General features: G+C 37.1%; 49 protein-coding genes, 1 tRNA gene and 1 pseudogene (2 of these 51 cut by a window edge). 26 read left to right on the forward strand and 25 right to left on the reverse strand.

The features are described from left to right. The 8 genes from AC5YC8_RS00900 to AC5YC8_RS00935 form a co-directional block, all read left to right on the forward strand. Window positions 1-273 carry the end of a 5-formyltetrahydrofolate cyclo-ligase gene (locus tag AC5YC8_RS00900; RefSeq protein ID WP_496163245.1) on the forward strand. Its footprint begins 303 nt before the window's first position, so the window shows 273 of its 576 coding nt (coding positions 304-576); the start codon falls outside the window, past its left edge; the stop codon is at window positions 271-273. A gap of 144 nt (window positions 274-417) precedes the next feature. After that, a complete protein-coding gene (lon, locus tag AC5YC8_RS00905; RefSeq protein WP_496163246.1) occupies window positions 418-2,844 on the forward strand; it encodes an endopeptidase La in 2,427 nt (808 codons plus the stop codon). A gap of 420 nt (window positions 2,845-3,264) precedes the next feature. After that, window positions 3,265-3,525, forward strand: coding sequence for a hypothetical protein (locus AC5YC8_RS00910; protein ID WP_496163247.1), 261 nt, complete (start codon window positions 3,265-3,267; stop codon window positions 3,523-3,525). 30 nt (window positions 3,526-3,555) lie between these two features. Then, on the forward strand, window positions 3,556-4,440 hold the full coding sequence (locus tag AC5YC8_RS00915; RefSeq protein ID WP_496163380.1) for a reverse transcriptase family protein: 885 nt from the start codon (window positions 3,556-3,558) through the stop codon (window positions 4,438-4,440). After that, window positions 4,437-5,156, forward strand: coding sequence for a retron Ec48 family effector membrane protein (locus AC5YC8_RS00920; RefSeq protein ID WP_496163248.1), 720 nt, complete (start codon window positions 4,437-4,439; stop codon window positions 5,154-5,156). Before AC5YC8_RS00915 ends, AC5YC8_RS00920 begins: the two co-directional genes overlap by 4 nt. Window positions 5,157-5,264: 108 nt before the next feature. Next, window positions 5,265-5,747: a 23S rRNA (pseudouridine(1915)-N(3))-methyltransferase RlmH gene (gene rlmH / locus AC5YC8_RS00925; RefSeq protein ID WP_496163249.1), complete on the forward strand. Its 483-nt coding sequence runs from the start codon at window positions 5,265-5,267 to the stop codon at window positions 5,745-5,747. A gap of 105 nt (window positions 5,748-5,852) precedes the next feature. Then, on the forward strand, window positions 5,853-6,629 hold the full coding sequence (locus tag AC5YC8_RS00930; protein ID WP_496163250.1) for a DODA-type extradiol aromatic ring-opening family dioxygenase: 777 nt from the start codon (window positions 5,853-5,855) through the stop codon (window positions 6,627-6,629). A 147-nt stretch (window positions 6,630-6,776) separates the two neighbouring features. Beyond that, window positions 6,777-7,553 (forward strand): DUF4377 domain-containing protein, encoded by a 777-nt coding sequence (locus AC5YC8_RS00935; protein ID WP_496163251.1) that lies wholly within the window; start codon window positions 6,777-6,779, stop codon window positions 7,551-7,553. Between the two features lie 85 nt (window positions 7,554-7,638). Here the strand turns inward: AC5YC8_RS00935 and gdhA are convergent, their stop codons facing one another. Beyond that, on the reverse strand, window positions 7,639-8,982 hold the full coding sequence (gdhA, locus tag AC5YC8_RS00940; protein ID WP_496163252.1) for an NADP-specific glutamate dehydrogenase: 1,344 nt from the start codon (window positions 8,980-8,982) through the stop codon (window positions 7,639-7,641). Between the two features lie 331 nt (window positions 8,983-9,313). On the opposite strand from gdhA, the gene AC5YC8_RS00945 reads away from it, so the two are divergent. Beyond that, window positions 9,314-10,105, forward strand: coding sequence for an RnfABCDGE type electron transport complex subunit B (locus tag AC5YC8_RS00945; protein ID WP_496163253.1), 792 nt, complete (start codon window positions 9,314-9,316; stop codon window positions 10,103-10,105). A 3-nt stretch (window positions 10,106-10,108) separates the two neighbouring features. Then, window positions 10,109-10,798: an endonuclease III gene (gene nth, locus AC5YC8_RS00950; protein ID WP_496163254.1), complete on the forward strand. Its 690-nt coding sequence runs from the start codon at window positions 10,109-10,111 to the stop codon at window positions 10,796-10,798. A gap of 24 nt (window positions 10,799-10,822) precedes the next feature. On the opposite strand, the gene AC5YC8_RS00955 is transcribed toward nth, so the two are convergent. The 3 genes from AC5YC8_RS00955 to AC5YC8_RS00965 form a co-directional block, all read right to left on the reverse strand. Then, entirely contained in the window at window positions 10,823-10,999 is a 177-nt protein-coding gene (locus AC5YC8_RS00955) for a hypothetical protein (protein ID WP_496117599.1), read from the reverse strand. Window positions 11,000-11,094: 95 nt separating this feature from the next. Continuing rightward, window positions 11,095-11,754: an adenylate kinase gene (gene adk, locus AC5YC8_RS00960; protein WP_496117597.1), complete on the reverse strand. Its 660-nt coding sequence runs from the start codon at window positions 11,752-11,754 to the stop codon at window positions 11,095-11,097. Window positions 11,755-11,835: 81 nt separating this feature from the next. Then, on the reverse strand, window positions 11,836-13,152 hold the full coding sequence (locus tag AC5YC8_RS00965; protein ID WP_496117595.1) for a hypothetical protein: 1,317 nt from the start codon (window positions 13,150-13,152) through the stop codon (window positions 11,836-11,838). A gap of 702 nt (window positions 13,153-13,854) precedes the next feature. Between AC5YC8_RS00965 and mrdA the strand changes: the two genes are divergently transcribed. Continuing rightward, window positions 13,855-15,882, forward strand: coding sequence for a penicillin-binding protein 2 (gene mrdA, locus AC5YC8_RS00970; RefSeq protein WP_496163255.1), 2,028 nt, complete (start codon window positions 13,855-13,857; stop codon window positions 15,880-15,882). 9 nt (window positions 15,883-15,891) lie between these two features. Next, window positions 15,892-16,449 carry a 16S rRNA (guanine(966)-N(2))-methyltransferase RsmD gene (rsmD, locus tag AC5YC8_RS00975; protein ID WP_496117591.1) on the forward strand — a complete coding sequence of 186 codons (558 nt, stop codon included), beginning with the start codon at window positions 15,892-15,894 and terminating at the stop codon, window positions 16,447-16,449. A 40-nt stretch (window positions 16,450-16,489) separates the two neighbouring features. Here rsmD and AC5YC8_RS00980 read toward each other — a convergent pair whose 3' ends face one another. After that, window positions 16,490-16,858, reverse strand: a complete 369-nt coding sequence (locus AC5YC8_RS00980) for a hypothetical protein (RefSeq protein ID WP_496163256.1) — start codon at window positions 16,856-16,858, stop codon at window positions 16,490-16,492. A 210-nt stretch (window positions 16,859-17,068) separates the two neighbouring features. On the opposite strand from AC5YC8_RS00980, the gene AC5YC8_RS00985 reads away from it, so the two are divergent. Beyond that, entirely contained in the window at window positions 17,069-17,812 is a 744-nt protein-coding gene (locus tag AC5YC8_RS00985; RefSeq protein ID WP_496163257.1) for a sulfite exporter TauE/SafE family protein, read from the forward strand. On the opposite strand, the gene AC5YC8_RS00990 is transcribed toward AC5YC8_RS00985, so the two are convergent. Continuing rightward, window positions 17,809-18,231 carry a hypothetical protein gene (locus tag AC5YC8_RS00990; protein ID WP_496163258.1) on the reverse strand — a complete coding sequence of 141 codons (423 nt, stop codon included), beginning with the start codon at window positions 18,229-18,231 and terminating at the stop codon, window positions 17,809-17,811. The two genes, AC5YC8_RS00985 and AC5YC8_RS00990, sit on opposite strands and share 4 nt — an antisense overlap. A 250-nt stretch (window positions 18,232-18,481) precedes the next feature. Between AC5YC8_RS00990 and AC5YC8_RS00995 the strand changes: the two genes are divergently transcribed. Next, window positions 18,482-18,567: transfer RNA gene (locus AC5YC8_RS00995), tRNA-Leu, on the forward strand. Window positions 18,568-18,673: 106 nt separating this feature from the next. On the opposite strand, the gene AC5YC8_RS01000 is transcribed toward AC5YC8_RS00995, so the two are convergent. The 4 genes from AC5YC8_RS01000 to rlmE all read right to left on the reverse strand — a co-directional run bounded on the left by AC5YC8_RS01000 (window position 18,674) and on the right by rlmE (window position 22,867). Continuing rightward, window positions 18,674-18,988: a DUF5713 family protein gene (locus AC5YC8_RS01000; RefSeq protein ID WP_496117583.1), complete on the reverse strand. Its 315-nt coding sequence runs from the start codon at window positions 18,986-18,988 to the stop codon at window positions 18,674-18,676. A 205-nt stretch (window positions 18,989-19,193) separates the two neighbouring features. Then, on the reverse strand, window positions 19,194-20,048 hold the full coding sequence (gene folP, locus AC5YC8_RS01005; RefSeq protein WP_496163259.1) for a dihydropteroate synthase: 855 nt from the start codon (window positions 20,046-20,048) through the stop codon (window positions 19,194-19,196). Between the two features lie 125 nt (window positions 20,049-20,173). Then, complete coding sequence (ftsH, locus tag AC5YC8_RS01010) at window positions 20,174-22,081, reverse strand: ATP-dependent zinc metalloprotease FtsH (protein ID WP_496117579.1); 1,908 nt, start codon at window positions 22,079-22,081, stop codon at window positions 20,174-20,176. A gap of 135 nt (window positions 22,082-22,216) precedes the next feature. Beyond that, entirely contained in the window at window positions 22,217-22,867 is a 651-nt protein-coding gene (gene rlmE, locus AC5YC8_RS01015; protein ID WP_496117577.1) for a 23S rRNA (uridine(2552)-2'-O)-methyltransferase RlmE, read from the reverse strand. Window positions 22,868-23,221: 354 nt separating this feature from the next. Here rlmE and yhbY point away from each other — a divergent pair, with 354 nt between their 5' ends. Together yhbY and AC5YC8_RS01025 are read left to right on the forward strand one after the other, a co-directional pair. Further along, a complete protein-coding gene (yhbY, locus tag AC5YC8_RS01020; RefSeq protein WP_496117575.1) occupies window positions 23,222-23,545 on the forward strand; it encodes a ribosome assembly RNA-binding protein YhbY in 324 nt (107 codons plus the stop codon). 10 nt (window positions 23,546-23,555) lie between these two features. Beyond that, on the forward strand, window positions 23,556-24,095 hold the full coding sequence (locus tag AC5YC8_RS01025; RefSeq protein WP_496117573.1) for a DOMON-like domain-containing protein: 540 nt from the start codon (window positions 23,556-23,558) through the stop codon (window positions 24,093-24,095). A 78-nt stretch (window positions 24,096-24,173) separates the two neighbouring features. Here AC5YC8_RS01025 and AC5YC8_RS01030 read toward each other — a convergent pair whose 3' ends face one another. Then, on the reverse strand, window positions 24,174-24,662 hold the full coding sequence (locus tag AC5YC8_RS01030) for a hypothetical protein (RefSeq protein WP_496163260.1): 489 nt from the start codon (window positions 24,660-24,662) through the stop codon (window positions 24,174-24,176). A gap of 311 nt (window positions 24,663-24,973) precedes the next feature. Here AC5YC8_RS01030 and carA point away from each other — a divergent pair, with 311 nt between their 5' ends. The 5 genes from carA (at window position 24,974) to AC5YC8_RS01055 (ending at window position 32,190) form a co-directional block, all read left to right on the forward strand. Next, the gene (gene carA / locus AC5YC8_RS01035) at window positions 24,974-26,116 is read left to right on the forward strand and encodes a glutamine-hydrolyzing carbamoyl-phosphate synthase small subunit (protein WP_496117571.1); all 1,143 of its coding nucleotides are present in this window, start codon (window positions 24,974-24,976) and stop codon (window positions 26,114-26,116) included. 13 nt (window positions 26,117-26,129) lie between these two features. Further along, window positions 26,130-29,360: a carbamoyl-phosphate synthase large subunit gene (gene carB / locus AC5YC8_RS01040; protein WP_496163261.1), complete on the forward strand. Its 3,231-nt coding sequence runs from the start codon at window positions 26,130-26,132 to the stop codon at window positions 29,358-29,360. 104 nt (window positions 29,361-29,464) lie between these two features. After that, window positions 29,465-29,941, forward strand: coding sequence for a transcription elongation factor GreA (greA, locus tag AC5YC8_RS01045; RefSeq protein ID WP_496117567.1), 477 nt, complete (start codon window positions 29,465-29,467; stop codon window positions 29,939-29,941). Window positions 29,942-30,084: 143 nt separating this feature from the next. Further along, complete coding sequence (phrB, locus tag AC5YC8_RS01050; protein WP_496163262.1) at window positions 30,085-31,512, forward strand: deoxyribodipyrimidine photo-lyase; 1,428 nt, start codon at window positions 30,085-30,087, stop codon at window positions 31,510-31,512. Between the two features lie 42 nt (window positions 31,513-31,554). Beyond that, window positions 31,555-32,190, forward strand: coding sequence for a CatB-related O-acetyltransferase (locus AC5YC8_RS01055; protein ID WP_496163263.1), 636 nt, complete (start codon window positions 31,555-31,557; stop codon window positions 32,188-32,190). Here the strand turns inward: AC5YC8_RS01055 and AC5YC8_RS01060 are convergent. Continuing rightward, on the reverse strand, window positions 32,173-33,564 hold the full coding sequence (locus AC5YC8_RS01060; protein ID WP_496163264.1) for a KAP family P-loop NTPase fold protein: 1,392 nt from the start codon (window positions 33,562-33,564) through the stop codon (window positions 32,173-32,175). The two genes, AC5YC8_RS01055 and AC5YC8_RS01060, sit on opposite strands and share 18 nt — an antisense overlap. A gap of 351 nt (window positions 33,565-33,915) precedes the next feature. Here AC5YC8_RS01060 and AC5YC8_RS01065 point away from each other — a divergent pair, with 351 nt between their 5' ends. Continuing rightward, the gene (locus AC5YC8_RS01065) at window positions 33,916-34,356 is read left to right on the forward strand and encodes a universal stress protein (protein ID WP_496163265.1); all 441 of its coding nucleotides are present in this window, start codon (window positions 33,916-33,918) and stop codon (window positions 34,354-34,356) included. 46 nt (window positions 34,357-34,402) lie between these two features. On the opposite strand, the gene AC5YC8_RS01070 is transcribed toward AC5YC8_RS01065, so the two are convergent. From AC5YC8_RS01070 to AC5YC8_RS01085, 4 genes are all read right to left on the reverse strand, one after another. Then, a complete protein-coding gene (locus AC5YC8_RS01070) occupies window positions 34,403-34,711 on the reverse strand; it encodes an MGMT family protein (protein ID WP_496163266.1) in 309 nt (102 codons plus the stop codon). 6 nt (window positions 34,712-34,717) lie between these two features. Further along, the gene (locus AC5YC8_RS01075) at window positions 34,718-36,217 is read right to left on the reverse strand and encodes a cation:proton antiporter (protein WP_496163267.1); all 1,500 of its coding nucleotides are present in this window, start codon (window positions 36,215-36,217) and stop codon (window positions 34,718-34,720) included. Window positions 36,218-36,417: 200 nt separating this feature from the next. Next, on the reverse strand, window positions 36,418-37,323 hold the full coding sequence (gene ypfJ, locus AC5YC8_RS01080) for a KPN_02809 family neutral zinc metallopeptidase (protein WP_496163381.1): 906 nt from the start codon (window positions 37,321-37,323) through the stop codon (window positions 36,418-36,420). A gap of 68 nt (window positions 37,324-37,391) precedes the next feature. Further along, the gene (locus AC5YC8_RS01085) at window positions 37,392-38,315 is read right to left on the reverse strand and encodes a DUF808 domain-containing protein (protein ID WP_496163268.1); all 924 of its coding nucleotides are present in this window, start codon (window positions 38,313-38,315) and stop codon (window positions 37,392-37,394) included. A 279-nt stretch (window positions 38,316-38,594) separates the two neighbouring features. Here AC5YC8_RS01085 and trpS point away from each other — a divergent pair, with 279 nt between their 5' ends. Further along, window positions 38,595-39,608: a tryptophan--tRNA ligase gene (gene trpS / locus AC5YC8_RS01090; protein WP_496163269.1), complete on the forward strand. Its 1,014-nt coding sequence runs from the start codon at window positions 38,595-38,597 to the stop codon at window positions 39,606-39,608. 474 nt (window positions 39,609-40,082) lie between these two features. On the opposite strand, the gene sucD is transcribed toward trpS, so the two are convergent. From sucD to sdhC, 9 genes are all read right to left on the reverse strand, one after another. Next, window positions 40,083-40,973 (reverse strand): succinate--CoA ligase subunit alpha, encoded by an 891-nt coding sequence (gene sucD, locus AC5YC8_RS01095; protein WP_496163270.1) that lies wholly within the window; start codon window positions 40,971-40,973, stop codon window positions 40,083-40,085. 12 nt (window positions 40,974-40,985) lie between these two features. After that, a complete protein-coding gene (sucC, locus tag AC5YC8_RS01100; RefSeq protein ID WP_496163271.1) occupies window positions 40,986-42,152 on the reverse strand; it encodes an ADP-forming succinate--CoA ligase subunit beta in 1,167 nt (388 codons plus the stop codon). 169 nt (window positions 42,153-42,321) lie between these two features. Continuing rightward, the gene (gene lpdA, locus AC5YC8_RS01105; protein WP_496117543.1) at window positions 42,322-43,752 is read right to left on the reverse strand and encodes a dihydrolipoyl dehydrogenase; all 1,431 of its coding nucleotides are present in this window, start codon (window positions 43,750-43,752) and stop codon (window positions 42,322-42,324) included. A 68-nt stretch (window positions 43,753-43,820) separates the two neighbouring features. Beyond that, the gene (gene odhB, locus AC5YC8_RS01110; protein ID WP_496117541.1) at window positions 43,821-45,029 is read right to left on the reverse strand and encodes a 2-oxoglutarate dehydrogenase complex dihydrolipoyllysine-residue succinyltransferase; all 1,209 of its coding nucleotides are present in this window, start codon (window positions 45,027-45,029) and stop codon (window positions 43,821-43,823) included. Window positions 45,030-45,047: 18 nt separating this feature from the next. After that, the gene (locus AC5YC8_RS01115) at window positions 45,048-47,867 is read right to left on the reverse strand and encodes a 2-oxoglutarate dehydrogenase E1 component (protein WP_496117539.1); all 2,820 of its coding nucleotides are present in this window, start codon (window positions 47,865-47,867) and stop codon (window positions 45,048-45,050) included. A gap of 721 nt (window positions 47,868-48,588) precedes the next feature. After that, window positions 48,589-49,299, reverse strand: a complete 711-nt coding sequence (locus AC5YC8_RS01120; protein WP_496117537.1) for a succinate dehydrogenase iron-sulfur subunit — start codon at window positions 49,297-49,299, stop codon at window positions 48,589-48,591. A gap of 14 nt (window positions 49,300-49,313) precedes the next feature. Further along, the gene (gene sdhA, locus AC5YC8_RS01125) at window positions 49,314-51,212 is read right to left on the reverse strand and encodes a succinate dehydrogenase flavoprotein subunit (protein ID WP_496117535.1); all 1,899 of its coding nucleotides are present in this window, start codon (window positions 51,210-51,212) and stop codon (window positions 49,314-49,316) included. Between the two features lie 12 nt (window positions 51,213-51,224). Then, window positions 51,225-51,587, reverse strand: coding sequence for a succinate dehydrogenase, hydrophobic membrane anchor protein (sdhD, locus tag AC5YC8_RS01130; RefSeq protein WP_496117619.1), 363 nt, complete (start codon window positions 51,585-51,587; stop codon window positions 51,225-51,227). After that, entirely contained in the window at window positions 51,587-51,985 is a 399-nt protein-coding gene (sdhC, locus tag AC5YC8_RS01135) for a succinate dehydrogenase, cytochrome b556 subunit (RefSeq protein ID WP_496117533.1), read from the reverse strand. Before sdhC ends, sdhD begins: the two co-directional genes overlap by 1 nt. Before the next feature lie 1,010 nt (window positions 51,986-52,995). On the opposite strand from sdhC, the gene gltA reads away from it, so the two are divergent. From gltA to AC5YC8_RS01150, 3 genes and pseudogenes are all read left to right on the forward strand, one after another. Beyond that, window positions 52,996-54,270, forward strand: coding sequence for a citrate synthase (gene gltA, locus AC5YC8_RS01140; protein WP_496117531.1), 1,275 nt, complete (start codon window positions 52,996-52,998; stop codon window positions 54,268-54,270). A 244-nt stretch (window positions 54,271-54,514) separates the two neighbouring features. Continuing rightward, window positions 54,515-55,929, forward strand: a pseudogene (locus tag AC5YC8_RS01145) (peptide MFS transporter); the annotation flags it as partial. Between the two features lie 125 nt (window positions 55,930-56,054). Next, a protein-coding gene (locus tag AC5YC8_RS01150) for an aminopeptidase P family protein (protein WP_496163272.1) crosses the window boundary here: on the forward strand, window positions 56,055-57,671 show its 5' portion. 177 nt of this gene lie beyond the right edge of the window; the window shows 1,617 of its 1,794 coding nt (coding positions 1-1,617); it begins with the start codon at window positions 56,055-56,057; the stop codon falls past the right edge of the window.

The following is a 57,671-nucleotide window of genomic DNA, read 5'->3' on the forward strand; positions in this document are numbered from 1 at the left end:
GGTATGTTAGAACCTACAGCCACACGAGGTTTACACGTATCTAAACTTGATTTACTCATCATGCCTTTATTGGCTTGTGATTTTTTGGGTACTCGAATTGGCATGGGCGGAGGTTTTTATGATAAAACCTTAGCAAGTGCTCAACACAAACCATTCCGTTTAGGACTAGCACATGATTTTCAATTTATAAATACACAACTTGAACGCCAAGTTTGGGATCAACCCTTAAACGCCCTACTCACCCCTAACAAATTGTATCGTTTTAAAGACTAAATCATTATTTTGACTATATGTATCACTTTAAAATCACATATTTAGTCATTTTTTCTACATTATATTGCCTATTACCCTTGTAATTTTCCAAATACACATCACTATAAAAATATGCAACACCGTTGTTACTCATGAGGAGTGTCCATGTCTGAAAATATTATGAATGAAGAAATCTTAGAACCTCAGGTTCCAAGCGTATTACCGCTTTTAGCGTTACGTGACGTGGTCGTTTACCCTCACATGCAAATTGCCTTATTTGTGGGTCGTGAAAAGTCGATCAAGGCTGTTGATGTCGCTCGTAACAATGACAATTTAGTATTTGTTGTGGCACAAAGAGATTCTCTTACAGAAGAAATTGATCACGAAAATCTATATCAATACGGTACTGTCGCGAAGATTGTCCAAGTTGTGAATCATGAAAATGATGAAAACTGCATAAAAGTATTAATTGAAGGTTTACATCGTTCTAAACTGGTAAAAATTATCGATAACGATGATTATCTCACAGCAGAACACAGCTTAAGTGATATGACTGTTACTGTTGATGCAGCAACGCAGTCAACTCGTGTTGAAGAGTTACGCGCCCTATTCGCTCAATATGCGGAAGCAAAATTACGTAATGCTCGTGAACTTATTGCTGCTGCAAATAAAATTGAAGATTTACTTCAACTCTTATTCTTTGTAGCGACACGCGTTCCATTGAATATTGATGTAAAACAAAAGTTCTTAGAACACGATGAATTTGAAGCACATTTACAAGAGCTCATGACTTATTTATTGCAACAATCTGAAGAACAACAGATTGAGCAAACTTTGCATGATTCTGTAAAACGCCAAATGGAAAAAAATCAGCGCGAATACTTCTTAAATGAAAAAATGAAAGTAATTCAGCGTGAACTTTCCGATATTAATGGTGGTGCTGAAGATGATGTTGCTGAAATTGAACGTCGTTTAGCTGAAGCAGATTTACCTGAACATGTACGTAAAAAAGCTGAATCTGAATTCCGTAAGCTTAAAGCAATGCAGCCTGCATCAAGTGAAGCGGCTGTTGTTCGTAACTATATTGAGGCAATTTTAGATACGCCTTGGAATAAAGCGAGCAAAGTCAGCATTAACTTAGCAAAAGCTCAAGATATTTTAGATACTGACCATTATGGCTTAGACGAAGTTAAAGAACGTATTGTTGAATACCTTGCTGTTCAATCACGCGTGAAAAAGCTTCGTGGCCCTATTCTTTGCTTGGTTGGTCCTCCGGGTGTTGGTAAAACTTCGCTTGGTGAATCTGTAGCAAAAGCAACAGGTCGTGAATTTGTTCGTATGGCGCTTGGTGGCGTACGTGACGAAGCGGAAATTCGTGGTCATCGTCGTACTTATATTGGTGCGATGCCAGGTAAAATTGTTCAATCTTTAACAAAAGTAGGCGTGAAGAACCCTTTGTTCTTACTCGATGAAATTGACAAGATGGCGCAAGACTACCGTGGTGACCCTGCTTCTGCTCTGCTTGAAGTACTTGATCCATCTCAAAACGCTAAGTTCAATGATCATTATTTAGATCTTGATTTAGATTTATCTGAAGTGATGTTCATTTGTACTGCAAACAGTATGAATATTCCTGAAGCGCTTCTTGACCGTATGGAAGTCATTCGTCTTCCAGGTTATACAGAAGATGAAAAAGTGAATATTGCAGACCGCTACCTTGTTCCTAAAGCAATTAAGAACAATGGTTTACGTGCGAAAGAATTGACTGTTCATGAAGAAGCGATTCGTGACATCGTACAGCGTTATACACGTGAAGCTGGTGTTCGCAGCTTAGAGCGTGAAGTGTCTAAAATTGCACGTAAAGTGGTTAAAGAAGCGGTAAGTAAAAAAGCGAAGAATCTTCAAGTTGAAGTGACTTCAGCAAACTTGCCTGACTACTTAGGTCCGCATAAGTTTGACTTTGGTATGGCGGAAGAGGAAGCGCAAGTGGGTCGTGTAAATGGTCTTGCTTGGACTTCTGTTGGTGGTGAGCTGCTAAATATTGAAGTTGCAGCTGTTCCGGGTAAAGGTAAATTCATTACTACAGGTTCGCTTGGTGATGTAATGAAAGAGTCTATTACCGCAGCAATGACGGTGGTTCGTACTCGTGCAGATGAACTTGGTATTGAAGCTTCTCGTTTTGAAGAAACTGATGTTCACGTTCATTTACCTGAAGGTGCAACACCTAAAGATGGCCCTTCTGCTGGTTTAGCATTAACGTTAGCTTTAGTTTCTGCGTTTACTAAAATTGCGATTCGACCTGATATTGCAATGACAGGTGAAACGAGCTTAAGCGGTCGTGCTATGCGTATTGGTGGTTTAAAAGAGAAGTTGCTTGCTGCGCATCGTGGTGGAATTAAGCTTGTGTTTATTCCTCAAGAAAACGTGCGTGATTTAATTGAAATTCCTGACAATGTAAAAGAAGGTTTGGAAATTAAAGCGGTTAAATCGATTGATGAAATTTTAGCTTTAGGTCTTGTTTCTACGCCTAAGCCGTTGGTTAAAGCGCCAATTGTTAAAGCTGTAGATGAAGGTAAAGCAGCTCGTCATTAATTTTAAAAGCAATATAAAAGCACACTTCGGTGTGCTTTTTTGTTTCTATTGCAAAGATAAATTAAATATTTATTATTTTAATTTATCATAAAAATTTATGTTAGTTACCAAATTAGATAAGTTTACTTTTCAAAATCAATAGATTATAATCTATAAAACTCAAACGTTTCGTTTGATTACTAATGTTGCTCAATTTAATGGTATCTATCTGCTGATTTTATCAGTGCTAGATTTATCTAGCTTGTGGGGAGAAGGTCGGTTCCGTCCTATTTGTCCCAAATAATCCTGATAGTCGAAGGTAGTAGTTTGTGTGGTTATCCATAGATGCCATGAGCAGTGAAGTGGGTATAAACTACAAATCCGCATTTATTATATGTTCTAAACATATATTTCGGTTGCCTTCGATTATATCAATTATTTATGAATACTAAGTTTGAATTTCATGGAAGCCCAATTAAAGATATTGATCATCTAGCAAAAATCTTAGATGTTGATATTGAAGATATTTTATATGCAATTCAAATTGAAGATGAAGACAAATATTCTTCTAGAACTATTGCAAAAAAAGATGGAAGAGAACGAACTGTATATAACCCAAAACCTATATTTCGTAAAATTCAAAGAAGAATTAAAAATAGAATTTTTTCGCAAGTTTCGTGGCCAGATTTTGTATTTGGATAAATTCCTGCTGATGATAATTCCCATGACTTCATTGAATGTGCTCAACAACATTGCTTAGCTCAATCAATATTAAAATTAGACATTGAAGACTTCTTTGACAATATCAGTCAAGAGTTAGTTGAAAGTATTTTTAAAAAAAATTTTCGTTATCCTGATGATATATCACAAATTTTATCTACCCTTTGCTGTGTTGATTTAAAAGTACCTCAAGGCGGAATTACTTCTAGTTATTTAGCATCAATTGCTTTGCACTCTTTAGAAGAAAATTTGTTTTTGAGAATGAAAAGCAAGAAACTTACGTATACTAGATATGTAGATGATATTACTATTTCTTCCAAAAATAGAGACTTCAACTTTGAAGCTATTATTAATATTGTAGAAAGTCTTTTAAATAATTTGAATTTACCACTGAATAAGAAGAAGATAGAAGTAAATAGATTTTCGTCTATACCATTAACAGTTCATAATATTCGAGTTGATTTTAAAAGTCCTAGATATGATAAGACTGAAGTAAAAAATATCAGAGCTACAATTCATAGATTATCTGAGCTAGCAAAAAAACCAAATCATAGAACACATTATTATTACAGGATTGACTTTAATCGATGTCAAGGCCTTATCAGTAAGTTACAAAGGGTAAATCATCAGTCATATATTAAATTGCAAAATAAATTAAATAAAATTTATCCTTTACCTAATGACTCGGATATAAAATATATAGAGAAATCGATAAAAGAATTAAAGATTTTCTTTCCTAAACAGAGTGGAGAGGGCAACTATATCTACAATAAAAAATTCTTTAAAATTCAACATAGAATAGGATTTTTAAAGTCTCATCCCAAAAAAATATATGATAGTAAAGCCTTTGATCTTAATGCAGAACTGCAATTATATCGGATAAGAAACAAGGTATGAACACAGGTTTAGAAAAAGAAGCTAAGTTAATATATTTGATTATTGAGCGACTTTGGTTAGTGACCTCAATGATTGTCATTTACTTCTGGGTTGGAAATTGTTTTGATATATTGAAACAAGGTTATGAAATACAAATTAATAATTCAGGGTTGAAAAAATTTCTAGAATTAAATGACCAGATACTTCAAATACCAGTTTTTTCAACAGCTATTACTACACTGCTATTGGGTTGGATTACAGTTAAAATATATCTAAATACATATTTCACTACACATGAGAACAATCTAAATAATCAAGAGGTTAGCAGATATTCAACTTATCTCAAACATTATGAAAATTTTATTATGATGTTAGAAATAAAAGTCAGTAAATTGAAATATCTATCACCTAATAGCATTGATAAATTAGCCCTTTATACTTATATTTTTCCAAATGTAAAAAATGGTGATCTAAGCATATGTAATGACTACAAAAATATAATTAAATCATTTAATGTGTCTATAGATTTCTTAAATAATAATTTACCTAGAAAGCTTGGATATACTGATCATATTGATTTGTTAATAGAGAGTTCAAAAAAAATGGGAATTGAACTTCCTAGATATGAAAGAAAGCAATTTTTAAAAATTGAGCATGAGCTATACGATTTAATTAATCATATAAATAGAAACATTAATGTTTCAGATGTAATAGAAGCAAAATATAGCATTTATTAAGTTAAATTTAATTTCGACCAAATCCCCTATTACACTCTCAAATAACAATCTCATCCACCCCACGCATTTCAAGGTATAATTCAATCCTGTTTTAAAAATTTGCTTCTTATGAAAATTCGTATTCTGACTATCGGTCAAAAAATGCCTGCTTGGGTACTTACAGGTTTTGAAGACTACTTCAAACGCATACAACCATTTGTGCAAACTCAAATTATAGAATTACCCATAGCAAAGCGTGGTAAAAATGACTCCGAAGCAGATATTTTAAAATACCGAAATATTGAAGGTGACAGCATTCTAAATGCGATGAAACAAAACGAAGTGCTCATTGCCTTAGAAGTAGGCGGACGTGAATTTAGCACCGAAAAACTTGCCGAAACCATGAAAGGTTGGATGCTCGAAGGTAACGACATTGTACTTGCTATTGGTGGGCCAGACGGTCACTCAGAAGCTGTGCGTAAAGCCGCTGCTTGGCACTGGTCATTATCTAAATTAACCCTGCCTCACCCTATGGTACGTGTCATGCTCATTGAACAGCTTTACCGCGCTATGAGCATTAACAATAACCATCCTTACCATCGTGCTGGTTAATTTCAAATTGTTCCACTTTTAGAACGAATTGTTGAATATTTCAGGTTTATATTATTTTTTAATTTATAGATAATCATCACAGATGAATTATTTAGGCGTATAGCAATGAACTTACAAACTCTTCCTGGTTTATTTATTTCTCATGGTTCACCTATGCTTGCGCTTAACCCTGAACAAGTTGGACCTGCATTAGAAAGATTAAGCTTTAATCTTCCAAAACCAACAGCCATTATTATTATGTCTGCACATTGGGAAAGTAATGCACTTGAAGTCAGTTCGGCTGTACGCCCTGAAACATGGCATGACTTCCGTGGTTTTCCACCCGAACTTTATGACATACGCTACCCTGCTCCTGGTGAGCCTGAATTAGCCGAAAAAATCTTACAGCTTCTTGCACATGCAGAATTACCTGCACATGCAAATAGTACGCGCCCACGCGATCATGGTGTGTGGATGCCCCTACTTCACATGTATCCCGATGCAGATATTCCTGTGGTTGAAATTTCTTTACCTATGAATATGTCTGCTGAAGATATTTATAAAATTGGGCAGACCCTTGCACCACTACGTGAAAAGCAAATTTTGATGATTGGTTCAGGCAGTATTACCCATAATTTACGAGAGCTTTCATGGAATGGAGATGATCAATCTGTTCCTGAATGGGCATCAACTTTTAGAAATTATGTAGTCAATAAGCTTCACCACAATGACTTCGATGCGGTTTTAGATTGGAAAAATACTCCTCATGTAAACCGTAATCACCCAACCATTGAACACTTTGCACCTATTTTCTTTGCTATGGGTACAGGTCATCGTTTTAGTGTTGTACATAGTAGTTTTACTATGGGCTCATTAGGTATGGACGTTTATCGTTTTGATTAAAAAATGATTCAAAAACACAATAAATTAACAATCATATAAATTTTGGATACATTTCATCCTCAAAAAGTGAATATGTATCCATTTTCTTTTCATCACATTCAGCTATTCTATTTATCAATCAATTTTTCAATAAAGAACATACTGAAAATGAAATTAAAATATTTAGCTATTGCTCTATTCCCACTTACTCTAGCTGCCTGCCAATCTAGCGACATTCAAAAAGTTGGAGATCTTGCTGTGTCAGTATTACAACAACAAAATGCAGATAAAACCTTAACATCTTATACTTGGAGTGCTAACACTGAAAATGCGAAGCGCCCTATCGTACTGACTTTTGCCGAAAAAGGTCGCTTAAGTGTTTCAACTAGCTGTAATACGCTTGGAACATCTTGGAAAGTTGAAAACAATACTATTTCTACATCAAACATCATGTCTACAATGATGGCATGTGATGATAACTCAATGAAACAAGAAAGTTTTGCAGCAAGCCTATTTGATGGTCGTAAAGCACCTTTTATTCTTAATTTAGATGATGTTCAGAAACCAACTCTTACCTTAATTGCAGCAAATGGTGAAAAAGTTGTATTTACAGGAAAAATGACACCTGAAGTTAAGTATCAAACTCAAGGGGAAACGATTTTCCTAGAAGTAAATCCAAATACTGTTCAATGCCAAGGTGTAGCACCTCAAACGTGTCTACAAGTTCGTGAAATTAAATACAACGATAAAGGCATTAAAACGCAAGCAGATCAAAACTGGTCTAACTTTTATGATGCCATTGACGGTTATCAACATAACCCAAATGAACGTCAAGTGATTCGTGTTAAACGCTACGAAATCAAAAATCCTGCTGCTGACCAATCAAAATATGCTTATGTACACGATATGACTATTGAGCGTGAAGCGGTTAAAGGTGTGCTTTAATTCTAGTTTGAAATATTCAGTGCTAATCTGAAAGATAAAAAAACCGAGGCTAATGCCTCGGTTTTTTTGGGTCCAACGTATTTGCTTAGAATACGCCTTGAGCAAGCATTGCATCGGCAACTTTTACGAAACCTGCAATGTTAGCACCATCAACATAGTTAACAGTACCATCTTCTTTTGTACCGTATTTAACACAGTTACGGTGAATTTCTTTCATGATAGCATGAAGACGCTCATCAACTTCTTCAAAAGTCCAACCTAAACGCAATGCGTTTTGAGACATTTCAAGACCTGAAGTCGCTACACCACCCGCATTTGATGCTTTACCTGGCGCATAAAGAATATTTGCTTCAACAAATTTCTCTACAGCACCTAAAGTAGAAGGCATGTTTGCACCTTCAGCAACACAGCTCACACCGTTAGCAAGAAGTACAACAGCATCGTCAGCATCTAATTCATTTTGTGTTGCACATGGAAGCGCGATATCACACTTAATACCCCAAGGACGTTGACCTTCAAGATATTCAAAACCATGAGCAGCAGCAAATTCAGAGATACGACCACGTTTAACGTTTTTAAGTTCCATTACCTCAGCAAGTAATTCTTCAGTAAAACCGTCTTTCACGTATACAGTACCAGCAGAGTCTGAAAGTGAAACCACTTTAGCACCTAAATACATTGCTTTATCAGCAGCATATTGAGCAACATTACCAGAACCTGAAATTGTTACGACTTTATCTTTGAAGCTTTCGCCACGAGTCTTGAGCATTTCCTCAGCGAAATACACAGTACCGAAACCAGTTGCTTCAGGACGAGCCAATGAACCACCGAAAGTTAAACCTTTACCAGTGAATACACATGAAGTGTCATTGCTCAATTTTTTCATCATGCCAGCCATATAGCCAACTTCACGACCACCAACACCAATATCACCAGCAGGAATATCTGTGTTAGAGCCGAGATGACGGTAAAGCTCGATCATTAATGCTTGGCAGAAACGCATGATTTCGCCTTCAGATTTACCTTTAGGGTCAAAATCTGAACCACCTTTACCACCACCCATAGGAAGTGTAGTTAAAGCATTTTTGAAAGTTTGTTCAAAACCTAAGAATTTTAGGATTGAAAGGTTCACTGATGGGTGGAAACGCATACCACCTTTAAATGGACCAATAGCTGAGTTGTACTGTACGCGGAACGCACGGTTTACTTGTGTCTGACCTTGGTCATCTACCCAAGAAACTCGGAATTGGATTGCACGTTCAGGTTCAACTAGACGTTCTAGTAAACCGTGAGCTGCGTATTGTGGATTCTTTTCAATGAAAGGCCACAAACTTGTCATCACTTCTTCTACAGCTTGAAGAAATTCTGGTTGATATGCATCACGTGTTTTTACGTAATCTAGGAACTCATTAAGTGTGTTGTATTTCAACGCTTAATCCTCAGCAGAAAATGGATCAAAATTGGTCAAAAAGTTAATCAACGATTTATTTTGGCGCAAAACATTAAATATCTTTTGTAATAAATCTACAACAATTATTTGAATGAAATTTAATTAAATATTAAATAACAATTATTTATATTTATTATACTTAATAAAAATTCGTTATATTTCAACTATATCAACCGAAAAAATTGCGCCAAATAAAGACATGTTTTGTATCAATTTAGAGCACAAGCTTAATGAAATATTTCGTGTTAAAATCATCAACTTACTAAATTTTCTCCTTTTTACTACTTTTTTGAGTAGTCGTGGTACCTAAATGAACTCGCAAATTGCACTCATTCAAAATATTGATGCCTTACTTCCGCAAACCCAATGTGGGTTATGTGGTCATCGTGATGGGTGTTTACCGTATGCAAAATCGATTGCAGATGGTGAAGAAGCAAATAAATGTGTTCCTGGTGGTCAGCCTGTAGCTGATGCTTTGGCAGACCTTCTGGCACGACCAAAATTAAAAGCAGAAGAAAGTGTGTGGCCTATTCAAATTGATGGTCGTCCACAGCGTATGAAAGCCGTTATTCGTGAAGATGAATGTATTGGCTGTACCAAATGTATTAGTGCTTGCCCTGTAGACGCCATTATTGGTTCAGGAAAGCTTATGCACAGTATTTTAAGTGACCTCTGTACAGGTTGTGAATTATGTATTCCTCCATGCCCTGTAGATTGCATTGATTTAATTGAAGATGCTAAAGAAGTACCAACTGAAACTATTCGTACCACAGAGCAAAATGATTTAAGACAGCGCTATTATTCACACATTCAACGTGAAGAAAAACGACGTATTCATCGTAAAGGTCCCGTGGTTCGTGCTGAAATTGACACAGAGCTTTTTGCACAATTTTCTGCCCAAACAGCGAATGTACCTGCAATTAAATTAGCAGAAAATGAAAAACCTGCCATTGCTCAACAAGATGCTAAAACAACCATTGAACTTGCAAAGCTTAGAACTCAAATTAAAAAATTAGAAAAACAACTCAGCGTTCGAGAAGATGCAAATAAACGAATACTCTTAGATAATTTAAACAAGCAACTTTCAGCGTTAGGAGCTTAAAACATGACCGTAAAAAACATGACCAAAAAACAAATTCATACGTTTTTTGAACGGTTACGTGAACAGCGCCCCAACCCAAAAACCGAGCTCAATTATTCAAGCCCTTTTGAACTTTTAGTTGCTGTTACTTTATCTGCACAAGCGACAGATGTAAGTGTTAACAAAGCAACCGATAAACTTTTTCCTATAGCAAATACACCCGAAGCAATTTATGCCCTCGGTGTAGATGGACTTAAGGAATATATTAAAACCATTGGTTTATATAACTCTAAAGCAGAGAACGTCATTAAAGCCTGTAAAATGCTCATAGAGAAGCATAACAGCGTAGTTCCGAATAACCGTGCAGACTTAGAAGCATTGCCCGGTGTTGGACGTAAAACAGCAAATGTGGTGCTAAATACTGCATTTGGTCAACCAACTATGGCAGTAGATACACATATTTTCCGTTTAGGAAATAGAACGGGGTTAGCTGTAGGAAAAAATGTTCTTGAAGTTGAACATCGGTTGATAAAAGTAATTCCAAAAGAATTTATTATCGACTCACATCACTGGCTTATTTTGCATGGTCGTTATTGTTGTATTGCACGTAAACCCAAATGCAATGAATGCATCGTGTCGGATGTCTGTAATTGGCCAGATCGCTTTGAATTTGGTGCAACACGACCTATTAAAATTAAAAATATAGATGCTTAAAAGCATCTATATTCTTATCTCATCTTATTTTTTCTGTTGTTCTTTTAATTTTGGATGAAGCTCATATTCTTTTCGCTTATTACGATTTTCTAACGCCTCTTCTTTCTGCGTTTGTCGCAACATTTTAAAGCTCACATATAGCAAGCCCAGAAGTACGATTAAACACACAATCGCCAAGATGATTAAACCAACTTTAAGCAAAATTTAGCCCTCAATATTCAATTCAATAAAAAAGAGCCCCAATATGACTTAGGACTCTTTTCTTGTCAAAACAATTAAAGATTTTAAAATCTAAATTATTTTGATTGATCTAAGATTGCGAACAAATCAGTTTGCACTTCTTCAATTGGACGTAAACCGTTCAATTTATCATAAGTTGGTGCATTTTCACCTGATGCAGCACGACCTTGATAGAAACCAACAAGTTGTTCAGTTTCTGTATGGTACGAACCTAAACGACGACGAATTGTATCTTCTTGGTCATCTGGACGTTGAATAAGCTCTTCGCCAGTTTCATCATCTTTACCTTCCACTTTTGGTGGATTGTAAACGATGTGATAAACACGACCCGATGCAGCATGTTGACGACGACCAGAAAGACGTTGAACAATTTCTTCATCTGGAACATCAATTTCAATCACGTGATCGATATTAATACCTTCTTGTTCCAACGCCTCAGCTTGAGGAATCGTACGAGGGAAACCATCAAAAATACAGCCGTTCACGCAATCTGGTTGAGCAATACGCTCTTTCACAAGACCAATGATAAGTTCGTCAGAAACAAGACCGCCATTGTCCATTACGCTTTTAGCTTTAAGACCTAATTCAGTACCTTCACGAATTGCAGCTCGGAGCATATCACCGGTTGAAATTTGTGGGACATTGTAGCGCTTACAGATCAACTGAGCTTGAGTACCCTTACCTGCTCCAGGTGGTCCTAGTAAAATAATGCGCATAAATAAACATCCTCATTTAACAATGTACATGACGCTTTAGGTATGGCGAACACCAAGATTCGTCATTAGATCAGCATCGAATTATAAAAAAGCCACAAACAAATGTATTAAACCAGCAATAAATCCGGTTACACCACCCAATAAAATCAAAATCCATTCGTCTTCCTGAAAAGCAGGACGTAACAGGTTCTGAAACTCTTTCGGGGTCAACTCACGAATACGGTCTCGAAACATTTGAAAGATTTTCTGTGCACGGCTCGCATTGAACGCTGGGTCGCTTACAGGCACCATCGTAATTTCAATTGAGCGATCGATCAAGTCCGTCTTAAGTTTTGCGTATTCTTTTGGCCCTAAAGAAAGTTGTAAAGACGTACGAACTAGAGGCGTATCCATTATTTCATTGATATGTCGTTTTACAATGCGACGGGTTTTATCTTTTTTTCCGCCATACATCATTTCAGACATAATCGATTTTAATGTAATTAAATCCTCTGTCACTACGCTTGCAAACACATCTGAAACTTCTTCTTGACGCTTCATAAATGCCCCTTGGATATTATAGGTTCCTATACGTGGAACAATAGGTTTAACCCAAGGAAATTTATGATTTTTGGTTCTTTCAAAAAACTGAGGATAACGCACATAATGCGGTTCCAATGGATTAAACACCATCCAAATTGCAATCCAGTTTGTTAAAAAACCCCAAACAGATGCCCAAAATGGCACTGTCCAATGCCATGGTATCACAAACCATACAACCATTTGAAAAATACCAAACACAATTCCAATTAAAGCACTGATATGCCAAATGAAATTAATCTCTTTCTGTCCTACTTTTAAGAACATACGAACCATGAGATTACGGTCGTTTTCCATTTGGCTAACAACCATTTCACGCATATCTACAAGCAATTCTACATTCAAAGTTAAATCGACTACCAAGTCCTCTAAAACGCCTGGTAATTGTTTATTTGCTTGAGCATAAATACGGCGTTTAATGGCATAAGGCATGTTTTCCCAAAGTATCGGATTTCGATCCATCATGACTTCATCAATCAAGTATTCCAGTTCATGTCCAACTTGTTGACCAATAATATGCGCCATATCTTTAGGATCCATTGCATCCAAAAACTCTTGCAATGAACCTAATTTAGACAAAGTATTGTCTGTAATAATTCCTGAAATACGCCCTGCTTTACGTGGCACAATCCCTTGCCAACCAACAGGAATAGAACCTATATGGAACCCCCAAAACTGAATAGGGAAAAACACCATTTTAAGTGCCATCCATACATGTGCCCAAGTTACAAATGCTGTGACAGGAATAATACTCAACACCGCCCAAAAATCTGGACGTTGCAAAAATGTTTGCCACAACTGATGAATGTACTCAAGCATGCATAAATTCCATATATCTTTCCATTTATAAGATTTTAAAAACCCAATAATTTTCTATTGTGTCTATTCAGTTATAACAACAATATTAGAAAATTGTATTTCCGAGCTAAAATCTTTAACCACATCCTTATGCTAACCCATTAATATAAACTTTCTCGTTATTTATTTCTTTAAATCCGAATCAACTCAATTACTTAACATTTTTTGCTCAGCTTTCTCAGTCTTTCCACTTTAAAAATTTTATATAAGTATAAATATCATAACTGTTTTTTTGTGATTCAGTTAAACCACAATTGCTCATAAATAGAGCATCCACTTTCTTTTCTTTGCTATTTATGCAAAAACAACAGTATTTATATATTACCCTTGAATACTTAACAATAAATTAACTAGAAACAAAGTGTCTTAAACTCCACTTCTAATATTCAAAAATTTCTTTTTTATTTATCAAAAACAGATAACTACAATACTTCTACTTTAATATTGCATAGTACAAATATCTCAAAAATCTTTTTCATAGCAAATGTATCAGAATTACCGGCAATTCAATAGACACCCTTTCCCAATTTCTATGTCTTTCAAGTCAACTCTTTTTCTTGAGATTATTTATATTTAAATAGCCATGCTTCTAGCGCAATTCAACTTGAGTTGCGCTAGAATAAGTATCAAATCTTTTATCCTACAGACCTAAGTACACTGCGTATGAAACAGAACTTTCCATTAAAAAATGTTCAACAAGAAAAGCGCATATTTCGCAATCGTGTTCTAGTTTCTGTAGGTATTGTCAGCTTTTTCCTTTTGTTACTTGTTGCGCGCTACGCGTATTTACAAATATCAAGCTTTGATGAGTTCTCAACAGCATCAGATAAAAACCGTATACGTCTGCAACCCTTAGCTCCAGCGCGTGGTTATATCTATGATCGTAATGGTGTACTTTTAGCAGACAACTACCCAGTCTTTTCTGCAACATTAAGCCGAGCCGATATAAAAGATATTGATGAAACTATCGAACGCTTAACACCTATTTTAGAACTCACACAAGAAGATATAGATCGTTTTAAAAGCCGCATTAAAGTTTCACGTAAAACAGAACGTGTAGTCATTAAACTTAATTTAAATGAAACTGATATTGCTCGTTTTAGTGAAGTTAAATTCCTGTTTCCTGGTGTAAATATTGAAACACAAATGACCCGTTACTATCCGCATGGTGAACTTTTTGCCCATGTCATTGGTTATGTTGGTCGTATTAACGATAAAGAATTAAAAGACATCGATAAAGATGCTTATGCGGGAACAAACTTAATCGGGAAAATTGGTGTAGAAAAATCTTATGAAGATTTGCTTCACGGTGTTCCCGGTAATGAATCTATTGAAGCAGATGCCCATGGTAATGTACTCCGCCATTTAGGACGTAAAGACCCTATTCGCGGCAACGATTTATATTTATCACTTGATTATGGTTTACAAACCATTGCAACAGAACAGTTAGCAGGTCGTCGTGGTGCTATTGTGGCGCTTGATCCTAAAACAGGTGAAGTTTTAGCACTCGTTTCTAGCCCAAGTTTCAATCCGAATTTATTCGTTACAGGTATCAGCTCTAAAGACTATTCCGAACTTCGCGATAATTTAGATCAACCCCTCTACAATCGAGCTGTACAAGGTGCTTATCCTCCAGGTTCAACCATTAAACCTATGTTTGGTTTAGGTGGTATTCACTATGGACTTATCGATTGGCAAACAGCGATTCAAGACCACGGTTACTTCAATCTTCCAGGCGATAGCCACCGCTTCCGTGACCATAAAAAAACAGGTCATGGTGTTGTAGATCTACATAAAGCTCAAGTTGTTTCATGCGATACATTCTTCTATGTTCTATCATATAGAATGGGCATTGAAAAAATGAATACATGGATGCGTCAATTTGGCTTTGGTGAAAAAACAGGGATTGACCTGCCAAGTGAAACTTCAGGCTTATACCCGAGTCCTGAATGGAAGCTTCGCACACGAAAAGCAAAATGGTTACGTGGTGAAACGATTTCTGTCAGTATTGGACAAGGTGCTTTTACAGCAAGCCCATTACAACTAGCAATGGCAACCGCAATTACCTCTAATCAAGGGGCACATATTACCCCTCATGTTTTACGTGAAAGTAAAGGTGCTAAACCTTATACCGTTCGCAATGCAACAGATGGAATTATCCCATTCAATGGCAAACCTGAAGACTGGGTTAAAATGCGTGAAGCAATGGTCGATGTTGTTAATTCAGGTACTGGTCGAGGCATTCGCACACCTTTTTATGATATTGCAGGTAAAACAGGTACTGCCCAAGTTAAAAGTATTGCCCAAGGTAAAAAGTATAACGAAGCTTTACTGACAGAGCGTCAACTTGACCATGGTTTGTTTGTAGGTTTCGCACCTGCTGAAAATCCACAAATTGCAGTTGCTGTAGTGTGGGAAAATGGTCGTCATGGCGGTTCTGCGGCGCAACTTGCCAAACCACTATTCGATTATTGGATTCTTACACGTAAAAAGAATCCAATTAAGCCAGCTGAAGGACAAATGAGCGGTGGTTTAATGACAGCAGGGATTAAACCAAGTGAATTACCAAGTGGTAATAATAGTACAACAGCAAGCACAACCAATACATCTGCAACAAATACGCCTGCTTCCTCTCCTAATAATCATCCAATCAATTCACAGGCTGCTTCGCAAGCAGTAAGTGAAGAGTAATTTAAAGATATGAAAAACCAATTACGTATTATTGGTGGTGAATGGAAACGTCGCCAACTCCCTTTTGCAAGCATTGATGGTTTACGCCCCACTCCTGATCGTGTTCGTGAAACACTTTTTAATTGGCTCATGTGGGATATTCAAAACTCGAATGTTCTAGATATTTGTGCAGGCTCAGGTGCGCTTTCTTTTGAAGCTTTGTCCCGTGGTGCTAGCCAAATTGTAATGATTGAACCAAATACTCAACAGGCTAAATTTTTAAAAGACAATCTAGAACTTTTAAAAGTAACCAATCAACATGCAAAACTTAAAATTGCAACAGCACAGCACACACTACCATCTCTCAAAGAACAGTTTGATGTTGTTTTCCTAGATCCTCCTTATAGTTTAAATTTATGGGAAGAGCTCGCAATATTGGCAGATCCCTTAATTAAAAAAGATGCTTTTATTTATATTGAAGCCGATCGTGATTTATCACAATTAAAACTCCCAACAAGCTGGATTCAAATCAAAAATACCAAAGCTGGTACTGTTCGAGCAGGCTTATATCAAAAAAATACAGATTAAAAAAAAGGATGCCTAGGCATCCTTTTTTATCCTCTCTACATTAACGAAATAGTCTTTGTCTATAAGATCCATCTTGTTTAGATTGAGAAGAGTTCCACTTCGTTCTATTGTGTGTCGGCTTATTTCTTTGTTCATTTGACTTATCTACTCTATGTGCTTGAGAGCCATATATAGTAGGTCTGTTCTCTTGAAAATGAGGTTTGTTCTGATTAGGCTTTTGATGTTGAGGACGATCATTCGGTCGATAATTAGGTCTGTAATTAGGACGATGTGTATTTCCATTATTCCAATATGGACGATCAGGTGAACTATGAGTTCCTGAATAATGTGGGCGATCATCGTATGGCGCCATTACACAGCCTGTTAATGAAAATCCAATTACAGATAACAACATTATTTTTTTAATCATGTGAAATGCACCTCAATGCTTATATTCAAATTATGAAATGCACACATGAATAGATCAGGGACTAGTTGTTTTATTTGTGTAGGAATTCATTCATATTTTGCTCATATTATGCAGAGCATATATTGAATAAACATAAGCAAAACCTAAATAAAACCTAACAATTTAAACAAGATAACCTAAAATCAGAATCAACATTTTTATATTATTAATATGACATTACTTCTCTTTTTTATTGGTTCTGTAATTGCTGGTTTTGTACAAGGCTTAACAGGTTTTGCCTTTGGTTTAGTTGCTATGTCCTTTTGGGTTTGGGTTTTAGCACCTCAACTTGCAGCACCATTAGTCGTTTTTGCATCGTTATGGAGCCATATTATTTCCTTAACAAGCGAAAAGAAAACGTATAAATTCCAAAAAACGTTAGTTTTACCTTATATTTTAGCGGGTTTAATTGGCGTACCTATTGGCACATGGCTACTAGATTTAGTAAAGCCTGAACTATTTAAATTAATACTAGGCTCCTTTTTAATGATTTGGAGTCCATTGATGTTGTTTAACCCTAAAATTACCATTATTCAAAATGCAGGAAAACTTGCCGATAGTTGTATTGGCTTTATTGGTGGTGTGTTAGGTGGATTAGGAGGTTTTAGTGGTGCATTACCCTCTGCATGGGTCATGCTTAAAAACCTAAATAAAGATAAACAACGCTACATTATGCGCCACTTTAATTTTGCCATTCAGATTTTTGCAATGACCACATATTTAATTAAAGGAAACCTGCATCATGAACATTTACCTTATCTTGCCATTTTAGTTTTTAGCGTCAGTATTCCTGCCATTTTAGGTGCTCAATTATTCTATAAAATTTCAGAAAGTCATTTTAAAAAGATTGTACTTAGCCTGTTATTTACTTCAGGCATTTTTATGTGTTTAAGCCTTTTTTATAATTACTTTTAAAATCTTTTAGACCAAAAAAAACGAACCACTTGCCCTCTATCATACGGAAAGTTAGATACATATTCATAGCCAACTTTATGAGCTGGATCTAGCTTAAACTCCATCCCATAACCAAAAGAAATAGCAAAATCATCAATACCAATATGACTTGCTTGTCCTGCCATAAACTTATTGTGAGCACCATCGAATCGGTATGCCGTATTATTATAAATTCGCATGCTATCACCTTCATAAAAATTATTTTTTATGAAGCTATAATCTCTTTGTTCTTCCTCATACTTATCTACACTTTCTTTTTGTTCCTTTTCTTCCATTTCAAATATTGTTTCTTTTTTATCTTCTACATTTATATTTTCATCAGATGCTTTTAAATCCAAAGCAAGCAAACCAATAAAAAATAAAATGAGATATTTTTTCATATCATCCTCATTGAAAGACCTAAGTGCATTTGAATACCGTCATTTAAGCAGTTTATCTGTTTTATACTAAAAAAATCATGCAAAAATCAAAATTTCCTAAACTCTATTTTTAAAAAAATAGCTATAAACTGCCTAAAACCTGCCAAATTTAATATTTTTTAATCACAAAACAATGAATTGATTGAAAAAAAGGCAATTGATTAGAAATACACTTGCCAAGTTTTATTTCGTCCTCTATTATTGCGCACATGCCCGAGTGGTGAAATCGGTAGACACAGGGGATTTAAAATCCCCCGCCCACAAAGCGTGCCAGTTCGAGTCTGGCCTCGGGCACCATTCTTCTACTTCGAAGATGGTGCAATAAAACTTCCAGCTATATGCTGGTTTTTTTATGTCTGAATTTTAGTAAAACATAATAATACTCAATAAAAAAGAGAGTGTATTACCACTCTCTATTTGCAACCAATTCTTCCATTTCTATCTCCATATATCCCTCATCTTGCACCACCATCATCATTGATTCAGCAATATAATCTGCAGCGGTATCATCCAAAGATGAGTCCAAATCCTCAAACTGTGGCTTCATTTTATTGATTTCCACAATTGTTTCATGGGCAAAATGATAAATATCATGTTCAGATAAGTTTGGTTTCGCTACTTTTTTAGCAAATCGTTCAATGTGTTGCTTTACCTCAGCAACTAAAATATCTGGGTAATACACATCATCAAACATAGGGAGAAGTAAATCGTTAAACATATCTAAGCTCAATTTTGTAGCATTATTTAAAAACCGAGCTTATATAACACATACTGATACATTAACCAAACCTTATATCGATATAGTGCTTATTATCCATATATATTTTTACTCTTTATTATTTCCATTACTTTTACACAAAATACACCTCCCCCCCTCACAAAAGTCTAGACGGTACTCAATACCGCCTAGTACTAGCTAAAAGTTAAATGCTTGATTGCATTTTCAACCATACATTTAATGCATCACTTGTTGCTTTTACATCATGAACACGTACCATTGATGCCCCTTGCTGCACAGACATTAAATGTGCTGCGACAGAGCCCACCACTCTATTTTGAGCATCCGCACCACCTATGGCTTCACCAATAAAGCGCTTACGAGATAATGCCGATAAAATCGGGTACCCCATTTCACATAACAAATAAAACTCATTTAATAATTTCAGGTTTTGTTGTGCATTTTTAGCAAAACCAAACCCTGGATCAATCATAATATTTTCTTTTCGTACACCAGCATTTAAAGCATCATCAACACGTTGTGTTAACTCCGTAATCACATCTTCCGTGACGTTATCGTACTGATCCAAATTATTCATTGTTGTAGGTTCACCACGCATATGCATAATAATCACTGGTATATCCAATGCTGCCGCTGTTTCTAACGCATTCGGGCGTGTAAGTGCACGTACATCATTCCAAATATGCGCACCAGCCTGAATAGCTGCTTTAATCACTTCTGGTTCTGATGTATCAATAGAAATCACAACGTTATGTTTAGCAAGTTCTGCAACAACTGGAACAACTCTTGCGATCTCTTCTTCTATAGCAACCGCTGATGCTCCTGGTCGTGTAGATTCCCCACCCACATCGATTACTGTCGCACCATCACTTATCATTTTTAATGCATGTGCGATTGCTGCATCTTTACCATTATGCCGACCACCATCACTAAAGGAGTCAGGTGTCACATTTAAAATCCCCATAACATGAGGCTGAGATAAATCCAAACTCAACTGACCACATTTTAAGATTTTATTAGGTAAAGGCATCAATTTCATTAGTTAACATCCTATTTCAATCTAAGATTATTCTAGCAATTCAGCTTAAAGAATACTGAAATCTTCCATCTTCAGAACAAAAAAAAGAGCCTCATTCGAGACTCTCTTTTATTTTAACAAACAACTTAAGCTTTTGGTAAAGGCTCTATTGATGGTAATGGTGGTGGAGTTGTAGGACCATCCGTTGGAGTTACATCAATCACAGGATTGTCTGCAACATAAACTTTTGGTGGCTGTGGCTCACGACCTTCCATAATGTCACGAATCTGGTCACGATCAATCGTTTCCCATTCCATAAGCGCTTTAACCATTGCATGTGCGATATCTTTGTTATTTTCTAAGATATCACGAGCAACTTTGTACTGTTCATCCAAAATACGACGAACTTCACGATCAACTTCAAGTTGAGTTGTTTCAGAAATTGTACGACTACCAATACTACCCATAAATGATTGCTGAGAATCATCTTCGTATACCATTACGCCCATTTTGTCAGACATACCGTACTTCGTAACCATTGCACGTGCCATTTTTGTTGCACGCTCAAAGTCATTTGAAGCACCAGTCGACATTTGGTTAATGAATACTTCTTCAGCAATACGACCACCAAACAAAATTGAAAGTTCATTCAACATTTTGTCTTTATAATGGCTCGTTTGGTCATGTTCAGGTAACTGCCAAGTTACACCTAAAGCCCAACCACGCGGCATAATTGTTACCTTATGCACAGGGTCAGTACCTGGTAAAATTTCAGCAACAATCGCATGACCTGCTTCATGATAAGCCGTAGCACGACGTTCTTCTTCTCGAATCACCATCGATTTACGTTCAGGTCCCATGTACAACTTGTCTTTAGCATCTTCAAAGTCATGCATATCGACAGTATTCTTGTTACGACGTGCAGCAAATAATGCAGCTTCGTTTACAAGATTTGCCAACTGTGCACCAGAGAAACCTGGTGTACCACGTGCTAGAACTTGAACATCCACACCTGCAGTTGAAGGCAACTTTTTCAAGTGAACATTCAAGATTTGCTCACGACCTTTAATATCAGGCAAACTTACCATCACTTGACGGTCAAAACGACCCGGACGAAGCAATGCTTTATCAAGTACGTCTGCACGGTTCGTAGCAGCAATAACGATAATACCTTCATTACCTTCAAAGCCATCCATCTCTACAAGCATTTGGTTTAATGTTTGCTCACGCTCATCATTACCACCACCTGTACCCGAACCACGATGACGACCCACTGCATCAATCTCATCAATAAAGATGATACATGGTGCATGGCGTTTTGCTTGTTCGAACATGTCACGCACACGAGATGCACCAACACCCACAAACATTTCAACAAAGTCAGAACCTGAAATACTAAAGAATGGTACCTTTGCTTCGCCAGCAATAGCTTTTGCAAGCAAAGTTTTACCTGTACCAGGAGGACCAACCATCAACACGCCTTTAGGAATAGTTGCACCTAAACGCTTGAATTTTGATGGGTCTTTTAAGAAATCTACAATTTCAACAACTTCTTGCTTCGCTTCATCACAACCCGCAACATCTGTAAATGTTACTTTGATTTGGTCTTCTGAAAGCATTTTAGCTTTAGATTTACCAAAACTCATTGGGCCATTTTTACCACCTGCACCGCCACCCATGTTGCGCATAAAGAACATGAATAACAAAATGATTAAAAGTACAGGAAAACTCGCAATAAGAAGCTGCATCAACAAACCTTGACGCTGAGGAGCAGTACCCTCAACAACAACTTTGTTTTTGATCAAGTTCGGCATAAGTTCAGGATCTTGAACAGCCGGACGAATACTCTCAAATGATGAACCGTTTACTTTTTCACCACTAATTCTTTCGCCATCAATGGTAACTTGTTTAATTTGACCAGCATTTACCGCAGCCACGAACTCTGAATAGTTCAACGACGTTGGTTTTTCATTGCCATTAATGTTGCTGAAAATAAGAATCAGCACACCAAGTATAATCAACCACAATACGGCATTCTTGAAAAGATCGCTCAAAGCTTTATTCCCATATCAATCTAATTTGATCATGCCCAATTGGGTGACCTTTCATTTCAAAACGCTGAAAACCAGCTACATAAATCATTAAAAAGGTACAAAATGCACAATTTTTAAGGACTTGGCAAGTAAACTTTACTTAGATGCTTTTTTTAGCCCTTGTCCAATCAAGAAAACCTCTTTTGAACGAGCACGCGAAGCAGCAGGTTTAGACGTTTTTAACACTTTAAAACTATCAACAACTTGCTTACGGAATTCATCAAAACCTATCCCTTGGAAAACTTTTACCACAAATTGACCCTTAGGTCCCAGTACTTTGTTGGCAAAATCGAGGGCAAGTTCACATAAATAAATTTGGCGCGGTTGATCAACAGCCTTATTACCTGATGTATTGGGGGCCATATCTGAAATTACAACGTCTACTTGGCGTCCATCTAAAATTTTTAACAATTCTTCAAAGACAGCTTCTTCTCGAAAGTCTCCCTGAAGGAAAGTTACATCAGGTAAAGCATCCATTTCTAAAATATCAGACGCAACAACAATACCTTTACTGCCAACTAATTTACCGGCAATTTGCGACCAACTTCCTGGAGCAGCACCTAAGTCGACCACAACCATTCCTGGTTTAATGATCTTATATTTTTCTTGCATTTCAAGAAGCTTATAAGCTGCACGAGCACGGTAGCCTTCCTTTTGTGCTCTTTTCACAAATGGGTCGTCTAAATGCTCTCTCATCCAATCACGACTACTTTTAGATAATTTTTGGTTGGTAATGCGTGTAGCCATAACTCTCTAATAAATTAAATCTTCTTAACACTCATTGTACGTGAAAAAAATCTGTCATGCAGTATACATCTGTATCTAAATCTAGACTTTGTCCTCGTTTTTTTCAATCATACAGATCGCTTAAACAAAAAAATCATAAATACATGATTATTCAGAATTTTATTTAAACACCTAAAGACCACAATAACCAGTAGTTAACGAATAACCATCCTTTTAAAAGAGTAATACATAACGTACACCCCTCAATAGACCTAAAATATTCTATTGAATAAATGTTTATTCACTCTGCAGAATTTACAGCGATTAAGTAAGCAATTTGTTATACTAGGGTGTTTTTTAATTTAGGTTATTTTTATGGCGGCTTTATCAATTCAGGAACGTAAGCGTTTACGTCAAATTGGACATGCTTTAAACCCAGTTGTAATGGTTGGTGATAAAGGCTTATCAGAAAGCGTAATTGAAGAGCTAAACCGTGCTTTAAATGATCATGAACTTATTAAAGTTAAAGTAGTTGCTGAAGATCGCGAAGCGCGTTCTGCTTTAATTACAGAACTTTCTGAAGTTTCAGGATCTGAAATTGTACAAACGATTGGTAAAATTGCATTACTTTATAAAAAAGCTGCAAAACAAAACCAAAAGCTTTCTAATCTTGTTCGTCATGCACATTTAGGTAATTAATTTTTAACTTATGGCAAGTTATGACCTTAGTGCTTTTGATCGCCGATTTCAGGCAATCTCCCTAGTTGGCGCAATTGAACAACAAAGCCCATTTAGTTTAAATGTCGGCTTTTGGTTACGTGATCCTAATCAATTTGTTCAATGGCCAGACCTAGTTTCTGCGCATCCTCGTGTTGATTTCCTTTGGGAAAATACCTGCTATGAGATTTTTATTGGCGTAAAAGGTGAAGATTTCTACCGTGAAATTAACCTCTCGCCTTCTCAAGCATGGCAAGCATATCAATTCGAAGAATATCGCTATCCAGAGGATATGCCTCCTCAAGTTGCTGAAGACATTGAGCTAAATCAACTTAAACGCACCCATTATGGTTTAAATGTAAGCTTAGATCTAACTGAATTTATGTTAAAACATAAGCTGAAATGGGATGACTTGTTTATTGGATTAACCGCTGTGTTAAATACATCGCAAGGTCATCAATATTATGCCATGCAGCATAGTAGCCCAAATGCCGATTTCCACAATAAGCGAGATTGGTTACATCAGTTTTAAAATAAAAAAAGCAAAAGGTATTTACCTTTTGCTTTTTTTATATCTGAAATTTAAACCTCACCTAAAATAAAACTATTCTTAGCTTTTTTGTGGTGTCACTTTTGTAGAGCTTAATTTTAAAGTGTCTGGAATAACCTTCTTCCACACCTCTAAAGTATGTTCTTTTGAGCGTTTTAATGTTTCCGTTAAGTGATCTTTGTGCTTAAAAGAAATTTGATTAACATCTTCTTTTAACTCTTTACCCAACTTAGATAAATCTTCAATAACAGCATTAAATTCAGTTTTTACAAAATCTTTGAACTCAAGTAAATCTTTTTGTGAAGCCCCCATTTGTTCTTTCAAATTATCAAGCTTCTGTATTAAATCTTGCTTTAACTGTTTTAGCTGTTCTTGAATACTACTATTAAATGCTACTACTTCTTGATTCATTTTTTCTTGAGTTTCCTCAACCCGCTCTATTGTTTGTTTTTTTACCTCAATCGCTGTTTTTTTAAGCTCCCCTGTACCCTCTAAAATTGTTTCTTTAGGTTTAGTTTGAGTAGGTGCTTTTTTTTGACGTGCTACCATTGTTATCCCCTCATATTATTCGTTATTTATTAAAAGATTATTCCAGTTTGATAAAATTTAAGTTCTGATTTGTCTAACAATTATTATTTGCTTACATTTTTGCTTGTACGCTCAAGAAATAAGCCAACACCCAAAATGCAAGTGATTTATCTTACTTATTCACAACAAATAGAATGGACTTTTGACGGTATTGTCCGTATAATGCCGTGTTAAGTTCAAGCGAGCAGACATAGGAGGGTAGGTTTAAAAAATAGCCTTCCTTTTTTTTCGTCTTCTCGCTTTTTTACAGCCTAAATTTCAGGAGCTTTGGTTTGAGCACCCCAGCAATTTTAGCCCTTGCCGACGGAACTATCTTTAAAGGTACTTCTATTGGCGCATCGGGTAGTACGACTGGTGAAGTCGTTTTTAACACTGCCATGACTGGCTATCAAGAAATTTTGACTGACCCAAGTTATGCACAACAACTTGTGACTTTAACTTACCCTCATATTGGTAACACTGGTTGCAATGATGAAGATGCTGAGTCAGGTCGAATTCATAAAGTATGGGCGAATGGTTTAATTATTCGTGACCTTCCTTTACTGCACAGTAACTTCCGATCAACGCAATCTCTTGGCGACTATTTAAAAGAACACAATGTCGTTGCAATTGCAGATATCGATACCCGTAAACTTACACGTATTTTACGTGATAAAGGCGCGCAGAATGGTTGTATCCTTGCTGGCGAAAATATCACGGCAGAAGAAGCTTTAGAAAAAGCTCGTGCATTTGGTGGTTTAAACGGTTTAGATCTTGCAAAAGAATGTTGCGACCCTGAAGGTTTCCAATGGACTGAGGGTTCTTGGACACTTGGTCAAGGTTTCTCTAAACCTGAAGCTAAATTCCATGTTGTTGCATACGATTACGGTGTCAAAACCAACATCTTACGTATGCTCGCAGACCGCGGTTGTAAATTAACTGTTGTGCCTGCGCAAACTCCTGCTGCTGACGTGCTTGCATTGAATCCAGATGGCGTATTCTTATCGAATGGCCCTGGCGATCCAGCTGCATGTGACTACGCAATTGAAGCTGTAAAAACAATTGTTGAAGATGCTCGCAATGTACCTGTATTTGGTATTTGCTTGGGTCACCAAATTCTTGCACTTGCAAGTGGCGCTAAGACAGTGAAAATGCCTCACGGTCACCACGGTGCTAACCATCCTGTACAAAATATTGAAACCGGTACAGTGATGATTACTTCACAAAACCATGGCTTCGCAGTAGATGCAGATACTCTACCTGCAAACCTAAAAGCTACGCATAAATCTTTGTTCGATCAAACTCTTCAAGGGATTCATCGTACAGACAAACCTGCGTTCAGTTTCCAAGGTCACCCAGAAGCAAGCCCTGGTCCACATGACTGCGCACCATTGTTCGATCATTTCATCGAACTTATCGAAGCATCTAAGAAGTAATTAAGGAAGCATCATGGCTAAACGTACAGACATTAAAAGCATCTTAATTATTGGTGCGGGTCCGATTGTCATCGGTCAAGCATGTGAGTTTGACTACTCAGGTGCTCAAGCATGTAAAGCGCTTCGTGAAGAAGGCTACCGTGTTATTTTGGTAAACTCTAACCCAGCGACCATTATGACTGACCCTGCAATGGCAGATGCTACGTATATCGAACCAATTACATGGCAAACTGTTGCAGCAATCATTGAGAAAGAACGCCCAGATGCTGTTCTTCCTACAATGGGTGGTCAAACAGCATTGAACTGTGCCCTTGCCTTAGACGCAAATGGTATCTTAGAAAAATTCAATGTTGAATTGATCGGTGCGACTAAAGAAGCGATCGAGAAAGCGGAAGACCGTAAACTTTTCGATATCGCTATGCGTAAAATTGGTCTTGAATGTCCAAAAGCTGACATTGCTGAGTCAATGGAAGAAGCTTTAGAAATTCAAGCACGCTTCGGTTTCCCTGTCATTATCCGTCCATCATTTACAATGGGTGGTTCTGGTGGTGGTATTGCATACAACCGTGAAGAATTCCTTGAAATTTGTGAACGTGGTTTCGATCTTTCACCAACCAAACAATTATTGATTGATGAATCTTTAATTGGTTGGAAAGAATACGAAATGGAAGTTGTTCGTGACAAAAACGACAACTGCATCATTGTATGTACCATTGAAAACTTTGATCCAATGGGCGTACATACAGGTGACTCAATCACTGTTGCTCCTGCTCAAACGCTAACAGATAAAGAGTTCCAACTTTTACGTAATGCTTCTTTAGCAGTTTTACGTGAAATTGGTGTAGAAACAGGTGGTTCTAACGTACAGTTTGGTATTTGCCCAAATACAGGCCGTATGGTTGTGATCGAGATGAACCCACGTGTATCTCGCTCTTCTGCTCTAGCATCTAAAGCAACTGGTTTCCCTATTGCGAAAATCGCTGCAAAATTGGCTGTAGGTTACACGCTTGATGAGTTGAAAAACGACATCACTGGCGGTACAACTCCTGCATCATTTGAACCTGCGATTGACTACGTTGTTACTAAGATTCCTCGTTTCAACTTCGAGAAATTCCCACAAGCTGATGCAACACTTACAACTCAAATGAAGTCTGTAGGTGAAGTAATGGCAATTGGTCGTAACTTCCAAGAGTCTGTAAACAAAGCACTTCGTGGTTTAGAAGTGGGAGCTTGTGGCTTCGATGAGAAAATTGAAGTAGGTACTGAAGGCGCTCGCGAAAAAATTCTTCAAGAACTTAAAGTTCCTGGTCCAGAACGTATTTGGTACGTTGCTGATGCATTCCGCCACGGCTTTACTTTAGATGACGTGTTCAATGCAACTAAGATTGACCGTTGGTTCTTGATTCAAATTGAAGACATCATCAAAACTGAAAATGAAATCAAAACTTTAGGTTTTGGTGATTTAAGTGCAGATAACATTCGTTCGTTCAAACGTAAAGGTTTATCTGACCTTCGCATTGCGAACTTGATGGGTATTTCACAAAAACAATTCCGTAAACACCGTTGGAACTTAGGCGTAATGCCAGTTTACAAACGTGTAGATACATGTGCTGCTGAATTCGAATCTGATACAGCTTACATGTACTCAACTTACGATGAAGAGTGTGAATCTAACCCTTCAGCAAAAGATAAGATCATGGTTATTGGCGGTGGTCCTAACCGTATTGGTCAAGGGATCGAGTTCGATTACTGCTGTGTACACGCTGCCCTTGCAATGCGTGATGATGGCTATGAAACAATCATGGTGAACTGTAACCCTGAAACGGTTTCTACAGACTACGACACATCAGATCGTTTGTACTTCGAACCAATTACTTTGGAAGATGTACTTGAGATCGTACGTATCGAGAAGCCGAAAGGCATTATCGTTCAGTACGGTGGTCAAACTCCATTAAAATTGGCTCGTGCTTTAGAAGAAGCTGGTGCGCCAATTATTGGTACATCTCCTGACGCAATTGACCGTGCAGAAGACCGCGAACGCTTCCAACAAATGATTCAACGTCTACAACTTCGTCAACCTAACAACAGCATTGTAAAATCTGCTGAAGAAGGTATGGCTGAAGCGTCTAAAGTAGGCTACCCACTTGTTGTACGTCCATCTTACGTACTTGGTGGCCGTGCAATGGAAATCGTGTACAACGATGACGAACTTAAACGCTACTTACGTGATGCGGTTCAAGCATCAAACGAAGCACCTGTTCTTCTTGACCGCTTCCTTGATGATGCAATTGAAGTTGACGTAGACTGCGTATCTGACGGTAAAGACGTTGTGATTGGCGGTATTATGCAGCACATCGAACAAGCAGGTATTCACTCAGGTGACTCTGCATGTTCTATTCCGCCTTACTCTCTTTCTAAAGAGATTCAGGACGAAATGCGTCGTCAAACAGTTGCTATGGCAAAAGAGCTTGGCGTAATTGGTCTAATGAACGTTCAGTTCGCTGTTAAAGGCGATGACGTTTACATTTTAGAAGTGAACCCACGTGCATCACGTACTGTGCCGTTCGTATCTAAATGTATCGGTGAATCTTTAGCGAAAGTTGCAGCTCGTTGTATGGCAGGTCAATCTCTTGTGTCACAAGGTTTCACATCAGAGATTATCCCTGAACACTTCTCTGTAAAAGAAGCAGTGTTCCCATTCAACAAATTCCCTGGTGTTGACCCTATTCTTGGCCCTGAAATGAAATCTACAGGCGAAGTAATGGGTGTAGGTAAAACATTTGGTGAAGCATTCTATAAAGCAGTTTTAGGTGCTAACGAGCGTTTACCAGGCCTACCAACAGAAGGTGAAACTAAACACGCATTTATCTCAGTTCGTGACTCAGATAAACCTCGTGCAGTTGCAATTGCAAAACAACTTATCGATTTAGGCTTCAAGATTCTTGCTACCGATGGTACATTTACTGTTATCAACGAAGCTGGTCTTGAGTGTGAACGTGTGAACAAAGTGACTGAAGGTCGTCCTAACATTGTGGACCGTATTAAAAACGGTGAAATCCACCTTGTGATTAATACGACTGAAGGTAAACAAGCTCAAGAAGATTCGTTCTCGATTCGTCGTTCAGCACTTCAAGGTAAAGTGTATAACACCACTACTTTGAATGGTGCAGAAGCTGTATGCCAAGCATTAGCAATTAAATTGCCTATGGATGTGTACCGTTTGCAAGACCTTACTAAAGGTTAATTAAGTTACCAAGAAGTCCTGCTACCTCTTGGTGGCAGGACTTTTTTTCATTTATAGATCAATATTTTATTGGTTTAATTTTCTTACAAATTTGAGGGACAACAATGCAACGTTATCCTATGACTCCTGAAGGCAAAATTGCCTTAGAGAAAGAGTTACAGCAACTTAAGAGTGTTGATCGTCCACGTATTATTGCAGCTATTGCTGAAGCACGTGAACACGGGGATTTAAAAGAAAATGCTGAATATCACGCTGCTCGTGAACAGCAAGGTTTCTGTGAAGGTCGTATTCAAGACATCGAAGGCAAATTAGGCGCAGTTCAAGAAATTGATGTAAAAACTCTTGAGCAAAATGGTCGTGTTGTTTTTGGCGTAACTGTAACGATTGAAAACCTAGATACTGAAGAACAAAAAACTTATAAAATTGTGGGCGATGATGAAGCTGACTTTAAAATTAATAAGATTTCTGTAAATTCACCAATCGCGCGTGGTCTTTTAGGTAAAAATGAAGGCGACGAAGTGAAAATTGTCACTCCACAAGGTGAAGTTGAATACGAAATTGTAAAAGTTGAGTATATCTAAGCTTTAAAGCAAGATAACACAGCTATCCAAAGCCCCTCTTATGAGGGGCTTTTTGTTATAAATCAAAAGAAAAAATACTATAGAAATCTCTTAAAAATGTTTATGCTTTTATGGACTAAATACAAAATGAATCAAAACTTAACATGCAACTTATTTGGTTTCGACAAGATTTAAGAATTCATGATCACGCTGCCTTATGGCATGCGCGTCAGGCAGGTTCATGTATTACCCTTGTGGTTTTATCTCCTACACAATGGCAAATTCATAACGATGCACCCATTAAAATTGATTTTTATTTAAGACAACTACAACAATTAAAAAACCAACTTCAGCAAAAAAATATCCCATTAATGATAATAAATACAGACTATTGGGAAAATTTAACACCGCAAATTTTAGCGCTATGTAAGCAACATCAAATTACAGCCTTACATGCCAATATTGCATTGGGAGTAAACGAGTTAAAACGTGATGCTCAAATTCAAAATACACTCGAAAAAAATGGTATTCGTTTTGAGTTATATCACGACAGAACAATTTTTCCTGTCGGTTGCATTCGTAATAAAAGCGGACAACCTTATCAAGTATTTGGTGCATTTAAAAAACAGTGCTATGAAAAACTCAGCATAAGCTTGCCACAATGCTATCCAGCTATTGAAGCTCAAACAGTGCTCCATACCCATACCGATTTTGAACATCTGCTTCCAAACTTTCAATCAATCTACCCCAATATCAATATCTCAAAAGAACAACAATCCCTTTGGCAAGTTGGAGAAAAATATGCATGGGAAATGCTCGATCAATTTATTGCAGATCAAGTTGAGCATTATCATATAGAGCGAGATTTTCCCAATTTAAACAGTACAAGCAAACTTGCAGCCTATTTAAATATCGGCATTATTTCTATTCGCCAATGCTTACAAGCCTTATTCCGCCACAGTCATAGCTATATGGAATTTGAAAATAACGGACAACAGATTTGGTTAGATGAGCTGCTTTGGCGTGAGTTTTATCAACATATTTTGTTCGATTATCCCCGCGTGTCAAAACACTTGCCGTTTAAGTTAGATACGCAAAGAATAGTCTGGCGAAATGCTCCTGAAGATTTAATAGCTTGGCAAAATGGTCAAACTGGCATTCCTATTGTAGATGCAGGCATGCGCCAACTGCTTGCAACAGGTTGGATGCACAATCGAGTACGCATGATTTGTGCAATGTTCTTAACCAAGAATCTGTTGATTGATTGGCGACTTGGTGAAGCCTGGTTTATGCAACATTTAATTGATGGCGACTTAGCTGCAAATAATGGCGGATGGCAATGGTGTGCATCTACAGGAACGGATGCTGCACCTTATTTCCGTATTTTTAACCCTGTAAGCCAATCGCAAAAGTTTGATGAAAATGGCGATTATATTCGTACATGGATTCCTGAACTTTCACATTTAGATGCCAAACAAATTCATGAACCTTATGCGAAAAATCCACAATTAGATTTAGAGTATCCTAAACCTATTGTAGATTTAAAAAGCAGTCGTGTTCGTGCAATTGATGCCTTTAAGCATTTAACTTAACTTCGGCTATAATGGCTTTACGCTTATTCTTTGATTGCTCTTATGGCTGAACCTTTAATCAATTCCCCTGTTAAGCATTGGTGTGAATTCGAATTTATTTCTAAAACTGTGAAAAATCCAAACATTCACATTAAGGGAAACTATTCTTATTATTCTGCTTATTGGGATCAGGGGTTTGAGCGTTGTGTTGTGCGTTATTTGCATGACAAGCCTTCTACGCCTGAGAAGCCAATTGATCAGCTTTATATTGGCAATTTCGTGTGTTTTGGGGCGGAGTGCGTAATTATGATGGGTGGTAATCAGTTACACCGTACAGATTGGATTTCGGCTTTTCCTTTCGACACACGAAGTTTTGTGCCTGCGGGCGACACTGTTATTGGCGATGGTTGTTGGATTGGTTCTCGTGCCATGATTATGCAAGGTGTGACGCTTGGTGAAGGAGCTGTGGTTGCTACAGGTGCTGTTGTAACGAAAGATGTGCCGCCTTATGCTGTTGTGGGTGGCGTGCCTGCAAAAGTGATTAAGTACCGTTTTCCTAAAGAAGATATAGAAAAACTGCTTTCTCTAAAGTTGTATGATTTAGATGAAAAGCAGTTTTTAAAGATGCGTGAGCAATTGCAAACAGATGATGTGGATATTATCTACACATTCCTTAGAAAATTAGGAAAAATCAATTAACTTTTCCCAGCTATTTAGAGGCCAATCTGTATCTAATATTAGTTCTGTAGGGAACATCTGAAAATTACTAAAAAAACCCTCCTGTTTTTTAAACTTAGATATTTTATTTAGTAAATCGCTTTGAAAGTATTGAGAGAATATGAGTTCAATTAAATTTTCTTTTTCAGCCCTCTTTCCAAACTCCTCACATAACTCTCGATCCAATTGCTCTAATTCATTAGGCAATTGTGTTTCAACAATTTTATATAAATCCTTCTTAATTACATCAAGAGAACTTTTTTCTAAGATTGAAGGATTAAAGATTAGATATACAAGAAAATAATCTTTGTATTTGTCATCAAATTTCAACAAAGAAAATTGATTTAATATTTTACGTAGTTGTCTCGTATTCTTATTATGATATTCAAACAACACTGAAATAAATCGCATTAATCCCATTTCAATATTGTATAATCCAATTTTATCTAATATATTTTTTACACAATTTTCGATGTATTCTTGTTCTGTATAGTCACGATTAATCACTAATCTTAGGCGAATACTAAAATCAATAAATTTATCTAGATATTCCTCTCCCAAATTTTCATCATACCCATAGCTATGACAAACCACTTTTGAAAATTGAGTTTTATCCATTACTAAAACAAAAACAATATTTTTGATATCAAAGAAATGTTTAATACGCTCAATTAAACGAATAGCAAAATCAGGACGGCAACGGTCTAATTCATCAATAATAAAAACCAATGGCTTATCTAAACTTTCTGCTAATTCAGACAAAGTACTTTTAAATGCTAATAATGAGTTTTTTTCTTCTTCATAAGTTTCTATTTTATTTTGAATAGCTTCAGTGACTTTTTCTCCAATGTTATCCGTCACTTTATCAATTGCATCATCAAGCTTATCCGTAATCTTCTCACTATCAACTTTTATAAAAGGAATAATTCCACCTGTTATTGCACAACTAATCATAGATGCAATTAATGTTGGTGCTATTGTGAGTAAACCTTGTTGCATTACAGCCGCAGCTTTCTTAAATTTGTGAACTAATTTTTTATCTGCTGTTTTATCTAGCTTAGAAGCAATTTCTGATGCAATAACTAAAAAAGGATCATCCAAATAATCATTTGCAAAAGCATCTAAATAAATAACATTATGATTCGTATCATCTAAATGTTTAGCCCAATGTCTTACAAACCAAGTTTTACCTTCACCCCAACGCGCATCTAATGCTAAAACAGCACCACATTGCAATCGATCTACATACTTTGTAAGTTGTTCACCTAAACGCTTACGATCCCATAAATCGCCTTTCCAAGCTTCTTCAATATTTTCAAAATTGTCTTTATCCCACTTTAATTGATCATTAACCATTTTTATTCATTTTCACAAAAGTATATTCCAACAATATACTCAAAAAATTCAAAGCTATATGCGTTATTTAAAATTAATTTTAAGCAAAATATACAACCAGCACCCCCTCAAATACAAACACTCAAATTTTATAAATTAGAGACTAACGAATATATAACCGCTTACACTTTAATCTTTTTTGCCATTGTTCAATTGCTATAAATATTCATTAATAAATACATGAGTTTAGTAAAATAAATCTAAGTGTTTTACTAGGTTTTATTCTTTTAAAAATCAATATATTATAAACATATTGAGAAGTAATTTTAAATTCTAAATAGTTTATTTGTTTCAAAAATAAGGAGTAATAAAATGTCTTTTAATAATATTTTAGTCCCTGTAGATGGTTCAGAAACTTCATATGCTGCAATTGAAAAAGCAGCAGATTTAGCAAAAGCATTTAATAGTAAAGTCACTGTTGTTCAAGTACTTACTTTAGATCCTTATATTGCTGCAGAATATATTTCTGCATCACATACAAATGAACTTATTGAACGTGCACGTAAATCTTTACTACAAACATTAGAAGAAGCAAAAACTAAATTTGCAGAACACGGCGTAACTGTTGAAACCAAACTTTTAGAAGGACAAGTTATTCAACGTGAAATTGTAAAAGCAGCAGAAGAACTTTCAGCAGATCTTATTGTGATTGCATCGCATGGTCGTACAGGTATCAAAAAACTAGTACTTGGTAGCGTAGCGCAAAGCGTACTTGCTGAAGGTACTATCCCAGTTATGATTGTTCGTAAATAATATTCTAGCCATAAAAAAAGCTTCTTTTAAAAGAAGCTTTTTTTATTTAGGGAAGCCATTGGAATTGTTTCAAACTCACCATTCCATTGAGTACAACCACCCCTTCAGATTGAAGTTTGGCAATTTGTATATTTTGACCAAAACCATCTTCCTTACTTAGGCTAATTCTGCCTCTAGAATTGATGACCCTATGCCATGGCACAACACTACTTTCATCCATATTTTTTAAAGCAAAACCAACGTGACGAGCATGTTTAGGTAAACCTGCAAGCTTTGCAATTTGACCATAGGTTGCGACTTTCCCTTTAGGAATTAACTGAATAATTCCATAAAACTCGCTGACATAATTTTGCATTGTCGTTTAGAAGTTACCAGGACTTTCAAGGCGTTTAACTTCTTGCAATTTATCTGGGTGATGAAGTTTTGCTACACCATCTTCCGTTTTTTGGTCCACAATTTTATCAGGTCTATGTACGCTAATAACTTCATTACCTTGCTCATCTTCCTCCACAACGTATTGAAAACCCTTTCTATTCATTTTGTGGCACATGCGTTGATACCACCCTTTAAATCCTGTTTTTTCTTCCTCAGGATTGTAATAAAAGGCATTCATAACAGCAGGCAAACCTAAACCACAAACCAAACCAGATAACAACACAGAAATAAAGGTATAACCAATAAGAATACTGCTGTATTCACTTAATTGTGGAATGTTGGCTACTGCTAAAATTAAAGCAAGTGAAATACCACCACGCACCCCACCCCAAGACAAAATCGCTAAACTACCGTTATAACTTTTTTTCCTGAAGCTTGGGAAAAATGAAAAAGATAAGAAGTTTGCTGCAAATCGAGAAGCATGTAGGATGATAAAGGCAACCATACCACCTAAAATCAAGCTTACACTTAAATCTAAAATAAACAGTTCCAAACCAATTAAGGTGAATAAGAACGAATTAATAATCCCTTCAACAGTATGCCAAAAATGATTTACTTCACGAATTTCTCGCTCTTGTAAAATTTCTTTCCATTTATTACCAACAATTAAACCACCAATAACACAGGCAATAGGTGCTGAAGCATGGGCAAATAATGCAACCAAATATGAACCACAAGCGAGCAATGCTGTAGTTAAAATTAAAGATTCCATTTCATGTTTACCACGTAATATACGCAATATCGCGAAACCAAATCCCCAACCAATAATGACAGCAACAACAATTTCATAAAGTAGTGTTTCAAGCACACCTATTAACGTGAAATGTTCACCTTGTAGCACATGTAATAAGGTCATGAATAATGCAATACACATCGCATCATTAAATAAAGACTCACCTTCTAATTTGACTATTAAATGATGTGGTGCACGAACCGAACTTAATACACCTTTAATACCAATAGGGTCAGTTGCACCTAATGCCGAACCCAATAAAAGTAGTACTAATAAATCTACATGATGACCAATTAAAATTTGATAGCCATAAAGCACAACACCAAAGAAAACAGCACAAAGCACTAAAGCTGTACTAGCAAGAATACTAATCGGCCTCCAATAACTTTTTAAATCAGAGACTTTAAACTTAAGTGCAGATGAGGTCAGGATAAAACAGATCACACCATTAATTAAAAAGTCATAAAAATTAATATGACGAACAGTACTCTCAATATTATGAATATTAATGGTAATAAATTGATTACCATTTAATAAGCTTGCACCCCATTGTAAAATAAAAACAAAAATTGCAGATACTAAAGGCACACCAATGGCTTGAGGAAAACCCAAAACACGTTTGTTAAACATAGTTGTGGCAATTGAAAGTGCAAAAATTACCGTAAAAACTTGGAGAAAAAAATAATTACCCATTAGTATCCTATATTCTGCAATCTGAATCTCATAGCATTTCTATTGTAAATAGAAAACAATGTGAGATTTATTATTTTAATAGTGTACCGTTTTTTCAAAATTACACTTAAATTTAATCAATTTTTTTTAACATTATTTTTTACATATATAACTAATACAAAAAAAAGGGAGAAATCTCCCCTTATATACCTTATTCAACTTTAAATATTTTGATTAAAAGTATCACAATTACTCATGTTTCCACTTTTTAAACCCGTTTGAAACCACTTCATGCGTTGTTCACTTGTACCATGTGTAAAACTATCAGGAACAACCTGACCAGTTGCACTTTTCTGTAAGTAATCATCCCCAATTTTATGTGCAGCATCCATTGCTTCTTCAATATCACCTTGCTCTAAAAACTGAGTACGTTGTTGATTGTGATGTGCCCAAACACCAGCAAAACAATCTGCTTGTAGCTCTTGACGTACAGAAAGCTGATTTCCTTCCGTTTTCGTTACTTGAGAACGTGCCTTATGAACTTGTTCTGAAATCCCCAAAAGCGTTTGAATGTGATGTCCAACCTCATGTGCAACTACGTAAGCCTGTGCAAAATCTCCTGCTTGGTCATTACGTGATAATTCCGTTTGATTCTTCTCTCCAGAAATCCCCATTTGTGATTTCATATCTTTAAAGAAAGAAGTATCTATATAAACTTTACGGTCGCTTGGACAATAAAAAGGTCCCATCGCAGCTTGCGCTGTACCACAACCAGACTTCACAACACCGTTAAACATAACTAGCTTAGGTGGCTGATACTGTGCATTTAATTGTTCTTTAAAAACCTGATTCCATGTATCTTCTGTATCAGCTAAAACTGTTCCAACAAAATCAATCGCCTCTTGCTGATCGGGCGTAGGATTACTTAAACCACTCGTTTCTGCAGGTTGAACTTGCGCTGTCACTTGTTTAGTTGCCTGATACGCTTGTTGAGGATCTACCCCAAAGAACTTCCACGCAACAAAAGCCACAACTAAACCTAGAATACTAATTCCACCTGCCTTACCTGCACCACCACCACGGCGATCTTCTATATTTGTACTAACTCTACGACCTTTCCAACGCATAGTCATATTCCTTAATTCATTATATATACTTTATTTTATCGATCTTTAATTACTTCTACTTCAATAGCTTATGCTTTTTTTACTCTTAAAATAGCATTTTGTATTAATCCAATAATCACCAATACAATAAGCCCAGCAATAAAACCTGTCACTAAATTAATCATTGTAGGTGTAAATGCTCCTACAATATTTCCAACACTTGGAATGAGTTCCATATAATCTACAGCATCTTCCATCCAATGATGAAAAAGTGGAATAGCATGATTAATAATCCCTCCTCCCACTAAAAACATCGCGACAGTACCTACAATTGTTAATGCTTTCATTAACTTTGGTGCAAATATAAGTAGAGCCCGACCAATATGTTGTTTAAATGAAGATGTCTGCTCAACCAAATACAACCCCAAATCATCAATTTTCACAATCATTGCAACAAAACCATAAACACCAACCGTCATCGCTATAGCAATAACAGCCAATACACTTAATTTGGTTATAAATGTTGCTGCTGCAACTGTACCAAGTGAAATCACGACAATTTCAGCAGATAAAATAAAATCAGTTCGAATTGCACCTCTAATTTTGTCTTTTTCAAACTTTACTAAATCTATCTGTTCTAAATTTTCTGTTTCAGGCTCTAGCTTATTAATCGATTTTTTCTGATGTAATGAATGTATAACTTTTTCAACACCTTCATAACATAAGAACAAACCACCCATCATTAAAAGCGGATTAATCAACCAAGGTGCAACCACACTAATAAGTAACGCAAGTGGAACTAAAATAAGCTTATTTACAAATGAACCTTTCGCAACCGCCCACACAACAGGAAGCTCGCGATCTGCTTTAACACCACTAACTTGTTGTGCATTTAAAGCCAAATCATCCCCTAAAACGCCTGCTGTCTTTTTTGCTGCCATTTTGCTCATTACAGCAACATCATCCAGTACAGTCGCTATATCATCTAATAGTAATAATAAACTGCTCGCCATTTTTTTCTTATCCTATGCGTTTTTTACATTCTATCTTTAATATTTATCTCTAAAAAGAAAAACATATTGGTATTTCAATATCAAATGCTCATAGATTTCTACGACTAACTTTTAATAAGATCTTAATTTAAAGTCTGTAATCCTTTATTCATATGTAAAAAAATTGTTGATTTTTCAATTTCAATATTTAATCTTGCTGACATTAAAAAAAAAATTACCGTACAATAACTGTATTCTTTGTATATATAAGTAGCGCTGGCTACTATTCTGGAATTCATAATGAGTAATCAAGATAATCGTCCAGTGATTTTGACTGGCGACCGCCCTACTGGCCAACTTCACTTAGGTCACTTTGTAGGTTCTTTACGTTCGCGCGTAGGTTTACAAGATTCACATCACCAACATCTTTTATTGGCTGATGCTCAAGCATTCACAGATAATGCAGACAACTTTGAAAAAGTTCGTCGTAATATTATTGAAGTAGCGACAGACTATTTAGCCGTTGGTATCGATCCAACTAAAACAACAATTTGCGTCCAATCAGGTTTACCTGCACTAAACGAATTAACAATGTTGTATTTAAACTTTGTGACTGTATCTCGTTTAGAACGTAACCCAACCATTAAATCTGAAATTCAGATGCGTGGATTCGAACGTGATATTCCAGCAGGTTTCTTATGCTACCCAGTTGCTCAAGCAGCTGATATTACAGCATTCAAAGCAACTGTAGTTCCTGTGGGTGAAGACCAAATTCCAATGATTGAACAAACCAATGAAATTGTTCGTCGTTTGAATCGTCAAATAGGTCAAGACTTACTTCCTGAATGCCAAGCATTACTTTCAAATGTAGGTCGTTTACCTGGTTTTGATGGTAAAGCGAAAATGTCTAAATCTTTAGGCAATACCATTGTGTTAGATGCATCTGATAAAGACATTAAAAAAGCAGTAAATGCAATGTACACAGATCCAAATCACTTACGTGTTGAAGATCCAGGTCAAGTGGAAGGTAATGTTGTATTTACTTACTTAGATGCTTTCGATCCAAATAAAGAAGAAGTTGAAGAACTGAAAGCGCATTATCGTCGCGGTGGTTTAGGTGATGGTACTGTCAAAAAACGTTTAGAAGGTGTACTTAAAGAATTAATCACACCTATTCGTGAACGTCGTATGGAGCTTGCTAAGGATCCTGACTACATCATGGATATCTTAAAGTCTGGCACAGATAAATGCCGTGACATTACACAACAAACATTAGATGAAGTTAAGTCTGGTTTAGGTGTCTTCCACTTCTAATACAAAACATGACATTTCAACAAAAAAGCTCATTCATTGAGCTTTTTTGCTTTTTATTCATAAAATGTGAAATGACCACCTAAAAATAACACTAATTACAGTGTTTAACATGCGACATACAATAGAGTAAAAGACCTAATTGTATTTCTAAACTATTATTCTTATATAGAAATTAATGAGCTATTTAATTTCAACAGTTACCCCCCGAACCTGTGAAAACAGTTCGATTTTCTGCGTAATACTTACCCCAAGTATTACGCATTTTTTTGCCTAAAATTTAGCATTTTCACTCCAAAATCATAAATATATTTTTATATAGGCTATTTAAAATACTTCAATTCCATTTAAAAAAATCAAATAAAATCATTAACATAAAATTCAATTACTCCTTCAGTATTTTTTAGTATTCGTCTTTGCTTACTATTTTTAGGCACATTAAAAAAGCCCTCAATTGAGGGCTTTTTAGCATTTAGATTAAACTAAACCTTTCTCTTTTAGCACTTGATACATTGTAGAACCAAGCTCTGCTGGACTACGTGTATAAGCCATACCCGCTTTTTCAAATGCAGCGAACTTCTCTTCAGCAGTACCTTTACCACCTGAAATAATGGCACCAGCATGACCCATACGCTTACCTTTAGGTGCTGTCACACCTGCAATATAACCAACAACAGGTTTAGTCACATGTGATTTAATATATTCAGCAGCTTCTTCTTCCGCAGAACCACCAATTTCACCAATCATGATAATGGCTTCTGTTTGTGGATCTTCTTGGAATAATTTCAAACAATCAATTTGGTTCATACCTGGAATTGGATCACCGCCAATACCAATACATGTAGACTGACCTAAGCCCAGTTTTGTTGTTTGCGCAACAGCCTCGTAAGTCAAAGTACCTGAACGTGAAATAATACCAATTTTACCAGGTTGATGAATGTGACCAGGCATAATACCAATCTTACATTCACCCGGTGTGATAATACCTGGACAGTTTGGTCCAATTAAACGCGTGTTATTACCACAAGTTTCTAGGTAACGTTTTGCTTTTAACATATCAAGTGTCGGCACACCTTCTGTGATCACAACAATCAACTCAACACCCGAATCTACCGCTTCAACAATAGAGTCTAAAACAAATGGTGCAGGTACATAAATAACGGAAGCATCAGCTTTAGTTTCACGTACAGCTTCTTTCATTGTATTAAATACAGGAAGATCTAAGTGTATAGAACCACCTTTACCTGGGGTTACACCACCAACAACTTTTGTACCATACTCTAAAGCTTGAGCTGAATGGAAAGTCCCATTTTTACCAGTAAAGCCTTGTACCAATACTTTTGTGTCTTTATTAACTAATACGCTCATGATTGATACTCCTTAAGCTTTTACTGCAGCAACAATTTTTTCTGCAGCATCGGCTAAGCCATTTGCAGAAATAAGTTTTAAACCTGATTCATCAAGTAATTTAGCACCAAGTTCGGCATTATTCCCTTCCAAGCGAACAACAACAGGAACCGTTACATTTACTTCTTGAACCGCTGCAATAATTGCTTCAGCAATCATGTCACAACGCACAATACCACCAAAGATATTAATTAATACGCCTTGAACAGAGCTATCTGCAAGAATAATTTTAAATGCTTCAATTACACGATCTTTTGTTGCACCACCACCTACATCTAGGAAGTTCGCAGGTTGACCACCATACAGCTTAATAATGTCCATGGTTGCCATTGCAAGACCAGCACCATTCACCATACAACCAATATTACCTTCTAGAGCAACATAGTTAAGTTCAAACTCAGATGCTTTAAGCTCACGCTCATTTTCTTGAGATTTATCACGTAATGCAGCAACTTCAGGTAAACGATAAAGAGCGTTCGAATCGATTCCCACTTTAGCATCTACACATAGAATTTCACCATTTTCACGAACTGAAAGTGGGTTAATTTCAAATAGTGCAAAATCATTTTCGATAAATGCTTGGTAGGCAGCAGTCATTATTTTTACAAATTGATTGATTTGCTTATCTTTTAAATTAAGTGCAAATGCTACTTCACGCGCTTGAAATGGCAATAAACCAACCAAAGGATCAACTTCTACTTTAATAATTTTTTCAGGTGTTTCTTCTGCAACTTTCTCAATTTCAACACCACCCTCAGTAGATGCCATAAAAGTTACGCGACGGCTTGAGCGGTCTACTACAGCACCAAGATATAACTCACGCTCAACAGGGTAAACATCTTCAGCAACAAGCACACTGTTTACTGGCTGACCATCTGCATCTGTTTGATAAGTGACAAGGCGTGTGCCAATAATGCTATTTGCATAATCGCGTGCTTCTTGTGCAGATTTTACAACCTTAACACCACCAGCTTTACCACGACCACCAGCATGTACTTGGGCTTTCATTACGGCAAATTTACCGCCTAACTGTTCAAATGCTTGCACCGCTTCATCAGCATTAGATGCAACGATACCCTCTTGAACAGGCATACCATATTTTTTTAAAAGAGCCTTCGCTTGATACTCATGTAAATTCATCTAGTTATTACCTTTTACTACTTTTCACGTTTTTATGGTTACTAATACTTATACTGCTGATGCAGTTAGCATTAGCATTTATCAAAATTTATTCTTTTATTTTTAGATGATTGTTCATATAAAAACAACCATCAAATGTTAAAAGAGCGGCCGAAGCCGCTCTTTTAAATTATTTACGCTTACGTTGAATTGCGTGAATCGCGCGACCATCAACAGCCAAAGCAGCTTCATGAACTACTTCAGAGAATGTTGGATGACCAAATGTCATCAATTGAAGATCTTCAACAGATGAAACAAATTCAAGTGCAATCATACCTTGGTGAACGATATCAGACGCAGCAGGTCCAATTACGTGCATACCAAGTAAACGATCAGTTTTAGCATCAGCTACAAACTTAACAAAACCTGCACCCTCACCAGCAGCTAAAGCACGACCATTTACAGCAAAACCGAATTGACCAGTTTTAACTTCATGACCTTTTTCTTTCGCTTGCTCTTCCGTTAAACCTACCCACGCCGCTTCTGGGTGTGTGTAAATTACAGAAATGATTGTGTCATAGTTAACTTGTGCAGCATGGCCATGAATACGTTCAACAGCCATTACGCCTTCTTCCATTGCTTTATGAGCAAGCATTGGACCACGTACTAAGTCACCAATTGCATATACGCCTTCAACAGAAGTTGCACACCAATCGTTAACTTCAACTAAACCACGTTCAGTAAGTTTAATACCACAATCATCCGCCAATAAACCTTCAGCATAAGCACGACGGCCTACACATACGATTAATTTGTCGAAAGTTTGAGTTTTGTCTTCGCCACCTTGCGTGTACTTAACAGTTACTTCAGAACCATTAACTTCTGTACCAGCAACTTTAGCGCCAACACGAATATCTAGACCTTGCTTAGTTAAAAGCTTTTGATAGTCTTTTGCCAAAGCTTTATCAGCCATTGGTAAGAATGCATCCATTGCTTCAAATACAACAACTTCTGCACCAAGACGACGCCAAACTGAACCAAGTTCAAGACCAATTACACCAGCACCAATTACACCTAAACGCTTAGGTACTTCTTGGAATTCTAATGCACCAGTAGAATCAACAATAATATCTTGATCTACAGGAGCTACTGGAATATTTACAGGTACAGAACCAGTCGCAAGAATCACGTATTTAGGTTCTAAAATTTGAGTTTCACCTTCGTGAGATACAAACTCAACTTTTTTACCAGCAAGCAATTTACCAGTACCTTTTAACCACTCAATACCGTTACCTTTTAATAACTGATCGATACCGCCAGTTAATTGGTCCACGATTTTGTCTTTACGTGCTAAAAGTTTAGCAAGATCAAACTTAACTTCACCAGTCGTAATACCGTGATCATCTAAATGATGAACTGTATCTTCATAGCGATGAGAAGAATCAAGTAAAGCTTTAGATGGAATGCAACCTACGTTTAAGCAAGTACCACCTAAAGACGGTTTACCTTTATGAATACGCTTTTCAATACATGCAACTTTAAAACCAAGTTGAGCCGCACGAATTGCCGCTTCGTAGCCACCTGGGCCACCACCGATTACAACTAAATCGAATTGAGACATTTGTATCTCCAAGAACGAGTTTAAAGGATCGCTTTAAACTCGTTTTGATTATTCTTAAGAACTAAAAATTATAGATCAAGGATAAGACGCGCTGGCTCTTCTAACAATTCTTTAATTGCTACAAGGAAACCTACAGCTTCTTTACCATCAATTAAACGGTGATCATAAGAAAGTGCTAAGTACATCATTGGCAAGATTTCTACTTGACCATTTACTGCCATAGGACGATCTTGGATTTTATGCATACCCAAAATAGCAGTTTGTGGTGTGTTCAAAATTGGAGTAGATAATAATGAACCGAAAGTACCACCATTAGTAATAGTGAAAGTACCGCCAGTCATATCTTCAATACCCAATTTGCCGTCACGCGCTTTCGCAGCGTAAGCACGGATACCATTTTCAACTTCAGCATAGTTCATACGATCTGTATCACGTAATACAGGAACAACTAAACCACGCTCAGAAGATACAGCTACACCGATGTCATAGAAACCGTGATAAACGATATCTTCACCATCAATTGAAGCATTTACAGCTGGGTAGCGTTTAAGCGCTTCAGTTGCTGCCTTAACGAAGAATGACATGAAGCCTAAACGAGCGCCATGACGTTTTTCGAATGCATCTTTATACTGAGCACGCATTTCCATAATTGGCTTCATGTTAACTTCATTGAAAGTCGTTAACATTGCAGTTTCTTGAGTTGCCGCAAGAAGACGTTCAGCAACACGTTTACGAAGACGAGTCATAGGAACACGTTTTTCGATACGCTCACCAACAGCAACACTTAAAGGTGCAACAGCTGGTTTAGCTTGATGATTTGCAACATCTTCTTTAGTGATGCGACCACCACGACCAGAACCCGCAACGTCAGAAGCAGCAATACCAGATTCTGTTAATGCTTTACGTACAGCTGGAGCTTGATCAGTAACAGCTTGTGCACGCTCAACAACAGGTGCAGCACCTGCTTGAGTTTGAGCTGCAGCAGCCTCTACTTTAGTTTCAGACTGAACAGCTTCAGTTTGAGCAGCGCCAGAAACAGCACCTTCTTCAAACTGAGCAATCACTTCATTTGAAAGAACTGTATCGCCTTCATTTTTGATAATTGACGCGATTGTGCCATCAGCAGGAGCTACAACTTCTAAAACAACTTTATCTGTTTCAATATCACAAATAACTTCGTCACGTGATACTGCTTCACCTGGTTGTTTGTGCCAAGTTGCGATTGTTCCATCCGCAACTGATTCTGGGAATACAGGTGCTTTAATTTCGGTTGCCATGATTTTAGAATCTCCTGATTATTCTACGATCGCTAAAGCATCATTTACGAGCTGAGCTTGTTGTTTTGCATGTAAATATGGTGAACCACACGCTGGTGCAGCAGATGCTTCACGGCCCGCATAGCTAATACGTACTTGTTTACCAGCATTCATTACATCATCATATAGACGTGGAGCAATGAATAACCAAGCACCTTGGTTTTTCGGCTCTTCTTGAGCCCAAACAAGCTCTGTCACATTTGGATATTGTGCAAGAACTTCAGCAAGACGTGCTTCTGGGTATGGATATAATTGTTCAATACGAACGATTGCCGTATTGTTCAATTCTTTTTCACGACGTTTTTCAACTAAGTCGTAGTAAACCTTACCACCACAAAGAACTAAACGAGTTACGTCAGCTTTGTTGATGTTATCGACTTCATCAATCACAGTTTGGAATGTACCAGTAGCAAGCTCATCTAAAGTAGAAGTTGCTAACTTGTGACGAAGTAATGACTTAGGTGAAGTCACGATCAACGGTTTACGAATAGGACGAAGTGCTTGACGACGTAAAGCATGATAAATCTGTGCTGGTGTAGTCGGTGTAATCACTTGCATGTTGTCTTCTGCACAAAGCTGTAAGAAACGCTCTAAACGTGCTGAAGAATGCTCTGGACCTTGACCTTCAAAACCATGAGGAAGAAGCATTGTTAAACCACATGCGCGCTCCCACTTCGTTTCACCAGATGAAATGAACTGGTCAATTACAACTTGTGCACAGTTAGCGAAGTCACCAAACTGCGCTTCCCAAATTACTAAGCTCTTAGGAAGAGTTGTTGAATAACCATATTCAAATGCAAGTACAGCCATTTCTGACAATAATGAGTCATAAATTGCAGTACGAGGTTGGTTTTCTTTTAAGTTACAAAGTGGGATGTAAGTAGAACCATCTACTTGGTTATGCAATTTTGCATGACGGTGTGAGAACGTACCACGACCAACATCTTCACCAGTTAAACGAACTAGGAAACCATCATCTAAAATAGAGGCATAAGCTAGAGTTTCAGCAGCACCCCAGTTCAACGGCATTTCACCAGTTTGCATTTTCAAACGATCATCGATCACTTTAGATACTTGACGTTGCATTACGAAGCCTTCTGGAAGCTCACGCATTTTTTTACCAAGTTCTTTTAAGCGTTCGATTGGGAAAGTTGTATCCCAAACGTCTGTGTATTCATGACCTACGTATGGAGACCAGTCTACAAACATTTTTGTATTTGGCTCTAATACCAACGCATTCGCAACATGACGACCTGCTTCAAGATCTGAACGATAATCTTCGATCATTTGATCTGCAGACTTACGATCTAATACTTTTTCCTGAACCAATTGATCAGCATACAAAGCACGAGTAGTCGTTTTTTTGTTGATGACTTGATACATCATAGGTTGAGTTGCAGCAGGCTCATCCGCTTCGTTATGACCACGACGACGGTAACAGAACATATCAATCACAACATCTTTACGGAATGTATGACGGAAATCATGTGCTAACTGAGTAACAAAAATTACAGCTTCAGGATCATCACCATTTACATGGAAGATCGGCGCTTGGATCATTTTTGCAATATCAGTACAGTATTCTGTAGAACGTGCATCACGTGGATCAGAAGTTGTGAAGCCCACTTGGTTGTTTACAACAATGTGAACTGTACCACCAACTGTATAACCACGAGTTTGTGACATTTGGAATGTTTCTTGGTTTACGCCTTGACCAGCAAAAGCAGCATCACCATGAACAATGATTGGTAATACATCATCACCACCAATGTCTTTACGACGCACTTGACGAGCACGTACAGAACCTTCAACTACAGGTCCAACGATTTCTAAGTGTGATGGGTTAAACGCTAATGCTAAGTGAACTTCGCCACCTGGAGTCATTACGTTAGATGAGAAACCTTGGTGATACTTAACGTCACCAGAACCTTTCTTATGAAGTGATTTACCTTCAAACTCACCAAATAGGTCAGCTGGGTTTTTACCCATAATATTAACAAGAAGGTTCAAACGACCACGGTGTGGCATCCCGATAACAACTTCTTTACAACCTACAGCACCTGCACGTTGAATAAGTTCGTTTACCATTGGAATGAAAGATTCACCACCTTCAACACCAAAGCGTTTAGCACCAACGTATTTATTACCTAGGAATTTTTCCAAACCTTCAGCAGCAGTTAAACGCTCTAAAACGTGCTTTTTCTGTTCTGCGTTAAGTCCATATTGCCCACGAGCACTTTCAAGACGTTGTTGAATCCAACGCTTTTCTTTCGTGTCAACAATGTGCATATATTCAGCACCGATTGAGCTGCAATAGATGTTTTCCATTGCATCAACCATTTCACCTAGCGTAGCTTCTGCTTTATCAATCGCCAAGTTACCTGTGTTGAATACTGTATCTAAATCAGATTTAGTTAAACCGTGTGCACTTAGCTCTAAGTCATAAGCATCTTCACGTTTTGCTAAACCTAATGGATCCAACTTCGCTTTTTGATGACCACGGTTACGGTACGCTGCAATAAGCTGTAATACACCAACTTGACGTTGGCCATGCTCAGAACTTACCGCACTTTGCACAACAGATTGAATACGATTTGAATTACGACCTAACAATAGAAATTGCTCACGCACATTACTATGTGGTTGATCACCTTTTGGAAATTTATCGAAGTATTTACGCCAATCATCTCCAACTGAATCTGGAGCCGTTAAATACTGCTCATAAATTTCTTCAATATACGCTGCACTATCAGCGGAAAGTTCAGTGTCTAGACGCGACGCGTCAACAACTTCTTGCATTTTTGGACCCACTTCCTATTGCAAAAATATTTACAGGATGCTTTTAAAAGCAAAACCCATGACTAGTAATGTCAAATTGGGACACCACATTACTCCCCTTTAGGCGTAACCTTTGAGGCGTTATCGCTACATTAAGAAACCTTAATGTAGGCAATGAATCATAACGCCCTCAGCGGCATCATCACTCACATATACCCGGCAGTACCGAGCAATTTTCTGCAAATCGACTTAGAAAAAATAACGACTTAACTTACTTTTTCTAAAGCGACTATATTTAATAACGATTAATCAACCACATTTTGTTTGTTTTTTAAACAAATAATGTGTGTTTTTTTCAAATATAGTGATACAAACTATTTTAACACGAACTTTCAAAGTGAATTGATTTTTTTGACACATACCTTTCATAAATTGGCTAAATACAATACATATAATTCCTCTTAGTATATGGGGTTTTATGTTTTGCAAATCAAGCCTTAAATTATTAAAATTTGATTATAAATTTTATTAGATTTTTTCTTTAGAACCCGTACATCTTAACATTTCACACCTAAAATTTCAGCATAATGTTAAATTTCATTCTTCCATACACAAATAAAGAAAAATCTAATCTTATCCATACAACATGACTAAATTACTATAAGACCAATAAAACTTTTGTATCTTTTTATTATTTATAAAAAAAGCACACGCTAAGGTGTGCTTTTTTTAGTGCGATATATTAGCCCGCTTGATCAAACATCATGCTACGGATATGACCAATAGCTTTAGTTGGATTCAAACCTTTAGGACAAACAGATACACAGTTCATAATACCTTTACAACGGAACAACGAGAATGGGTCGTCAAGACGAGCCAAACGCTCTTGAGTTGCAGTATCACGTGAATCAATAATAAAGCGGTACGCATTCAACAATGCTGATGGACCTAAAAATTTATCAGGGTTCCACCAGAATGATGGGCATGAAGTTGAACAACATGCACAAAGAATACATTCGTACAAACCATCTAAGTGTTCACGTTCTTCTGGAGACTGTAAACGCTCTTTTGGTGGCGCAGGTTGATTATTGATTAGGAATGGATGAATTTTGTTGTACTGTTCGTAGAACTGATTCATATCCACAACTAAATCTTTAACCACTGGCAAACCAGGTAAAGGACGAATTGTAATCACTTCTGGTAAATCGTTTAGATTCCAAAGACAAGCTAAACCATTTTTACCATTAATATTCACACCATCAGAACCACAAATACCTTCACGGCATGAACGACGGAATGTTAATGATTCATCCTGAACTTTTAACGCAAGAAGTGCATCAAGCAACATACGATGCTTATCAGTCAACTCTAGCTTAAAAGTTTGCATGTACGGTGCTGCATCCTTATCAGGATCGTAGCGGTAGATATTAAATGTACGAGTACCTCTACTCATCTTACTTCTCCCAATTAGAATGTACGTGGTTTCGGTGGAATAGCATCTACCGACAATGGACGGTAACGCACTGGCTTATACTCAAGACGGTTATCACTAGAGAACCATAAAGTATGCTTCATCCACTCATCATCACGACGGCCGTATGGGTAGTCGGCATGATCAGGTGGTAACTCAAAGTCAACCACTGTATGCGCACCACGACACTCTTTACGCGCAGCAGCAGAAACCAATGTAGCTTTAGCAACTTCGTATAAGTTTTCAACTTCTAGAGCTTCAATACGTGCTGTGTTGAATACTTTAGATTTGTCTTTTAAATGAATGTTGCGAACACGTGGTTCAATTGCAAGAATTTCTTTAACACCTTTCTCAAGAAGTTCTGAAGTACGGAATACACCAGCATGATCTTGAACGATGTCACGAATTGCATCAGCAACTTCTTGAGCATTTTCACCTGTAGCAGATTCATCTAATTTACGAATACGTGCAACAGTTTGCTCAAGCACAGTAGTTGGAAGCGGAGCGTATTCATCACCGTGATGTTTAGTCACGTAATCGATGATGTGTTCACCAGCTGCTTTACCAAATACAACCAAGTCAAGAAGTGAGTTCGTACCCAAACGGTTTGCACCATGTACAGATACACATGAACACTCACCAATTGCATAGAAGCCTTTCACTGGTTTAGTGAAGTTACGAGTTTCTACATTTGTAGAATAAACATCTGTGTCTTTGTTGTAGTTAGCAACAAGCGCTTCAGTTTCACGAGACTCAGGAACAACAACTTGACCATGAATATTCGTAGGAATACCACCCATTTGATAATGGATTGTAGGCACTACAGGAATTGGCTCTTTAGTGATATCTACGTTCGCGAATTTCTTACCAATTTCAAATACAGATGGAAGACGTTTCATGATCGTTTCAGCACCCAAGTGCGTCATATCAAGCAAGATGTAATCTTTCTTAGGACCACAACCACGACCTTCTTTAATTTCTTGGTCCATAGAACGAGATACGAAATCACGTGGAGCCAAGTCTTTTAAAGTTGGTGCATAGCGTTCCATGAATGGCTCACCTGCATCGTTACGAAGGATTGCACCTTCACCACGACAACCTTCTGTTAACAATACGCCTGCTCCAGCAACACCCGTTGGGTGGAATTGCCAGAATTCCATATCTTGTAATGGAATACCTGCACGCGCCGCCATACCAAGACCGTCACCAGTGTTGATATACGCGTTTGTAGATGCACGGTAAACACGACCCGCACCACCTGTAGCAAACAATGTCGCTTTCGCTTGGAATACTGCAATTTTACCCGTTTCTTGATCAATTGCTGTTACGCCAAGTACATCACCAGCTTCGTTACGAATAAGATCAAGAGCGATCCATTCTACGAAGAATTGAGTACCCATTTTCACGTTGCTTTGATAAAGCGTATGAAGAAGTGCGTGACCTGTACGGTCGGCAGCAGCACATGCACGAGGAACAGCTTTTTCGCCGTAGTTCGCAGAGTGACCACCGAATGGACGTTGGTAAATTGTACCGTCAGCGTTACGGTCAAATGGCATACCTAGGTGTTCAAGTTCATATACAACTTGTGGCGCTTCGCGAGTCATAAACTCGATTGCGTCTTGGTCACCTAACCAGTCAGAACCTTTAACTGTGTCATAGAAGTGGTAGTGCCAGTTATCTTCTTGCATATTACCAAGAGATGCACCAATACCACCCTGTGCAGCCACAGTATGTGAACGTGTTGGGAATACTTTAGTCAGTACAGCAACTTTTAAACCAGCTTGAGCAAGTTGGTAAGATGCACGCATACCTGAACCACCACCACCAACGATGACAGCATCGAAAGTTTCGTGTGGAATATTTGTGTAATCTTCTTTAGGGGTTATAGCGCCCATGATCTCTTCCTATCAAGCCCAGAAAATCTGGATTGCCCAGATTGCGTATGCCAATACAGCGATAATCACTGCTGAAGTCAATACAATGCGTAAACCTGATGCTGATGGACCCATTTGACGAGTAGTCACATAGTCAGTGAATACTTGCCACATACCGATCCATGCATGCGCAACAAGAGATAAGACTGCCAATAAAGATAAAATCTTCATTGGTGTTGTCATCATAAAGCCGTACCACTGTTCAAAGTTGAATCCACCATTACATAAAATCCAACCCAATACCACTACGGTATAAACAGCTAATACAACAGCACTTACGCGTTGGATAAACCAATCACGAGAACCTGAGCCCGTAAAACCTGTAGCACTTTTCATTAGAGTACGATCCATACAAATGCTGCAACAATACCAATTGCAGACAAGATTAATGAAATAGTAGCTGCAACACGACCACTTTGCAGTTCTTCTGCAATACCTTGGTCAGCAAGTAAATGCTTAACACCAGCAATAAAGTGGAAAATTAAACCAGCTACAAATACCCACACGATGAAACGCACAATAAAGCTATCAAAGATGGCTTGAACTTGTGCAAAACCTTCTGGAGAAGACAATGACTTGTCTAAAATCCATAAAAGTACCGGTACGAGTAAAAATACGATGACACCTGAAAGACGGTGTAGAATTGATGCAATAGCCACAGGGGATTTTAAGTTTACTTCTAAAACTTGACCCATGGACAAATTGACAGGTCTGTTGCTTTTCACAGCGGGCATCCTGTAAGTAAAAACTCCATCCGGAGTTTGTTGGAATTAGTTCGAAGGAAAGCTGGCTTATATAGGCAAGCTTTTGCCTAAATTCAAAACGACACTGAATTATAAAACGTCAAGTTTCAAATTACAAACGGCTCACAAGCCCATTTTCACTAAAAAACCTTAAATAAGAATCATTAACAAAATTAACAATCCTATAAAATTCATCTATTAAAATATGAAAAATACCCAAAGCACCTATTTCCCTACATTTATATGCAAGAAACCAACTTTTACAGTATTTTTCCGTAGCATTGTCTCATTCTTAGCCTACGACTAAAGATGAATGTAAATAGAGTAGGATTGATTTTTCCCATAAGCCACGTCAGAAATATAATCAACCCTTTATTTCGAAACTAAATACTGATTAATTAAAAACCAGAGAAATATTTAATATCTTCCATATTAATAACAACTTAATCCGACCAACTATCTCATTACGCTGTAATTTCAGCAAAATATTAAGTAAATACATTAAATTTATGATTATTTTTCATACTTTAGATGTTTTTAGCTCCATTCAAGTATCTATTTTTTAACCAAACAGCACAGTAAAACAGGATGCTTATATCATTTCATTTATAGTGATCTACCTTCTATTTTTGAATAGGAATTTAATGTAAGTTACGAAAAATATAATCATTTACATGGTTTTGCCATTTACAACACTAGATTTTTTTAATGGCTTAATACTTATAATTACTTACAATTAAAATAAATCTGTATATTTTTTTCTGCATTTTTTTGTTTATTTGACATATTATATCGTCCCGATACTGTGATTCTATTATGTTTTTTATAAATTAGGCTTTTGACAAAACAAGTCTTTGTCAGTCATTTTTTAGCCCTAAGTATAATTGACAAATTTTCAGTAGCTACTAATCTTATAGCAAATTTTGATCCGTCTGATTCGCACATTAAAAGATGAACGCTTTGAATCAGACTAATATTCACCAGGACAGGAGATCAATTGAATGTCTGAAGCAACTGGCAAAAAAGCCGTTTTAAAACTTGATGGCAAAGAAATTGAGTTACCAATTTACAGTGGTACATTGGGCCCAGATGTAATTGACGTTAAAGATGTGTTGACCGCTGGTCACTTCACTTTTGATCCTGGTTTTATGGCTACTGCTGCGTGCGAGTCTAAAATCACTTTCATCGATGGTGGTAAAGGTATCCTTTTACATCGTGGCTACCCTATCGACCAATTAGCAACTCAAGCTGATTACCTTGAAACTTGCTATTTATTATTAAATGGTGAGCTTCCAACTGCTGAACAAAAAGCAGAATTTGATTCTAAAGTTCACAGCCACACTATGGTTCATGACCAAGTAAGCCGTTTCTTCAACGGTTTCCGTCGTGATGCTCACCCAATGGCTGTTATGTGTGGTGTTGTTGGTGCGCTTTCTGCGTTCTATCACAATGGTTTTGACGTTGAAAATGTTGACCACCGTGAAATCACTGCAATCCGTTTAATCGCAAAAGTTCCTACTTTAGCTGCTTGGACTTACAAGTACACAATCGGTCAACCGTTTGTTTACCCACGTAACGACTTAAACTACGCAGAAAACTTCTTGTACATGATGTTTGCTACTCCTGCAGACCGTGATTACAAAGTTAACCCTATTCTTGCTAAAGCAATGGATCGTATTTTTACGCTTCATGCTGACCACGAACAAAATGCGTCTACTTCTACAGTACGTTTAGCTGGTTCTACTGGCGCTAACCCGTATGCATGTATTGCTGCTGGTATCGCTGCTCTATGGGGACCTGCTCACGGCGGTGCGAACGAAGCTGTTCTTACTATGCTTGATGAAATCGGCTCTGTAGAAAACGTTGCTGAGTTCATGGAAAAAGTGAAAACTAAAGAAGTTAAACTTATGGGCTTCGGTCACCGAGTTTACAAAAACTTCGATCCACGTGCGAAAGTAATGAAAGAAACTTGTGACGAAGTGTTAAGTGCACTTGGTATCAATGATCCTCAATTAGCTTTAGCTATGGAACTTGAACGCATTGCGCTTTCTGATGAATACTTCATCAAACGTAACTTATACCCTAACGTAGACTTCTACTCAGGTATCATCCTTAAAGCGATTGGTATCCCAACAGAAATGTTTACTGTAATTTTCGCTCTTGCACGTACAGTTGGTTGGATCAGCCACTGGTTAGAAATGCACAGCGGTCCTTACAAAATCGGTCGTCCTCGTCAGCTTTACACTGGCGAAACTCAACGCGATATCGTTCGTTAATTCGAACGGCGTGAGTCGATAAAAAAAACCACCCTTTAGGGTGGTTTTTTTTACGATCAAGACAATTGATTCTTTTTATTTATACAACTCATTCCTTTGTCGAATGAATTCTACCCCTTGAAACATAACTGCAATAATTCGTATTAAATACACATCACTTCATTACTATTCAGCATCAAATTACCCATTAAAAAATCCATATATTCAAATGTAGGTTTTATCCCTAAATAAAAATGGATTTTTTATGAAAAATGATTTGAATAATTACGATCAGGCATTTTACGGACACCCAAAACCCCTAAGAGGTTTATTTTTTACTGAACTTTGGGAACGTTTTTCCTTTTATGGCGTTCGCCCATTATTGGTTCTGTATATGGCTGCCATGGTGTCACAAGGTGGTCTAGGTTTAGATTTACCAACGGCTTCTGCAATTGTTGGCTTATTTGCAGGCTCTATGTATTTAATGACGGTTTTTGGTGGTTGGATTGCCGATAATTGGCTTGGTCAAGCACGTGCTGTCTGGTATGGCTCAATCATTATGGCTTTAGGGCATTTATCTATTGCACTAACTGCTATTTCAAGCAATTTTTTTTTCTATTTCGGTCTTGTACTCATTGTACTTGGGTCTGGTTTATTCAAAACATGCATCTCTGTCATTGTAGGCACGCTCTATGAAGCTAAAGACTCACGCCGAGATGCTGGCTTTTCCATTTTTTATATGGGAATTAATTTAGGCTCTTTTATTGCCCCACTCATAACAGGCTTCCTTGTTAAGGATTATGGCTGGCATTTAGGCTTTGGTGCAGGCGGATTAGGCATGCTTGTTGCTCTTTTCTTATTTCGCTCAATGACCGTTCCCGAACTTACCGAGTTCAGCAAAGCTAGAGCACTAGATAACTCTTGGAAACAAGCAACCAATAAAAATCCTCATGCACCTAAAATTGTCATGGGCTTTTTAGCTATTTGTGCAGTTGTTATTGCATTAACAACAATGGGCGTTATTACAATCAACCCTATTTTACTTGTTACTTATTTAACAATTACGATATGCATTACAATTGTTACTTACTTCGCCTATCTTCTATTATTTTCAAAAACTACAAATAAAGAGAAAAAACAACTCGTTATTTGCTTTATTTTACTCATTATTGCTGCTTTATTTTGGTCAGCATTTGAACAAACACCAACATCTTTCAACCTTTTTGCACAAGATTTCACAAATAAATATGTCTTTGGATATGAAATCCCAGCAGTTTGGTTTCAATCAATCCTCTCTTTGTCATTATATGTGCTCCTATTATGGCTTGGCTTTGGGTAAAGCTTGGTAAATCCAACAAAGATCCTAGTTATATTTCTAAATTTATTATTGCTTTAGTTCTTGCTGCTTCAGGCTTTGGACTTATGGCTTTGGCAAGCTATTCTGTTATTGAAAATGGTGGGACTTTGGTTTCACCTTGGTGGCTGATTTCAACCTTCTTCTTATTAACCATGGGTGAGCTTTGTTTAAGTCCAGTTGGTCTTTCAACTATGACTAAGTTAGCACCAAGTATTATTCGTGGTCAGGTGATGGGACTATGGTTTACAGCATCTGCTCTTGGCAACTTAATGGCAGGTTTAATTGGTGGTCATGTATCTCAAGACTCACTACAAGATTTACCCACCTTATTCATACGTTGTGTAGTTGCTTTAATGATTGGTGCTATTGTTCTACTTATTATCAAAAAACCTATTCTTAAACTTATTTCAGATTGTGACGACAAACCCAAAACAGCGGAAACAATATAATGAATGCTTCAACAAAACTTAAGTGCTTACGCGAGCACATGCAACAACACAATATTGACGCTTTCATTGCGCTAAGTGCCGATCCACACATGTCAGAATACCTGCCTGATTATTGGAAAATTCGACAATGGTTAACAGGATTTACAGGCTCCGTTGGAACGCTACTCATTACCCAAGATATAGCAGGATTATGGGTTGATGGTCGCTATTGGGTACAAGCTGAAACTCAATTACAAAATACTGGATTTAGTCTTCAAAAACTAACAAGTGATGAAAATTCAACTCATTGGGCTTGGCTAAAGCAGAATCTTAAAAAGAATGCGCGTGTTTCTGTAAACACACAAACCATTTCTGTTCAGCAATTTGAAACACTACAAAATATTGCAACTCAAAATCAATTTACCGTTGTTGAAAACATCGACTTAATAACTGAAATTTGGCAAGACCGTCCTGCTCTACCAACACATGCAATTTATGAAATGCAAGAAGGTATAAATGCCTTATCTCGCACTGAAAAAATTGCAAAAATGAGAGACGCTCTGAGCAGTAAAAAAATTACAGGTCATTTCATTTCGGCAGTAGATGATATTGCATGGATATTGAATTGCCGTGGTACCGATGTTGAATACAACCCCGTATTTCTATCTCACCTATATATTGATGAAAATCAAGTTGTCTTATTTTGCGATCAAAACAAATTTGATGATGTATTACTTAATCGATTCAAAAACGAAAAAATCACCATTTCAGGTTACACAGAAAGCGATAAATTCTTAAATAAATTACAGGTTCCTAGTGTATTAATTGATCCTGCAAAAGTATCGTTTTATCATCAAAGTGCGTTATCTCCAAAAATTCATATCCATCATGACATTAACCCGAGTACGCTATTTAAATCACAAAAACATGAAAGCGAGATTGCACATATTCGCCATGCTATGCAAAAAGATGGTGTTGCGCTCTGTCATTTCTTCCATTGGTTAGAAAATGCTTTAAAAAATAAAGAAGTAATTAATGAACTCACCATCGATGAAAAAATTATAGCGTATCGTGCTGAACAAGATGGTTTCCTTGGGTTAAGTTTTTCTACTATTGCAGGCTTCAATGCCAATGGTGCATTACCTCATTACCGAGCTACACCTGAAAGCTATAGTGACATTCAAGGTGATGGATTACTCCTAATTGACTCAGGTGGGCAATATCAGGATGGTACAACAGACATTACGCGTGTTGTTCCTGTAGGCACACCATCAGAAGCTCAAAAACGAGATTACACCCTTGTTTTAAAATGCCATATTGCATTAGCTCAAGTGGTTTACCCAGAAGGCTTAGCAGCTCCTCTACTTGACTCAATTGCACGCCAACATTTATGGCAACATCAGTTAGATTATAGACATGGTACGGGGCACGGAGTTGGCTTTGCACTGAATGTGCATGAAGGACCACAAGTATTATCATACTACGCACCTATTCACACCTACTCAAAACTACGTGAAGGCATGATTATTTCCAATGAGCCTGGCTTATACCATGAGGGGAAATATGGCATCCGTCTTGAAAACTTAGTGGTTAATCGACTCAAAGAAAATAAGGAAACCATTTATGGCGATTTCTTA

The organism is Acinetobacter sp. FY731, from assembly GCF_059515905.1.

What these genes read in the sequence shown, in the direction of transcription:
- carB (WP_496163261.1), top strand. Translation starts at nt 26,130, where the DNA reads ATGGCTAAACGTACAGACATTAAAAGCATCTTAATTATTGGTGCGGGT.
- AC5YC8_RS01030 (WP_496163260.1), bottom strand. Translation starts at nt 24,662, where the DNA reads ATGGTAGCACGTCAAAAAAAAGCACCTACTCAAACTAAACCTAAAGAA.
- AC5YC8_RS00930 (WP_496163250.1), top strand. Translation starts at nt 5,853, where the DNA reads ATGAACTTACAAACTCTTCCTGGTTTATTTATTTCTCATGGTTCACCT.
- gltA (WP_496117531.1), top strand. Translation starts at nt 52,996, where the DNA reads ATGTCTGAAGCAACTGGCAAAAAAGCCGTTTTAAAACTTGATGGCAAA.
- sdhC (WP_496117533.1), bottom strand. Translation starts at nt 51,985, where the DNA reads ATGCCCGCTGTGAAAAGCAACAGACCTGTCAATTTGTCCATGGGTCAA.
- AC5YC8_RS01120 (WP_496117537.1), bottom strand. Translation starts at nt 49,299, where the DNA reads ATGAGTAGAGGTACTCGTACATTTAATATCTACCGCTACGATCCTGAT.
- AC5YC8_RS00980 (WP_496163256.1), bottom strand. Translation starts at nt 16,858, where the DNA reads ATGATTAAAAAAATAATGTTGTTATCTGTAATTGGATTTTCATTAACA.
- AC5YC8_RS01055 (WP_496163263.1), top strand. Translation starts at nt 31,555, where the DNA reads ATGGCTGAACCTTTAATCAATTCCCCTGTTAAGCATTGGTGTGAATTC.
- rsmD (WP_496117591.1), top strand. Translation starts at nt 15,892, where the DNA reads ATGAAAAACCAATTACGTATTATTGGTGGTGAATGGAAACGTCGCCAA.
- lon (WP_496163246.1), top strand. Translation starts at nt 418, where the DNA reads ATGTCTGAAAATATTATGAATGAAGAAATCTTAGAACCTCAGGTTCCA.
- trpS (WP_496163269.1), top strand. Translation starts at nt 38,595, where the DNA reads ATGAGTAATCAAGATAATCGTCCAGTGATTTTGACTGGCGACCGCCCT.
- AC5YC8_RS00920 (WP_496163248.1), top strand. Translation starts at nt 4,437, where the DNA reads ATGAACACAGGTTTAGAAAAAGAAGCTAAGTTAATATATTTGATTATT.
- AC5YC8_RS01075 (WP_496163267.1), bottom strand. Translation starts at nt 36,217, where the DNA reads ATGGGTAATTATTTTTTTCTCCAAGTTTTTACGGTAATTTTTGCACTT.
- sdhA (WP_496117535.1), bottom strand. Translation starts at nt 51,212, where the DNA reads ATGGGCGCTATAACCCCTAAAGAAGATTACACAAATATTCCACACGAA.
- yhbY (WP_496117575.1), top strand. Translation starts at nt 23,222, where the DNA reads ATGGCGGCTTTATCAATTCAGGAACGTAAGCGTTTACGTCAAATTGGA.
- rlmH (WP_496163249.1), top strand. Translation starts at nt 5,265, where the DNA reads ATGAAAATTCGTATTCTGACTATCGGTCAAAAAATGCCTGCTTGGGTA.
- AC5YC8_RS01065 (WP_496163265.1), top strand. Translation starts at nt 33,916, where the DNA reads ATGTCTTTTAATAATATTTTAGTCCCTGTAGATGGTTCAGAAACTTCA.
- AC5YC8_RS01115 (WP_496117539.1), bottom strand. Translation starts at nt 47,867, where the DNA reads ATGCAAGAAGTTGTTGACGCGTCGCGTCTAGACACTGAACTTTCCGCT.
- AC5YC8_RS01085 (WP_496163268.1), bottom strand. Translation starts at nt 38,315, where the DNA reads ATGGCGAGCAGTTTATTATTACTATTAGATGATATAGCGACTGTACTG.
- lpdA (WP_496117543.1), bottom strand. Translation starts at nt 43,752, where the DNA reads ATGTCTCAATTCGATTTAGTTGTAATCGGTGGTGGCCCAGGTGGCTAC.
- sucD (WP_496163270.1), bottom strand. Translation starts at nt 40,973, where the DNA reads ATGAGCGTATTAGTTAATAAAGACACAAAAGTATTGGTACAAGGCTTT.
- rlmE (WP_496117577.1), bottom strand. Translation starts at nt 22,867, where the DNA reads ATGGCTACACGCATTACCAACCAAAAATTATCTAAAAGTAGTCGTGAT.
- phrB (WP_496163262.1), top strand. Translation starts at nt 30,085, where the DNA reads ATGCAACTTATTTGGTTTCGACAAGATTTAAGAATTCATGATCACGCT.
- AC5YC8_RS00910 (WP_496163247.1), top strand. Translation starts at nt 3,265, where the DNA reads ATGAATACTAAGTTTGAATTTCATGGAAGCCCAATTAAAGATATTGAT.
- AC5YC8_RS00945 (WP_496163253.1), top strand. Translation starts at nt 9,314, where the DNA reads ATGAACTCGCAAATTGCACTCATTCAAAATATTGATGCCTTACTTCCG.
- adk (WP_496117597.1), bottom strand. Translation starts at nt 11,754, where the DNA reads ATGCGCATTATTTTACTAGGACCACCTGGAGCAGGTAAGGGTACTCAA.
- AC5YC8_RS01025 (WP_496117573.1), top strand. Translation starts at nt 23,556, where the DNA reads ATGGCAAGTTATGACCTTAGTGCTTTTGATCGCCGATTTCAGGCAATC.
- sucC (WP_496163271.1), bottom strand. Translation starts at nt 42,152, where the DNA reads ATGAATTTACATGAGTATCAAGCGAAGGCTCTTTTAAAAAAATATGGT.
- AC5YC8_RS01070 (WP_496163266.1), bottom strand. Translation starts at nt 34,711, where the DNA reads ATGCAAAATTATGTCAGCGAGTTTTATGGAATTATTCAGTTAATTCCT.
- sdhD (WP_496117619.1), bottom strand. Translation starts at nt 51,587, where the DNA reads ATGAAAAGTGCTACAGGTTTTACGGGCTCAGGTTCTCGTGATTGGTTT.
- ypfJ (WP_496163381.1), bottom strand. Translation starts at nt 37,323, where the DNA reads ATGCGTTGGAAAGGTCGTAGAGTTAGTACAAATATAGAAGATCGCCGT.
- odhB (WP_496117541.1), bottom strand. Translation starts at nt 45,029, where the DNA reads ATGGCAACCGAAATTAAAGCACCTGTATTCCCAGAATCAGTTGCGGAT.
- AC5YC8_RS01000 (WP_496117583.1), bottom strand. Translation starts at nt 18,988, where the DNA reads ATGTTTAACGATTTACTTCTCCCTATGTTTGATGATGTGTATTACCCA.
- nth (WP_496163254.1), top strand. Translation starts at nt 10,109, where the DNA reads ATGACCGTAAAAAACATGACCAAAAAACAAATTCATACGTTTTTTGAA.
- AC5YC8_RS01060 (WP_496163264.1), bottom strand. Translation starts at nt 33,564, where the DNA reads ATGGTTAATGATCAATTAAAGTGGGATAAAGACAATTTTGAAAATATT.
- AC5YC8_RS00990 (WP_496163258.1), bottom strand. Translation starts at nt 18,231, where the DNA reads ATGAAAAAATATCTCATTTTATTTTTTATTGGTTTGCTTGCTTTGGAT.
- AC5YC8_RS00935 (WP_496163251.1), top strand. Translation starts at nt 6,777, where the DNA reads ATGAAATTAAAATATTTAGCTATTGCTCTATTCCCACTTACTCTAGCT.
- folP (WP_496163259.1), bottom strand. Translation starts at nt 20,048, where the DNA reads ATGAAATTGATGCCTTTACCTAATAAAATCTTAAAATGTGGTCAGTTG.
- greA (WP_496117567.1), top strand. Translation starts at nt 29,465, where the DNA reads ATGCAACGTTATCCTATGACTCCTGAAGGCAAAATTGCCTTAGAGAAA.
- mrdA (WP_496163255.1), top strand. Translation starts at nt 13,855, where the DNA reads ATGAAACAGAACTTTCCATTAAAAAATGTTCAACAAGAAAAGCGCATA.
- AC5YC8_RS00985 (WP_496163257.1), top strand. Translation starts at nt 17,069, where the DNA reads ATGACATTACTTCTCTTTTTTATTGGTTCTGTAATTGCTGGTTTTGTA.
- AC5YC8_RS00965 (WP_496117595.1), bottom strand. Translation starts at nt 13,152, where the DNA reads ATGCTTGAGTACATTCATCAGTTGTGGCAAACATTTTTGCAACGTCCA.